Source organism: Comamonas nitrativorans (genome assembly GCF_042654765.1).
Lineage (GTDB): Bacteria > Pseudomonadota > Gammaproteobacteria > Burkholderiales > Burkholderiaceae_C > Comamonas > Comamonas nitrativorans.
In genome coordinates, this window is the sequence record NZ_JBHSEW010000012.1 from 1 (window position 1) to 55,947 (window position 55,947).

Here is a 55,947-nt window from a genome sequence, read left to right on the forward strand (position 1 = left end):
GGTGCTGCGTCGAACGCTGCGCAACAGCGGCTCGATCTCGGCAAATTTCTCTCGACTGATGTCGCTTGGGTACGGCTTTCTTTTCACCCAAGGATTGTCGGGGGCAAAAAGATCGTAAACACGTTCTAAGAACGTGTTCACGATCTAAAGGGTATGACTCGGGCCATGATTCTCTGGCAATCAGAGCGGGGCATCGGGTCATGCCAAGCAGGCGCAGAAAAAAACCGCCTGGCGGCGGTCATCTCCAAAAATAGCAACCAGGGCTGCGGACGAAGCGGCCTATTTCTCGTCCGGCAGCAGGCAGGCCTCGACCACCTGCAGGTGGTTGTCGCGGGCGAAGTTCAGCACGAAATCCCAGGCCATGGGCTCATGCTCGCGCAGCTCGGAGCGCACGACCACGCATTTGACGCCGCTCATCGTGGTGGGAATGCACCAGGGCGAATAGCCCAGGTGGCAGCCCGGCTGGGCGCCGCCGGGACGAAACCGGCTCATGACACCGGCCAGCCGCTCGGCCCAGTCGCTGGGGCGAAAGGTCTTGCCCTGCAGCGTCACGCCCTGGATAAATAGTTCTTTGGAGTTCTCGAAGGCCATCGGCATGATCAAAAAAAGAGCACGCCTCAAACCAGACGTGCGAAGGTTGTGTTTACCGTGCTATTTTAACTCTTATACAAGAGTGAAGCCCGGTTGCCCTTAAATAGGCCAAGGGCACCCTCGCGCCTTGCAGGGGGGTGAGAAGCCCTAGAATCACTGCCTTTTACGCGGGCTGATGCGCTACCGGTTTGCGCAATACCGCTTTCCTGCTGGAGATGTTCCTATGACCGCCACGACCCAGGCTGCTTCCCCCCACGTCATGCCCACCTATGGCCGTGTGCCGATTGCGCTGGAGCGCGGCCAGGGCTGCCGTGTCTGGGACGTGAACGGCAAGGAGTATCTGGACGCGCTGGCCGGCATTGCCGTCAATACCCTGGGGCACAACCACCCCAAGCTGGTGCCTGCGCTGCAGGATCAGGTGGCCAAGCTGATCCACACCTCCAACTACTACCACGTCCCCGGTCAGGAGCAACTGGCCCGGCTCCTGACCGAGCGCACGCAGATGGACAACGTGTTTTTCTGCAGCACCGGCCTGGAGGCCAACGAGGCCGCGCTGAAGATCGCCCGCAAATACGGGGTCGACAAGGGCATTGCCCTGCCGCAGGTCGTGGTGTACGACCACGCCTTCCATGGCCGCTCGTTCGCCACCATGAGCGCCACCGCCAACCCCAAGGTGCGCAACGGCTTCGGCCCCTTGCTCGACGGCTTCATTCGCGTCGCCCCCAACGATTACACGGCCCTGGTGGAAGCGACCGAGGGCAACCCCAACATCGTGGCCGTGATGATGGAGCCGATCCAGGGCGAAGGCGGCCTGCACCCCATGCGTATCGAGTACCTGCAGCAAGTGCGTGCGCTGTGCGATGCCAACGGCTGGCTGCTGATGCTGGACGAGGTGCAGGCCGGCATGGGCCGCACCGGCAAGTGGTTTGCCCACCAGTGGGCCGATATCGTCCCCGACGTGATGACGCTGGCCAAGGGCCTGGGTTCGGGCGTGCCGATCGGCGCCACCCTGGCCCGGGGTGCCGCAGCCCAGGTGTTGCAGGCGGGCAACCATGGCTCCACCTTTGGCGGCAACCCGCTGGCCATGCGGGCCGGGGTGGAAACCATCCGCATCATGGAAGAAGACGCCCTGCTGGCCAACGCCACCCGGGTGGGCGAACACCTCAAAGCGCAGCTCAAGGCGCAACTGGGCGCCCTGCCCGGCGTTCTGGACGTGCGCGGGCAGGGGCTGCTGATCGGGGTGGAGCTGAACAAACCCTGCGGTGAACTGATCGGCCAGGCTGCCGCGGCCGGGCTGCTGCTCAGTGTCACCTCCGACACCGTCGTGCGCCTGGCCCCGCCGCTGATCCTCACCACCGCGGAAGCCGATGAGATCGTGGCCCGCCTCAAGCCCCTGGTGCAGGCGCTGCTGGCCGCTTAACAAAGGAAATTTATGAGCGCCCTGAAACACTATCTGCAATTTTCCGACTTCACCGCCGCCGAGTACGACTACCTGCTCACCCGCGCCGCACTGATCAAGAAGAAGTTCAAAGCCTACGAAAAGCACCACACCCTGGTCGATCGCACCCTGGCGATGATTTTCGAGAAGGCCAGCACGCGCACCCGCGTCAGCTTCGAGGCAGGCATGTACCAGCTGGGCGGCAGCGTCGTCCACCTGACCACCGGCGACAGCCAGCTGGGCCGCGCCGAGCCGATCGAGGACAGCGCCCGCGTCATCAGCCGCATGACCGACCTGGTGATGATCCGCACCTTCGGCCAGGACAAGATCGAGCGCTTTGCCGCGCACTCGCGCGTACCCGTCATCAACGGCCTGACCAACGAGTTTCACCCCTGCCAGATCCTGGCGGACATCTTCACCTTCATCGAGCAGCGCGGCTCCATCCAGGGCAAGGTGGTCGCCTGGGTGGGCGACGGCAACAACATGGCCAACACCTGGCTGCAGGCGGCCGACCTGCTGGGTTTCACCGTGCATGTGAGCACGCCCAACGGCTACGAAGTCGATGAAAAACTGGCCTTTGGTGGCCGCACGCCCCGCGCCGGCTGCTACAAGATTTTCAGCAACCCGACCGACGCCTGCCAGGGCGCCGATCTGGTCACCACCGACGTGTGGACCAGCATGGGCTACGAAGCCGAAAACGAAGAACGCCGCAAGGCCTTTGCCGACTGGTGCGTGGACGCCGACATGATGGCCGCCGCCAGGCCGGACGCCCTGTTCATGCACTGCCTGCCCGCGCACCGGGGCGAGGAAGTCACCGCCGACGTCATCGACGGCCCGCAGTCCGTCGTCTGGGACGAGGCAGAAAACAGAATGCACGTGCAAAAGGCACTCATGGAGTACCTTTTGCTGGGGCAGTTGCCTGGGTAAGCCGCGCCTCAACCACTCTCAAAAAAAGAGCTTTTTTCGCTGATAGCACAAGGTTTTCCAAGATAAACATCATGAAAAACCATAGTCCATCAGCGCAAGAAGCTCTTTTTTTCATAACATCCCACGGTGCTGAACAGGCCATTGCCTGGAGCCACCTCCTGAAAACGCCCCGCTACCTGCTGGGCCACACCTAGTTTCCTTTCTTCCCTGCCCATGCAGCCTTCCTGGCTGCGGGCCGTGCTGTGCCTGGCGTTTGTATGCGCTGGCAGAGCGTTGCGGCCCCGAAAGTTTTTCGCCTATCGAACCCTGCTCTCTTTTTTCGCGTGCATCCATGTCCACTTCCGACCTGCACCCCTGCGTGACCTGCGGCGTCTGCTGCCAGAACTACCGGGTGGAATTTTCCATTTACGAACTGCAATCCATGGGCGGCACCGTGCCCGACCACATGGCCCATGAAGCAGGCGGCAACCGCGCCCGCATGAACGGCACGGGCCAGCACCCGGTGCGCTGCGTGGCCCTGGGGAACCTGTCCGACCTGGGGCCGGACTGCATCGGCTGCACCATTTACGAACAGCGCCCGCGCCCCTGCCGCGACTTTCCCTTTGCCAGCTACGGCTGCCACGACACCCGTGCCAAATTCGGCCTGCCGCCGCTGGAAGAAGCCGACGTGGCGCACTGGCAGGAAGCGGCATGACGACTCCTCACGCCCCGTCTTCCAAACCGCCCCACCCCTGCCTTGCCTGCGGGGCCTGCTGCGCCACGCTGCGCGTGGATTTCTCCATCCACGAAACCCAGGAATACGGCGGGCGCGTGCCGCAAGGCCTGGCCGAACCGATCACCGACACCCTGTGCCGCCTGCGCGGCACCGACTACGCCCGCCCGCGCTGTGCGGCGCTGACCGGCACGGTGGGCGAGAAGGTGGCCTGCGGCATCTACGAATGGCGGCCCTCGCCCTGCCGGGAATTTGCGGCGGGGTCGGACGCCTGCAACCGGGTGCGCCGGCGCCACCATCTGCCGCCGCTGGAGCAGCCGCACTGAGAACCTGTTTACGCTCTCTGCGCGGGTGTGCAGTCGCGCAATTGCGTTCAATACAGGGCCGCCCGGCCTCGGCACAGTGCGTGGCCATGGCACTGACATCTTCCCTTTCCCCTGTCCTGACCACGGCGCTGGCCATGGTCGGCTTTGCCCTGGCCGGGGCTATCACCCCCGGCCCGGTGAACGTGCTGGCGCTGCACCACGGCAGCCGTGGCCCGCGCCTGCCGGCTTTCGGCTACGTGCTGGGCGCCAGCCTGAGCTATGCGCTGATCGTGGCCTGCATGGGCCTGTTTGCTGCGCAGTTGGCACTGGCCCTGCCCCGGCTGGCCCGCACCGCGCAATGGCTGTGCGCGGCCTACCTGCTGTGGCTGGCCTGGAAGCTGGCCAGCGCCCCGGCAGACGGCGGCGCCCTGGCCCCCGGGGGCGGCAGCCTGCGGCCCTGGCGGGCATTTGGCCAGGGCGTGGCGGTGCAGACGCTCAACCCCAAGGCCTGGCTGTTCGCCTTGTCTGCCGTGGGCGTGTTCGCCCTGCCCCCATCGCCCGGCGTGCCCTATGCCCTGGCCATGCTGTGCGCCGTTTCCCTGCTGGCCTGCCTGGTCGGCGTGGGCTGTTGGGCGCTGCTGGGCCGCGCACTGGTGCGCTGGCTGGGCACGCCCCAACGCACACGCCTGCTGCACCGGGCGCTGGCGGCTGTGCTGCTGGCCAGCGTGCTGGGGATGCTGGCATGATCGCCGCCATGCCCGCACCCACGCACCAGTTCGTCCGCCATCCGGCCCTGCCCTGGGCCGAGCTGCGGGTCAGCCAGCAATCGCCGCACTGCTACCGGCTGCACATGCACGCCGAGTATTCCTTCGGCATCGTCGATACCGGCACGGCACTGTTCCAGCATCCTGGCGGCACCGAGGCACTGGCCCCGGGCGACGTGGTGCTGATCGAGCCGGACACCTGGCACGCTTGCAACCCGCAGCAGGTCACGCACTGGTCGTACCGCATGGTGTACGTGCAGGCCGACTGGCTGCACGGCCAATGCACGGCAGACGGCGGGCCGCTGCGTTTTACCCGGCGGGCCGTGCGCGATGCAGCCAGCCGCACTGCCATCCAGGCGCTGTGCCAGGCGTTGCGGACGGGCGATGCCGCAGGCGGCGCTGCGCTACTGCGCCAGTTGCTCCGGCAGCACGCGCAGCCTGCAGCTTTGCCGGTGGCAGCCAGCGATGCGGCTGTCCAGCAGGCGCTGCATTGCCTGCACCAGCAGCCCGAGTCGGTTGCCAGCGTCGAGGCTTTGGCGCAGGCATGCGGCATGAGTGCGTCGCGCTTCATCCATCGTTTCAAGGCCGCTACCGGCGTTACGCCCGGCGCCTACCGGCTGAATCTGCGCCTTAACGGCGCACGCCGCCTGCTGGCCCAGGGCATGGCGCTGGCCGAGGCGGCCCATGCCATGGGCTTTGCCGACCAGGCCCATTTGCAGCGCAGCTTCAAGGCCCACCATGCGCTGACACCGGGGCGCTACGCCCGGGGCGGCCCGGACATCGGGTGAAAAACACGTTCTAAAAATTTGCGATGTCCGCCATCGTCGGCAGCGATAGCGCGGATACTTCCCGCTTTTGCTCGAACAACGGAACGGGACGGGACAGGCATATGGCCAGCTTTCAGGACATCCAGCAGCGCGAACGTGGCTTGCAACAGCATTTGACCAGCGCCCAGATGGTGATGATCGCCATCGGCGGCGCAGTGGGCACGGGCCTGTTCATGGGCAGCGCCTTTGCCATCGGCTTTGCCGGGCCGGCGGTGCTGGTGAGCTATGCCATCGGCGCATTCATCGCCCTGCTGCTCATCGGCTGCCTGGGCGAGATGACGGTGGCGCACCCCACGTCCGGCTCGTTCGGCGCATATGCCGAGTATTACCTGGGCCCCATGGTCGGCTTCGTGCTGCGCTATGCCTACTGGGCGGCGCTGGTGCTGGCCGTAGGCATGGAGGTGACCGCCGTGGGCATCTACATGGCCTACTGGTTCCCCGACGTGCCGCAATGGGTCTGGGTGGGCGTGTTCTCGGCCGTGCTGGTGGGGGTGAACCTGCGCAGCGTGAAGGTCTACGGCACAGTGGAATATGCGTTTTCCGCCATCAAAGTGGCGGCCATCGTCGCCTTCATCCTGATCGGCAGCTATGTGGTGTTTGGCGCCCCGGCCCCGGGCATGGGCCTGGAAAATTACCAGGCGGGCGGCGGCTTCTGGGCCAAGGGCGTGGGCGGCATGTGGCTGGGCGTGATCGTCGCCATGTTCAGCTATCTGGGCGTGGAGGCGATTGCCGTGGCCGCTGGCGAGGCCCGGCAGCCCGAACGCGCCGTGCAGAAGGCCATGAAGACCACGGTGCTGCGCCTGGTGCTGTTCTACCTGCTGACCCTGGCGCTGATGCTGGCCATCGTGCCCTGGACGGAGGCGGCCACGCAGACCAGCCCCTTCGTGCGCGTGATGGAGCTGACGCACATCCCCTATGCCGCCGGGGTGCTGAATTTCGTCGTGCTGGTGGCGGCGCTGTCGGCCATGAACAGCCAGCTCTACACCACCTCGCGCATGATGTTCAGCCTGGCGCGTGCCGGGCAGGCGCCCACGCGCTTTGGCCGCACCAATGCCAGCGGCGTGCCGGTGGCAGCCATCCTCGTCTCCAGCCTGGGCGTGGCCGTGGCGATGTTCATCAATGCCTTCTGGCCCAAGGAATCCTTCGTCTGGATGATGTCGATCGCCATGTTCGGCGCCATGCTGGCGTGGTTCATGGTGTTCGTCACCCACCTGGCATTCCGCGCCCGCCGCCAGCGCGAGGGGCTGGCGCCCCTGGCGTTTCGCATGTGGGGCTTTCCGTGGCTGACGCTGCTGGGCGCGGTGCTGATGGGCGCGGTGCTGGTGACCACGGCGTTTACCCCGCAATTTCGCCTGACGCTGGCCTTTGGCCTGCCCTGGGTGCTGCTGCTGGCGGCAATCTACTGGCTGCGTCATAAAAAGTAGCTGCTTGCGCTTGAATATAAAGCATTTCAAATAATATTAAGTATGAAATGCTTGTAGACAATGCGGTAACAGCTCCTGTTTTCATAATCCCCAACCATCACCTTCTGAACAACGCCGAGCCCCCCGCTGAGACACGTTGGCGGCTCCCCTGCGGCGCTGGTTAGGCTTGGGCGCTGTGACCATGCCTTCCTCCACTCCCTCCACGCCCCCCGCCGTCCCGCCGCCTGCACAACGCCACCGCCCGCTGTGGCCGATGCTGCTGGCCCTGCTGGCCGGTTTCGCCCTGAGCCAGGCGTTTCGCACCGTCACCAGCACGCTGGCACGCGGATTACAGACCGAGTTTGGCCTGACCAATGCCGACCTGGGCGCGTTTGCCGGGCTGTTCGGCCTGTCCTTCGGCATTGCCCAGTTGCTGATGGGCATCGCGCTGGACAAATTCGGCCTGCGCCGCACCATCGTCTGCGCCCTGCCGCTGGCCGTGGCCGGTGCCCTGCTGTCGGCCCTGGCGCCCAGCTACCACGCGCTGATGCTGGGGCAGTTGCTGATCGGCGTGGGCTGCTCGCCGGCCTTTCTGGTCTGCACCCTGTTCGTGGCCCGGCACTTTCCGCCGGAACGCTTCGCTTTTTTCTCGGGCCTGTGCCTGGGCGGCGGCGGCCTGGGGCTGCTGTTTACCGGCACGCCCCTGGCCTGGGTGGTGCAGACCTGGAACTGGCGCATCGGCTTTCTCGTGCTGGCCGTGCTGTGCCTGCTGGCCTGGGCGCTGATTTACCGCCTGGTGCACGAACCGCCGTCACCCCATGCCCCGCCGCCCAGCCAGGAGGGCTGGGGCGAGGCGCTGCTGCGCTTTTTCCAGCTCTTCGCCCTGCCGCACACCTGGGGCATCGTGGTGCTGGGCATGTCCTGCTACGCGGCGTTTCTGAGCCTGCGCGGGCTATGGCTGGGGCCGCTGCTAATGGGGCGTTTCGATTTTTCCCTGGTGGAAGCGGGCAACGTGGCGCTGGGGGTATCGCTGATCTCGCTGTTCGCCCCCGGGCTGTTTGGCCGACTCGATCCGGGCGTGGCCCGGCGCAGAAAGTGGCTGGGCCGGGCCTCGCTGGCCCTGGCCGGGTTCTTCGTGGTGCTGGCCTGGACACCCTGGGGCACCCCCAGCGTGGTGCTGATCCTGCTGATGGGCCTGCTCTCGGGCTACGCGCCCTTGCAGTATGCGGACGTGCGGGCCTCCTACCCGGCAGCGCTGACGGGGCGGGCCCTGTCCCTGTTCACCATGGCGATGTTTCTGGGCGTGGCAGCCATGCAGTGGCTGACCGGGGTGGTCGCCACCTGGGCCAATACCCTGGGCTGGGACGTTTACGGCGTGGTGCTATGCACGATTGCCGCCTGGCTGGCGCTGGCCTCGCTGGCCTTTCGGGTCTTGCCGGTATCGCCGCTGCTGGCACGGGCCGACGCTACCAGCCGGTAGCGCAGGCGCCATCGCCCCGGTACAGCCAGGGTACGTCCATCAGGCGGCTGCCCAGCAAGCGCATGGCGCTGTCGCGCCCCCAGCGCATCACCCCGGTGGCATGAAAAATCTCGCCGTTGCGAATCGACCGTGCCTGTACGCGGGCATTGCGCTGCCAGCGGTTCAGGGCGTAGCGGCGCAGGCGGGTGGCCACATCCAGATCGGCCATGGACAGGGCACGCTGCAACTCGGCAGCATCCTCGATGGCCATGCCTGCGCCCTGGGCGAGGTACGGGCGCATGGGATGCGCGGCATCGCCGATCAAGCCCACCAGCCCCCGGGCCATGCCCTGCGGGCCGGTCAGCGGCGGGCGATCGGACAGCGGCCACAGGCGCCACTGCCCACCGCTGGCCGCCACGCACCCCGCCAGATCACGCAGGGCACTGCAACTGCCGGCCAGGGCGGCGGCCAGCGCCGCGGCATTGGCGGCATGGTCCCAGCTGGTCATGTCCTCGGGCGCCGGGCCTTCGACGATGACCACCAGGTTCAGAAACTCGCCCCGGCGCACCGGGTAATGCACGGCATGCAGGCGCGGCCCCAGCCAGACGTTGACCTCGTGCGTGCGCCAGGCAGGCGGCACATCCTGCATGGGAATCAAGGCGCGGTACGCCAGGTGGCCGCTGACCCGGGGACGACTGTGGTCGCCCAGCACCGCGCCGCGCAGCTGGCTCCACACCCCGTCGGCCAGCAACAGGGCATCGCCTTCCACACAGGGGTAGCCCTGGGTGCGGATGGTGACTGCCCCCTCCGTGCCCAGAATTTCCGCCACCGGCTGGCCACTGTTGATGAACACCCCATCGCGCCCCTGCACGGCCTGCAGCAGCAACTGGTGCAGATCGGCCCGGTGAATGGTGACGTAGGCGGCGCCGTAGCGCTGCACCATGCTGGCGCCCAGGGAGGTACTGGCCAGCGCCTGCCCACTGCGGGCGCTGTGCGCTCGCAAGCGCTGGGGCTGAACGCAGACGGCCTGCAACGCAGTCTGCAATCCCCAGGCTTGCAACCGCCGCACCACATTCGGGCCCAGCTGCACCCCGGCGCCGACCTCGGAGAACTGCGCCGCCCGTTCAAAGACCCGCACATCCCACCCGGCATGGGTCGCCCCGAGGGCAGCGGCCATACCGGCAATACCGCCACCGGCAATCAATAATTGTTTCTTTGCACCATCCATGGGCGGGATTGTCCTGGTAAACCCGGGCCTGAAATGGGGCACCGGCAACAAAAAACCCGCCGAAGCGGGTTTCCTGGGTGTTCCGGGGATGGTACCGTTTTCGGCACGTTTCAGTCACGGATCAGGAACTGATCGCGATCCTGGCCCTGAATCCACTTTGGCGGCTTGCCACGGCCGGTCCAGGTTTCGCCAGTCGCGGTATTGCGGTACTTGGGAGCGACTTTTGTGCCCTGGATGCTGCTGCTGCGGCCACCGCGGGCGGGCGGGAAAATGTCGTCTGCGGTCAGACCATAATCCACCACCAGGGCACGCGCCTTGGCCACGGCATCAGCCAATTCGCGGCGACGGGCTTCTTCGATTTGCAATTCCAGAGCGCGGCGCTGCTCAAGCAATTCCTTGTAAGAACTCATGATCTAAACATCCTTTCAAAATGGTGACCGAATTATAAGTAAATAATTTCGGTGATCGCAAATTAAATATATATGGCAACCTATCTCATCGGCGACCTGCAAGGCTGTCACACCTGTTTGCTAAAACTTTTACAACAGATTGAATTTTCTCCTCACACCGACACGGCCTATTTACTGGGCGATCTGGTCAATCGCGGCCCGCAATCGCTGCAGGCGCTGCGCTACTGCCGCGATATGCAGGGCAGTATTCAGGTGTTGCTGGGCAACCACGATTTACATTTACTGGCTTGCGCCCAGGGCGTACGTTCGCCAGGGCGGCGCGATACCCTGGCGCCGATTTTGCAGGCCCCCGACCGGGACATCCTGCTGGATTGGCTGGCCCGGCAGCCGCTGGCGCGGCATTTGCGCAGCGCCCGGGGGCAGGACCTATTACTCGTCCACGCCGGGGTATTGCCAGAGTGGAGCCTGCAAAACACGCTGGATTACGCCCAGGAGGTACAAGCGCAATTGGGCGGGGCAGGACGGGCCGCGTTTTTGCAGCAAATGTATGGCAATACTCCGGCAGCATGGGCCGATGATTTGACGGGCATGGATCGGCTGCGCACGATTGTCAATGCGCTGACGCGATTGCGTTTCTGCAGTGCCCAAGGGGTGATGGATTTCAGCAGTTCGGAATCGGCCAGCGCCGCTCCGGCAGGGCTGATGCCGTGGTTTGACTGCCCGCAGCGGCGTACGCAGGAGGTCATCGTCGGTTTTGGCCACTGGTCCACGCTGGGGCTGCGCAACGAGCCGCAACTGATGGCCCTGGACACGGGCTGCGTATGGGGTGGCAAGCTATCGGCACTGGAGATTTCCATGGCCGATTTTGCCCAGCGGCAATTGCACCAATGGGCTTGCCCGCAAGCGCAGGCCCCAGGGATTTAAACGCTGCCGGCCGGCTTGAACAAGGCGGGCAGTTTTCGCCTGGCTTTTAATTGACGGGCCGTACTGGTCGGCGCGGGCTTGCTCTCCCATGCCGGGGCGGCGTCATTCACGCTGGGGGCTTCATAAGGGCGATCGAAAAACGGGTCCGGGGGGGCCATCCGCACTGGCCGGGCGCCCCGCACCGGACGGCCGGCAAAATGCCCGCCCCGATCGGCGCCATTATCAGTATCGCGCTCACCATGGGCATAACTGCGCTGGCGCGAACGCGCCGGGGGTAAATCCAGGGTTTCTACCGCAATTTTCTTTTTGATGAGCTTCTCGATGTCCGCCACCAAACGGGTATCGCTGGGCGCGACCAATGTGACCGCCAACCCGCTGGCACCAGCACGGCCGGTGCGGCCAATGCGGTGCACATAATCTTCGGCATTGAAAGGCACGTCGTAGTTGAACACGGCGGGCACATCCTTGATATCCAGGCCACGCGCGGCCACGTCGGTGCAGACGAGCAGATCGACCTCGCCTTGTTTGAAGGCTTCCAGCGCTTTCAAACGCTCGTCCTGGCTTTTATCGCCGTGCAGGGCGGCAGCACGATAACCGTCACGCTCCAGGGCACGGGTTAAACGGGCGCAGCCGAGTTTGCTGTTCGAGAAAATGAAAGCCTGGCGAATGCCGCGCTCCTGCAATACGGTGCAAATGGTGCGGCGTTTATCGTCATCGTGGGCACTGTAGAAGCGTTGTTCCACCGTCGATGCGGTGGCATTCGGGCGGGCCACTTCAATGGTGACCGGGTCTTGCAAATAGCTGGCCGCCAAACGTTTGATTTCCGGCGAAAACGTCGCGGAAAACAACAGGGTGGTGCGCTGTTTGGGCAGGTAGGACAGGATGCGCTGCAAATCGGGCAGAAAGCCGATGTCCAGCATCCGGTCGGCCTCGTCCAGCACCACATATTCGACCTGATTCAAAACGGCATTCTTGGCTTCGATATGGTCGAGCAGCCGCCCCGGCGTGGCCACCAGCACTTCGACGCCTTTTTTCAATTCCGCCGTTTGCGGCTTCATGTCCATGCCGCCAAAAACGACGGTGCTGCGCAGCTTGGTGTGCCTGGCGTATTGGGCAATTTGCTGGGCGACCTGATCGGCCAGCTCCCGCGTGGGCAGCAGCACCAGGGCGCGTACCGGGTGGCGGGCGGGCGAGGCCGAGGCGTTCTCGTGGCGCAGCAGGCGCTGCAACAGCGGCAGGGAAAACGCCGCCGTTTTGCCGGTGCCGGTCTGGGCCGCGCCCATGACGTCCTTGCCGGTCAGCACGACGGGAATGGCCTGGGCCTGAATCGGGGTCATCGCTTCGTAGCCCATTTCGGCGACGGCCTGGGTCAAAGCGGGAGCGAGGGAGAGCTGGGAAAAAGAGCTGGTAGAACTTGTCATGTAGGGCGCGATTGTCGCACTGCCTCCCGCTGTACGCCTGGGCGGGGGTGGAAAACGGGGAGAGCGGTCGGTGGTGAAGAGCTGTTGGATATTTTTACGATAGCTTCTTCCGCTGACAAGATAAGGATTTCAGCATGTTTCATGTTTTGAATCCTTTAAATATCAGCGGTAGAAGCTATCAAATTGATGATCGGCAGGCATCACAGCTGCTGGGCGCCGAAGGTATCGCAGCTTTGCACGCTGCGTGCCTGCATGCCGCGCTCGAACCAGCGCACGCGCTGGGCGCTGCTGCCGTGGGTGAAGGTTTCCGGGCGCACGGTGCCGGTCTGCTGGCGCTGCAAGGTGTCGTCGCCGATCTGCGTGGCGGCGTTCAGCGCGGCGGCGATGTCGCTTTGGCTGAGCCAGTTCTTCGCCTGCTGCGAGTGCTGCGTCCACAGCCCGGCATAACAGTCGGCCTGCAATTCCAGGCGCACGGACAGGGCGTTCTGCGCCTGCGGGCTGATGCGCCCACGCTGGCTATCGACCTTGGCGGTGGCGCCCAGCAGGGTCTGCACGTGGTGGCCCACTTCGTGGGCGATGACGTAGGCACGGGCAAATTCGCCGGGGGCGCCCAGCTGGCGGCTCATGGTGTCGAAAAATTCCATGTCCAGGTACACCTTGCGGTCGCCGGGGCAGTAGAACGGCCCCATCGCGCTTTGCCCCATGCCGCAGGCCGTGGGCGTGCTGCCGCGAAACAGCACCAGCTTGGGCGGCTGGTAGCGTGCGCCGCCCTGCTGGAAGACCTGCCCCCACACGTCTTCGGTGGAGGCCAGCACGGTGGCGACGAAGGTCGCCTGCCGGTCGTCCTGCGGCGGGCGCTGGGCCGGGGCCTGCTGCGTCTGCGAGGTTTGCGGCGCATCGCCGCCCGAGAGCAGGCCGATGGTGGTCAGGGGATTGATGCCGAACACGCCCCAGCCGACCAGGGCGATGACGATGGTGCCGATGCCGATGGAGCGCCCGCCCAAACCGCCGCCCCCGCTGCCACTGCGGCGGCGGTCTTCCACGTTGTCCGACTGGCGGTTGCCTTCCCATTTCATGGCAGGTCCTTCAACAATTTAGGCACGCGGCAGGGTCACGCCGTGCTGGCCCTGGTATTTGCCGTTGCGGTCCTTGTAGCTGGTCTCGCACGGCTCGTCGCCCTGGAAGAACAGCACCTGGGCACAGCCTTCGCCCGCGTAGATCTTGGCGGGCAGCGGGGTGGTGTTGGAAAACTCCAGCGTCACGTAGCCTTCCCATTCCGGCTCGAAGGGCGTGACGTTCACGATGATGCCGCAGCGGGCATAGGTGCTTTTGCCCAGGCAGACGGTGAGTACGTCGCGCGGGATGCGGAAATACTCCACCGTGCGGGCCAGGGCGAAGCTGTTGGGCGGGATGATGCAGTAGTCGCCCTCGAAATCGACAAAGCTTTTTTCGTCGAAATTCTTCGGATCGACCACGGTGCTGTGGATGTTGGTGAACACCTTGAATTCCCGCGCACAGCGGATGTCGTAGCCGTAGCTGCTGGTGCCGTAACTGATGATGCGCTGCCCGTCGGCCTGGCGCACCTGGCCCGGCTCGAAGGGTTCGATCATGCCGTGCTGCTCGGCCATGCGGCGTATCCATTTATCGCTTTTGATGCTCATGCGCTGTCTTCCCCACAGTAGTGGTGTGATTCTTCTGACAAAGGCTGAACTCTACCCGTAGCGCCACTATGCTTGGGGCAAAAAATCCCCCTGCCACTCATAAAGGAGACCTGAATGCCCATGTTTGTCGATCCCTCGCCGCCCGGCGAATGTATTTTCTGCAAGCTGGTGGCGGGCACCATTCCCAGCGCCCAGGTGTATGAAGACGATCTGACCCTGGCCTTCATGGATTTGGGCCAGGTCAATCCCGGCCATGTGCTGGTGGCCAGCAAGCGCCACGCCGTCACCTTGCTGGAACTGACCGCCGAAGAAGCGGGCGCCGTCATGCAGACCGCGCAGCGCATGGCACACGCCATTCAGGCCGCTTTCAACCCCGACGGCATCACCGTGCTGCAAGCCAACGGCGCGGTGGCCGACCAGACGGTACGCCACTTTCACATCCACGTCGTACCGCGCCACGAAGGCGATGGCGTGGCCCTGACCTGGCCGCGCAAGGAACCCGGCCCTGCCGCGCTGCAGGATTACGCGGCACGCCTGCGCAGCGTGCTATAGCGGCTCAGCAGACAAAATACGCAATAAAATTTTTATTTATCCCATAAATATCAATTTTTCGATCAATATTGAAGTCATATATGCAATTTTTTTGACACAATCGCGTTCCATGACTTCGCATCTCAAGACGGGGGACATCCTGGCCCTCGGTTTCATGACCTTCGCCCTGTTCCTGGGCGCCGGCAACATCATCTTTCCCCCGATGGTCGGGCTGTCCTCCGGGGTACAGCTCTGGCCTGCAGCGTGGGGCTTCCTGCTCACCGGCGTGGGACTGCCACTGCTCACCGTCGTCGCCCTGGCCCGGGTCGGCGGCGGAATGCCTGCGCTGACCGCCCCCCTGGGCAAGACCGCCGGCATCGCCCTGGGCGTAGTGGTGTACCTGAGCATCGGCCCCCTGTTCGCCACGCCGCGCACGGCCACGGTGTCCTTTGCCATGGGGGCTGCCCCCTTTGTCGGCGATACGCCGGCCAATCTGTTCATCTTTACCTGCATCTATTTCGGACTGGTGCTGCTGCTCTCGCTGTATCCGGGCAAGTTGATGGACAACATCGGCAAAATCATCACCCCGGTGCTGATCCTGGCCCTGGCCATTCTGGGCGGCACGGCCTTCTTCCTGCCGACGGGCACGCTCGCTGCCGCCACGGGCAACTATATGCAGCATCCCCTGGCCGAGGGCTTCCTGCAGGGCTACCAGACCATGGATGCACTGGGCGCCCTGGTGTTTGGCGTGGTCATCGTCAATGCCGTCAAAAGCCAGGGCATCCGCGATCCACGGCTGCACACCCGCTACGCCATTGCAGCGGGCATGATTGCCGCCCTGGGCCTGGGGCTGGTCTATGTCTCGCTGGTCTACCTGGGGGCGCACAACGCCCATCTGGCCGCCGATGCCAGCACCGGCGTGCAGGTGCTGACCCGCTATGTCGAACACACCTTCGGCGCCCCCGGCCTGTGGCTGCTGGCCACGGTGATCCTGCTGGCGTGCCTGACCACCGGCGTCGGCCTGGTCAGCGCCTGCGGGGTGTATTTCAGCCAGTTGCTGCCGCTGTCGTACCGCGCGGTGGTGTTCATCGTGAGCGCCTTCTCCCTGGGCGCCGCCAACCTGGGGCTGGCACAGCTCATCGCCATCGCCGTGCCCGCGCTTTACACCATCTACCCCGTGGCCATCGCCCTGGTGGCGCTGAACCTGCTGAACCACCTGTGGCGCAGCCCACGTCGGGTGTTTGTTCCGGCGCTGCTGGTGGCCCTGCTCCTCGGTCTGATCGACGGCCTGAAGGCAGCCAACCTGCACGCCCTCATCCCCGATGCCCTGCTGGCCTTGCCCGGGGCCGACATGGGTCTGGGCTGGCTACTGCCGGTACTGGCCGCCGGCGCTGCAGCAACGGTGGTGGATCGCCTGCGTCCGGTTCCAGCGGCGGAACACCCCTGACAGCCGGCCCTCCACCATGACCATGCCGAACCAGGCTTCCGAATGGCTGCTGCGCTGGCAGCACCTGCTGCCTCCCCGCAGCCGGGTGCTGGATCTGGCCTGCGGAGCCGGGCGCCACCTGCGCCACTTCGCCGCACTGGGGCACCAGCTGACGGGCGTGGACAAAAATGCCGCCGCACTGGCGCCGCTGCACGGCATCGGCGAGCTGCTCTGCGCCGATCTGGAGACGGCCTCCTGGCCCCTGGCCGGGCGGGAGTTCGACGCCGTCATCGTCACCAACTACCTGTGGCGGGCGCACTGGCCGCAATTGCGGGCCTGCGTTGCCCCGGGCGGGGTGCTGCTGTACGAAACCTTTGCCCATGGCAATGCAGCCTACGGGCATCCGGCACGGCCCGAATTTCTGCTGCAACCCGGAGAGCTGCTCCAGCTGTGCCACGGCTGGCACATCGTGGCCTACGAACACGGACTGATTCCGACCCCGGGGGCGCAGCGCGTCGTCCAGCGCATTGCCGCCATCCGCCCGGCAGAAGACGCATCTGCGCCCCTGGTGCAGCCTTTGGTACCCACCTGACGTTTTGACTTATTTTTCGGTCGGATTAAACAGAAATTTGCCTTTTACGGCAAAAAATGACGAAAAAATCCCCCTCCTGAGATCGCTAAAATGGACGTTTTAATGTCCCTTCGAATGTCCCTTCGTCTCTTTTCCTGAAGCGCAGAACCGTTTATGAGCACACCCACCGTCGCCCTGCAAGGCAGCATCGTTGCCCTGATCACCCCCATGCTTGAAGACGGCAGCGTCGATTACCCCGCCCTGCGCAAACTCATCGACTGGCATATCGCCGAAGGCACGGACTGCATCGGCGTGGTCGGCACCACGGGCGAATCGCCCACCGTCACGGTGGAAGAACATTGCGAAATCATCCGCGTGGCCGTCGAACAGGCCGCCGGTCGCGTGCCCATCATGGCCGGCTGCGGCGGCAACAGCACCCGCGAAGCCATTGCTCTGGCGCAATACGCCAAGAAAGTCGGGGCCGACAGCCAGTTGCAGGTCGTGCCTTACTACAACAAGCCTACGCAGGAAGGCATTTACCAGCACTACAAGGCGATTGCCGAGGCCGTGGGCGACCTGCCCATCGTGCTGTACAACGTCCCCGGGCGCACCGTGGCAGACATGCAGCCCGAAACCGTGCTGCGCCTGGCGCAGATCGACAGCATCATCGGCGTCAAGGAGGCCACGGGCAACATCGACCGCGCCCAATGGCTGATCCGCGAGGTTCCCGCCGGTTTCGGCGTGTATTCCGGCGACGACCCGACCGCCGTGGCGCTGATGCTGTGCGGCGGCCACGGCAATATCTCCGTGACGGCCAACGTCGCGCCCCGTTTGATGAGTACGCTGTGCAAGGCCGCCATCGCCGGCGACCGCGATACCGCCATGGCCATCCAGCGTCGCCTGATGCCGGTGCATCGCAGCCTGTTCGTCGAATCCAACCCCATCCCGGTGAAATGGGCCGTCGCCCGCATGGGCCACTGCGGCGACACCATGCGCCTGCCTCTGACGCCATTCACCGCCCAGAACCATCCCCTGGTGGAAGCCGCTTTGCAGGACGCCGGCTTGCTCTAAACTCGCGCCTTGCCATTTTTTGATTACAGTGGCGCTCCCTTCAGGACATTACCCAAGGAATTTCGCGTGAAAGTGCAACACCCCCTTGCCCGTGCTGGCGTGATTGGCCTGGCCGTGGCTTTATCGGCCTGCTCCGTCATTCAGGAAGACAAGATCGATTACAAAAGCGCCAAAAAAGCCAGCACGCTGGAAGTCCCACCGGATCTGACCCAGCTTTCCAAAGACACGCGCTACACCACCACCCAGGACAAATCGGTTTCTGCCCTGGCGCTGCAAGCCGGACAAAACCAGGTGCTCGCCGTGGAGCGGGCAGCCCCCCTGCAAGTGGGCGACGTGCAAATCCTGCGCGAAGGCGACAAGCGCTGGCTGCTGGTCGATCGCCCGGTCGACCAGCTGTGGGAACCGGCCCGGGAATTCTGGCTCGACCATGGTTTCAACCTGGAGCAGGAAAAGCCCGACCTGGGCATCCTGGAGACCGACTGGGCGGAAAACCGCGCCAAACTGCCCCAGGACGTGCTGCGCAAGACCCTGGGCAAGGTATTCGACTCCCTCTACTCGACCAGCGAACGCGACAAGTTCCGCACCCGCCTGGAGCGCCGCCCTGACGGCAAAACCGAGATCTTCATCTCCCACCGGGGAATGGAGGAGGTCTACACCTCCAGCCAGAAAGACTCCACCATCTGGCAACCCCGTCCCGCCGATCCGGAGCTGGAAACCGAATTCCTGCGCCGCCTGATGATCAAGCTGGGCACCAGCGAGGAACAATCCAAGGCGCTGGTCGCCTCTGCCACTGCCCAGGGCAGCGCTTCCCGGGCCGTGCAAATCATCACCGTCGGGGATGCGCCTGCGCTGGCCGTGCAGGAGCCGTTCGATCGCGCCTGGCGCATTGTCGGCGTGGCCCTGGACCGCACCGGCTTTACCGTGGAAGACCGCGACCGCAGCAAAGGCCTGTACTACGTGCGCTATGTAGCGGCCAACCAGCCCCAGACCTCCAAAGAGAAGCAGGGCTGGTTCAGCCGCAAATTCGGCAGCAAGAAAAAGGCCGAAAACCAACCCCATCAGTACCAGATCGCCGTGCGCAGCGAAGGGCAGACCAGCCAGGTGGTCGTCCTGAACGCCCAGGGCCAGCCGGAAACGGCCCAAGTCGCCCAAAGCATTGTGCGTGTACTGGCCGACGACATGAAATAAGCCTGGGGCGGGCACCGCCTGACTGCTGCACAGCAATGTGCAGGTATTGCCCCACCAGCCGCTGCCCAGGCAGCGGCTTTTTTACGGGCGCTTGGCCCCTCTGGAGGTGCGAACTGCGGGAGCGAAGCGCTCTGCAAAGGCCATAAAAAACCCTGCTAGGTATTAGCAGGGTTTTTGGCGTTTATCCCCTGGCGGGGACGAAGGCATTATTTGGCGGCGTCGGTAGCAGCTTGGGCAGCGGCATCGGCGGCAGCTTTGGCGGCGTCAGCAGCGTTGTCCAGCGCTTCCTTGGCGGCATCGCCAGCGGCTTCCGCCTTGTCGGCAGCATCAGCAGCCACTTCTTTGGCTGCGTCGGCAGCAGCTTCCACTTTGTCGCCGGCTTGTTCTGCAGCGTCGGTAGCGGCTGCGGCGGCTTGGTCAGCAGCCTCTTTGGCTGCGTCTACGGCTTCAGCGGCTGCCTCTTGTGCAGCTTCGGCAGGAGCAGCTTGCTCAGTGGCAGGCGCAGCAGGAGCGGCCACTTCTTCTTTTTGGCCGCAAGCAGCCAGAGCAGCAGCAGCGATGATGGAAGCGAGAAGAACAGACTTTTTCATGGAAAACACCTCTCTCAAGGGATTGTTGTCAATAGAGCGAAACGCTAGTTCAGTGAGAAACCGGGGCTACTCTAGCCGAATTTTGATTTAGCACAACTGAATCTGTAACCTTTAACGCTAATCCCCAGGGGGCGGTTTACACAATTTTGAAATTATTTTGCGTTCCCGCCGCTTTCATGGGGCCTCGCTGTGCGCCCAGCCCGCGTCCACCCAGGAGGAGAGCAGCTCCAGCGCATCGTCGCTGAGCTGCTGGACTTCCTTCAAAGACAGCTGCCGGGTATCGGCCAGCTGGCGCATCAGCTCGGCATCGCGGCCTTCGGCCAGATAGCTCTCGCCATTGATGAAGATGTGCCGGGCGTCGTACAACATGCGCGTGCGCTGGTTCAGGCGCACGTTTTCGATCAAGCCGAAGTCCTGCGCCGGCTCGAACCACACCCCCGGTTTCGGGTCGCTCAAGGTTTCGCCCAGGGCACGCTCCAGCGCCAAGGGCTCGGCCAGGGCTTTTTCCAGCGCCGTGCGGGCGAAATCCAGCAAGGGGGCAGGAATGGCGCCGGGGTTGGCCACCGCCGCCTGCTTGGGGTCTTTGTAGACCACGTCCCTGGGGCACTCGTCAGGCGCATCGGACAGGCGCAGGAATAGTTCGCGTGCCAGCTCGTCCTGCTTGGGGGAGCGAAAGCCCACCGAATAGGTCATGCACTCGCCCTCGGCAATGCCGTCGTGCGCCCACATGGGGGGCAGGTAGAGCATGTCGCCCGGCTCCAGCACGTATTCCTCCTCCGGTTCGAAGTGGGTGAGGATTTTCAAAGGCACGTCCGGTTGCAGGCTCAGGTTTTTCTGCCGTCCGATGCGCCAGCGGCGCTTGCCGTGGGCTTGCAGCAGAAACACGTCGTAATTGTCGAAATGCGGCCCCACGCCGCCCTGGTCGGTGGCAAAGCTGATCATCAAATCGTCCAGCCGCGCATCGGGGATGAAGCGAAACGGCTGCACCAGTTCATGCGCGGCCTGAACGTGCAAATCCACCCCTTGCACCAGCACCGTCCAGCCCGGCTGCTTCAAGGGCGGCAAACGACGGCGCGAAAACGGCCCGTGGGCCAGGCTCCACTGCCCGCCGCCCAACTGGCGTACCAGGCGCGACTCCACACCGTCCTGCCCGGCCAGCTCCAGCAGCTCGGCCCGATCGAGCAGCGGCTTGAAGCCTGGAATGGCCTGGCGCACCAGCAGCGGCTTTTTGTGCCAGTAGGTGCGCATGAATTTGTCGGGCGAGATGCCGCCCAGCAGGGCGATAGGAAGTGAGGTGTCCATGAAATCGTCGTTCTGAATGGAGGAAAACGGCGCCTATTGTCCTATGGACAGACCCGCCTTCTTGCACCGCCCCCTCAGCACGCGCAGGCATGGGAAAATCCTGCCCCATCCACCGCCCGCCCGTGCAGGCGGTCTTTCTTTTTCCATTCTGCGGCGCTGGCCGCGCAAGGCTGCAAATCCATGACCATGAACATCACCGAACAATGCGTCGTCGCCCTGACCTGGACCCTGAAGGACACCCTGGGCGACGAGCTGGACGTGCTGGATGCGCCGGTCGAGTTCCTGGTCGGCGGGGACGACCTGCTCAAACGCATCGAAGAAGCACTGCAAGGCCACACCGTGGGCGATACGCTGCAACTGCACCTGGAGCCGGAAGAAGCGTTTGGCGACTACATCGACACGCTGATCTTTCTGGAACCGCGCAAGCTGTTCCCCGCCGAGCTGGAGGAAGGCATGACCTTCGAGGGCTACGCCCTGCCCCAGGGCTGCAACCCCGCAGCGCCCCAGGACGCGCTCTACACCGTCACCGATATTTACCCCGAACACGTGGTGCTGGACGGCAACCATCCGCTGGCCGGGATCGCCCTGCGCCTGCACTTGAAAGTGGAAGCCGTGCGCGAAGCAACGGAAGAAGAAATTGGCCGAGGCAGCGCAGGCACCGGTTTTTTCCGCATCCAGCCCCCCGCCCAGCCAGGCACCCCCACCCTGCACTAAAAAACAAAACCCCTCACGCTTCTGAAGCTGCGCAGCAAGCGAAGAAGCCACACCCAACAGCGCGTCCGTAAGAGCGCAGCACCAATACAACCCCAGCCGCCTCCAGTCTGACTCGCCGTGGCTGTCCGAGCGGAGCGCCCAAAGGGCGCAAAGCGAGTTCCACGGCGCCAAGCTGCGCAGCACGCCTTCTTTGCCTCCTTTCTTGCGCGTGCAAGAAAGGAGGTCGCCCGCCGGGGCGAGTCCCGGCCAGCAGCACCAAAAAACAAAACAATAGCTGCTACCGCCAACAAACAAAGAAACATAGATAGTTTCAATACTAAAACCCTTTTATATCCAGCGGAAGAAGCTATCAAAACAAATAATCACCGCATCTGAAATGCTTCCTGGTGCATGTGCCACCCCCGCTGCTGCCGGGCCTGCTCCCGCACCGCCCGCCCCAGCCCCGCCGGCCCGCACAGCCAAATATCCAGGGCACTGCCGTACCGCAGCAAATCCTGCGGCGACAAAAACTGCTGCTGCGCCGCGTCATGCACGGTCAGCACCACCGGAGGCCGGGCACTGGCAACCAGCGCCTGCAGGCGCGGCAGCAGGCCGTCCTGCGCGGCATCGCGGGTGCAGTAGTGCATGGCGACAGGGGCCAGGCCGTCCGCCACGGCAGCGCTCTGCCGCGCTTCCAGCAAGGCGATGAAGGGGGTGACGCCCACGCCGCCCGCAATCCACACCTGCTGGCGGGCCGGAGCGCCCCGGCCATCGAAATGGCCATAGGGGCCTTCGATACGCAGCGTCTGCCCCGGCTGCAAGCGCTGGTGCAGGTGCCGGGTGTAGTCGCCCAGCGGCTTGATGACCAGCCTCACCAGAGCCGCCCCATCGGCAGCGCGGCCACAGGCATCGGGGGCGCTGGCAATGGTGAAGGGGTGGTGGCCCTCCTCTGCATCGAACCGGGCAAAGACGAATTGCCCGGCCCGGTGCCCCGGCCAGTGCGCAGGCAGGGCACAAAGCACTTCCAGCGGAGCGATGCCAGGCTGGCTGCCCAGCAGGCGCACGCTTTCGATACGGGCGGCGTAGCTGCGGGCCTGCCCCACCCTGCCCGCCAGCGACCACACGGCAGCCCCGCTGCCGATCAGCAGCAGCACGGCCAGCAACGGCCCCATCGGCGCCGCCCAGAGGGTGAGCGGCGTCAGCGCCACGGTGTGCAAGGCCAAGGCCAGATACAGCACCGGCATGGCCCGGTGCAGCTTGCGCCACGGCTTGTAGGGCAGCAGCTTTTGCCACAGCGTCAGCACGATGAAGACGACCAGGGCGTAAAACGCCCATTCGCCCACGTCCTTGCCCAGGCCGCGCCAGTCCGTGGCCCAGGCCAGCACCGCATCGCGCACAGGCTTGCCGCCGGTACCCCAGGCGGTTTTGATCCAGCCGCCCGTGTATTCCTTCAGTGCCCAGTGCATCACCGCCGTTGCTCCGGCGGCCATGCCCGCCCATTTGTGCAGCCGGTACACCTGGTCCATGCCGCCGACCCAGCGCTCCTGCCACGGCTGGCGCAGGGCCAGGAGCATGATCAGGCTCATCATCCCCATGCTCCACACCCCCGTCAGGTAGATACCGTGGCGGCGCATCTGCCACCACAGCGCCCCCGGCACATCGGGCGGGCTGTTCCAGCCCATCCAGGTGGCCCCGGCCCAGGCCAAAGTCAGCATGGCCGCCCAGGCCCAGAAAATTCTTTTCATCTGCATGATCGTGTTCCTTTGCATTGCCATATTTTTACGGGTAAACCCTGTAATGTCTCTCGATAATGGCGGAGCCGGCCTGAACGCAAGCTGAAGGCGCCGTTCAGCATTCGTTCAGGCCGATCCAGATACAAACAGCGCCATGGTTCACTTTGAAAGGAATACACGATGAACACACGTACCCTGACCCTGGCCCTGAGCAGCACCTGCCTGGGGCTGGCCCTGTGGGGCAGCGCCCTGCCCACGGCCCACGCCGACTTCGACGACCACGACCACGAAATGGCCCGCCAGGCCCTGCAGCAAGGCAAGGTGCTGCCGCTGCGCACGGTGCTGGACAAGGTGGAGAAGGAATACTCCGGCCAGGTGGTGGAGCTGGAGTTTGAAAGCGAGCGCGGCCAGTTCGTCTACGACATCCGCCTGCTGCAGACCGACGGCACCGTGCTGAAAATCAAAATGGACGCCGTAGACGGTAAAGTCATCTACGTACAGCAACGCCGGAAACACTGATGCGCATCCTGGTCGTAGAAGACGAACCCACCCTGCAGGCCCAGCTGGTGGCCGCCATCACGACGGCCGGGCACACGGTGGAGGCCGCCAGCGACGGCCAGGAAGCCGCCTGGCTGGGCGAGGTGGAGGCGTTCGATGCCGTCGTCCTCGACCTGGGGCTGCCCATCATCGACGGCCTGACCGTGCTGCGCCGCTGGCGCAGCCTGGGGCGCACGATGCCGGTGCTGATCCTGACGGCCCGCAGCAGCTGGCACGAGAAAGTCACCGGCATGGACGCCGGGGCGGACGACTACCTGGCCAAGCCGTTTCACATGGAAGAACTACTGGCCCGCCTGCGGGCCCTGCTGCGGCGCCTGACGCCGCACAGCAGCGCCCTGTGGCAGTGCGGCCCCATCAGCCTGGATACCCGCCAGGCCAGCGCCTGGGTCGACCAGGCGCCGCTGAACCTGACCAGCCATGAATTCAAGCTGCTGCAGCTCTTCATGCAGCAGCCCGGGCAGGTGCTGACCCGCACCCAGCTCTCCGAACACCTCTACCCCCAGGACAGCGAGCGCGATTCCAACACCATCGAGGTCTTCGTCGCCCGGCTGCGCAAGAAACTGCCCCCGGGCAGCATCGAAACCGTGCGCGGCATGGGCTACCGCCTGGCCGAAACGCCCGCTGCGGCATGACAACCGGCCCCCGCCCCCCCTATTCGCTGCGCCTGCGCCTGCTGCTGGGCACGCTCACCTGGGTGCTGCTGGCCGTGCTGGCGGCAGGCTGGGGGCTGCGGGATCTGTTCGCAGCCCACATCCGCGAGCAATGGCAAAACCAGCTGGTGCTGCAACTCAACCAGCTCAGCGGCGCGGTGCGCAGCGACGCCCAGGGCCGGCTGCAGGTGCCGCTGCTGGTCACCGACCCGCGCCTGACCACGCCCCTGTCCGGCCTGTACTGGCAGATCGACAGCCTGAACGATGGCGCTGCCGCCCCGCGCATGGCCGTGGCCCGCTCGCGCTCCCTGTGGGACCAGGTGCTGCCGCTGCCCGAAGATGCCGAATGGCATTCCCACACCCCGCGCGGCTATGGCGTCCTCACGCTGCAGGACGCAGGCACCACGCTGCTGGCCGTCAGCCGCCACATCCACCTGCCGGAAGATGCGGCACCCACGCTGCGCATCACCGTCGCTGCCGACGAGCGCCTGCTGGCCGAACCGCTGCACAGCTTCACCACCATGCTGCTCGTCAGCCTGGGCACCCTGGCGGGCGGCCTGCTGCTGGCGGCAGTCGTGCAGTTGCAACTGGCGCTGCGGCCCTTGCAGCAACTGCGCCGCGCCCTGATGGCGGTGCGCTCGGGCAAGACAGAGCAACTGCAAGGCGACTACCCGCAGGAGCTGACCCCGCTGGTGCAGACCTTCAACCACGTCCTGGCCAGCAATGCCGACATGGTGCAACGTGCCCGCACGCAGGCGGGCAATCTGGCCCATGCGCTGAATACGCCGCTATCCATCCTCACCAACGCCGCTGCGGGCGATACCAGCCCTTTGGGCCAACTGGTGCAGGAGCAGGCCGCCAGCGCCCGCCGCCAGGTGGACTACCACCTGGCCCGCGCCCGGGCCAGCGCCGCCATCCGCGCCACCGGGCTGGCCTGCCCGGTGCAGCCGGCGATTGCGGCCCTGCTGCGCACCATGGCCCGCCTGCACCCGGCGCTGGACTTCGGCCTGGAAGCCCCCGAGGCGCCGCTGCGCTTCAAGGGCGAGGAGCAAGACCTGTTCGAAATGCTGGGCAACCTGCTGGACAACGCCGGCAAATGGGCGCACCGCCAGGTGGCGGTGGGTTGCAGCGGGCAGGAGGACTGGCTGCTGATCACCGTCGATGACGACGGCCCGGGCATCCCCGATGCCGCGCAGCGCCAGCAGATTTTCCAGCGTGGCCAGCGCCTGGACGAGAACCGTCCCGGCACCGGCCTGGGCCTGCACATCGTGCAGGAGCTGGCGCAGACCTACGGCGGCAGCGTGCAGGCGCAAATGTCCCCCCTGGGCGGCCTGCAACTGCAACTGCGCCTGCCGCTGGCAACGTCGGCCTGAGCCTTCGCGGATGGCCGAAGATCGGTCTAAACCGGCCCCTCGGGCCGGGCAGCGGCCTGATGCTCGTGCGCTTCCAGGGCGGTTTCCATCCCGACCGGCAGAATTTCCAGGGTGGCGTGCAGGCCGGGCACGGCGGCCATCAGGTCTTCCTCGACCTGGCGGCGCAGGCGGGCGGCCTTGCCCAGGGTCCACTGCGCCGGCACGTGCATATGCACCTGGGCAAAGCTGCGCTGCCCGGCGCTGCGCGTGGCCAGGGAATCGAAATACACCTGCACCCCGGTGTGCCGCTGCAGCACCGTCTGCACGGCCTGCAGGTGTTCGGGGTCGATGGCTTCGTCCATCAGCCCCTGGGACGATTGCCAGATGAGGTGCCCGCCCTCTTTCAGAATGTTCAGCGCCACGACGATGGCGATCGCCCCGTCCAGCCAGACCCAACCCGTCAGGGGCACGGCAATCAGCGCGGCGACGACGCCGACCGAAGTCCAGACATCGGTCAACAGATGGCGGGCATCGGCCTGCAGCGCCATCGAGTTGTGGACCCTGGCCGAGCGCAGCATCACCGCCGCCAGCACGCCATTGAAGACGGAACTGACGACCGACAGCCCGATGCCCCAGCCCAGCGCCTGTAGCGGCACCGGGTTGAGCAGGCGGTGGATGGCCGCCCAGATGATGGCCAGCGCCGCGCCGATGATCAGAATGCCCTCGAAACCGGAAGAAAAATACTCCGCCTTGCTGTGCCCGAAGGGGTGGTCGGCATCCGCCGGGCGCTGGGCAATGGTCACCATCAGCAGGGCGAACATGGCCCCGGCCAGGTTCACGAACGACTCCAGCGCATCCGACAGCAGGCCCACCGAATCGGTCAGCCACCAGGCGCCCATCTTCAGCACGATGGTCAGCACCGCCACGCCCACCGAAGCCCGCAGCAGCACGACGGGCGACAGGCGCTGCCAGACAGCTTCTGCTTTCATAGCTGTTCCCACCGGGCCAGCGCCAATTCATCGCTGGTTCTGGCATCAACCCAGCGTGCGCCCTGCGGTGTCAGCTCCTTTTTCCAGAATGGCGCCTCGGATTTCAGGTAATCCATGATGAACTCGCAGGCAGCAAAACTCTCGCCCCGGTGAGCGCTGGTCACGGCCACCAGGACGATCTGGTCGAGCGGCTGCAACAGGCCGACGCGGTGGATGACCCGGGCGGCCAGAATGCCGAACCGCGCCCGGGCACGCTCCAGGATGGCGGCGATGCTTTTTTCCGTCATGCCGGGGTAATGCTCCAGCTCCATGCTGGCGACGGTATCGCCCGCATTGCGCTCGCGCACCAGGCCGACGAAAACACAGGCCGCGCCCACCTGGGCATTGCGGGCGTGCAGGGCGGCCAGCTCGGTGGAAACATCGAAATCTTCGGTTTGTATGCAGACGCTGAACATGCCCGCCATTGTCGCAGTCCCCGGCAGGCCGACGGCAAAGCCACGACAATCCGGCACCAGCGCACCGCGCCTTCCCTCCGTCTGCCGAGCTTGCCCCATGGCCACCCTCACCATCGATACCCCCGAGTACCTGCTCTACCCCAGCCCGCGCAACGAACACCGCGTGGTGTTTGCCTTTGCCCACTTCGTGCCGCACCCGTACACGCTGATTCATCTGCCGGATTTCGATTTCACCGGCAAGGCCACCCTGTTCAGCGCCCAGCGCAAAAGCGATGGCCGCATGGGCCAGGTGGTCAGTTGCGAGCTGGAAGCGGATCTGCAACGCTTCGTGCGGCTGTTCGTCCCCGATTGAAATTGAGATCGAGAAAGCCCGCGCCATGACCAACCAGATCGAGATTCCGCCCAGCTTCAGCCAGTTGTTCCGCCACCGCAGCGGGCGCCTGCTGCACCCGGCCAGCACGGTGCTGGCGCGTTACGAACTGTGCGAAGACCTGGCCTGCGCCCTGGTGGAGCAGGCGCAAAGCCTGTACCACGGCGGCCACAGCGACGAGGCAGGCGTGCTGCTGGGCCTGCACGGCGCCATCAGCGGCCCGGATGCGGGCCTGTCCCCGTCAGAAGCCCATTGGGTCGTGCAGCGGCTGGCCGAGCTGCTGCAATGGAAGGCGCCGCTGCTGCCCGCAGCGCCCGCCACTGCGGATTGACGGATTGAATCACTGCCCCGCTTCGGCGGCAGCGGGCGCCACGGCTTCTGCCGCTTCTGCCGTCTCAGCAGCGGCGGCTTCCACCGCTTGCTCCTCGGCAACGACTGCCGGGGTCGGCTGCCAGCCCTGCGGCAGCCAGGCATTCAGCCAGCCCTGGCTCCAGGCCCCCCCCGCCAGCAGCAGGACGAGCGCAGCAGCCAGCCACCAGCGGGCGGGCGATTTCTGCGCATAGGGGTCGTACAGGCTGCGGTGCGCGTTGGCGGGTACCTGCGCCTGCTGCGACAGCGAACGGCCCAGGGGCAGGTTGATCTTCATGCGCCCGTTGATGGCCCAGCCGCTGGCATCCAGAATCGGCCCCAGGCTGCGTTCCCGCAGCTTCAGCCAGGCGATCAACATGCTCGGGCCGGAAATAGCCAGCACCAGACCCAGCATCGCCAGGGGAATCCACGGCCCCAGCTCCAGCACCTTGGACAGAATCGCCACCAGCACGGTGCTGATCGACCCCAACGCCACGCCGATGGCGGCCACGGTGCCCACGTCGGTTTTCTTCGGCACATCGGCGGGCGGCGCACCGGCAGCCAGGCTGGCGGCCTTGGCCTGCAGACCTTCGGTGATGGCCGCATCCTTGCTGGCGGCGCGTTGCGCCACCTGCTCCTCGATGAAGCGCAAAAATTTCTTGTAGGGCGAGAAAAACGCCTGACCGATGCTGGTCGGGTTTTCGATCAGGGTGGTGATGCGGGCATCCCAATCCTGGCCCTGGCGGTCGTAAAAAATGCCTTTGCGCCCGACGAACAGAAAGTCCACGTCGCCGGCAGTGAACGCCGCGACGATGTGGCGCACCTCGTCGCCCCGGCGGCATTCGCAGTAGGCCAGAAAAGTCTTGGCCAGCCCGGCCAGGGCCGCATGGGCACCGGTGTCCTGCACGTCCACGGTCAGCTCGCAGCTGCGGCCATCCAGGTACAGCGTGCCGGCCTGGAACATAGCCCCGGCACGGCTGTAGAAGCTGGAAAACGAGACGAAGTTGTTCAGCAGCGCCAGCAGGTCACGCTGCAGGCGGATGAGCTTTTCCAGGTTTTTTGCCTCCAGGCTGTGCGCCGCTTCGGCGCTGTCCTGGTCGATCAGCGCCTGCAGGCGCTGCTGGCTGTCGCCAGCCAGTAGCGCCTGGGCTTCCTCCAGCGGCAGATCGCCGACGGGCGACTGCGGGCGGGCGGCCAGCCACGCCTGGCACGGGGCCAATTGGGCGCAGACCTGCCGCCACTGCGCCCAGGACAACGCGGTCTGTTCCCCCAGCAGCGGGGTGACGACCTGAGCGTGCAGCGCCTGCACGGCCTCGATCCAGGCGGGGTTGATGCCCTCGGTCAAAGGCAGTACGGCAGCAGCATCGAGCGTGGCCAGCGGCAGGGCGGCAATGGCCGCGTCCCCGGCGCTCAGGGCCTGCTGGCCCAGGGTGGCGTAGCCTTCCTCGCTGGGGCTGAGGGGTTGCAGCGCCTTGGCGTCAAAGGCGGCCAAACGGCAGCGGGCAAAAAAGTCGTCCACCTTGGCCTGGACGGCACTCAGCACCTGGGCGGCAGCGCAGACCTGCGCGGGGCTCTCCAGCCCGCAGCACTGTGCGGGCGCCTGGGCCTGCCAGTCGGCCAGGGCAGCAACGTCGGCAAAAAACTGCTCCAGCGCAGGCTGGGCCAGTCCCGGCTCGCCGTCGCAGCCGGTGCTGGCGCCGTAGGCATCCATGATGCGCTGGGCCAGCGCCTGCAAGTCCACCGCATCGGCGGGCAGCTTGGCGGGGTTGAGGATGCCGTCGCCATTGAGCGCCATGGCGCTCAGATCGGCCAGCCGCTCCTGCACCTGCGCCAGAGTGATGGTGCTGCTGTCGGCCTGCCCGGCCAGCGCCAGGATGCGCCGGGCCTCGGCGTGCATGGCCGCGCCGCTGTCGCTGGCGGTATGGATGCTGTCCAGTTGCAGCACGTCCGCACCGCTGGCCAGCACTTCGGGGTCGCGCACGTGCGCCACGGCCCACTGGCAGGCGGCCAGCAGCTCGGGGGCGCGGATGCGGCCATCGGTGTTGTCGTCGATCACATCCAGGGTGGCCGGGTCGAACTCCACCCCGCGCGTCGGGCACGCCAGGGCGACCCAGAGCTTTTGGTCCAGCTCGGCCAGATGGGCAATGTCCGCCCCGGTGCGGATGACGACCTGATCGACGCCCCCGGCGCGAACGAACTGCCAACGATGTTGCTGCATACCCATGGTGTGTTTTCTCTGTTCTGAAACGGTAAACCGCGCTGGCGCGGCAGGCAAAGGGCACAAGTGTAAAAGTGAAGCGGCCATGCCCGCACGGCGCCCCGGTATTGGAATGCCGCCCGGCCATGCCACAATTTGCCCCCATGCCTGCGCCGATCCCTCCCAAAAATACCGATGACGCCGCCACCGGGCTGCTGCCCCGGCTGTACCAGCACGCCATCGGCCCGCTGTCCACGGCGTATTACCAGCGCATTTTTGTCCACTTCGAAACCCTGGGCCGCACCCCCGCCCGCTGGAACCATGCCGCCGCCTTCTGCACCCTGGGCTGGTGCCTGCTGCGCGGCCTGTGGCGGCCAGCGGGGCTGTACGCGACAGTGGCTCTGGCCGTGGCCGCCCTGTGGCGGCTGGAAGCGCTGCGCTCCCTACCCCTGCAGGTGCAGGCCACCCTGGGGCTGCTGGCGGTCATCGGGCTGTGCTGCGTGCCGGGCTTTCTGGGCAACGGCTGGTATTACCGCCTGGTACACCAGCACACCATCGCGGCGCTGGAACAATCGCCCACCCTGGCCGAAGCCACCGCCGTGCTGCAACGCCAGGCCGGCAACCGGCGCCAGTGGGCGCTGGCAGCGATCGGCCAGATCGCGCTGTGGGTGCTGCTGGCAACCCTGGTCGCGCTGCCGGCCACCCCGTCCACGCCCCCCGCACAGGCCCAGGTCGGGCCGCCACAGTTGCACTTTCCCGCCCGCAGCACCGAAGCGACGGCGCCTGCCGCCCTGCCGGTTCCTTCGGACACCGACACGCTACAGACGCCATCTGCGGTCCCGCCCGATCCTGCCGCCCCCACAGTCATCGCTGCTGCTGCCCCGCCCCCCTTGCCGTCGGCAGAACCCACGAAGCCTGAAACCACCGCCCGGGAAGATGCCCCCGCCGAACCGGTGCCCGCCACGCCTGCACCGGTCGCCGCCCCGGTAACGGCAACGCCCACCTCCACGCCGCGCCCTTCGGCCACAGCAACAGCCACGGCCACCGCACGCACCGCGCCCCCAGCCAGCAAGGCCAGCGCCCCTGGGCGCTTCTTCGTCAGCATCGGCACCTATGCAGAGCTGACCAATGCCGCTGCCGCAGAAAAACGCGTGCGCCAGGCCGGTCTGCCCGTGGTCAGCTTCAGCAGCACCACCAACAAGGGCACTTTGACGCGCCTGCGGGCCGGGCCGTTCAATACCCGCGCCGAGGCCGAACGGGCCCAGCGCATACTCCAGGCCCAGCGCCTGCCGGCCAAGGTGCTGGAGCTGCGTCCGTAAGATCGTAAGCACGTTCTAAACAACAGGTTCTCACGGCTGCAGCCCCTGGTTACCTTGCCGGGCTGCTATGGTGCAGGAACGTGTTGAACCCCAGGAGATTCCCCCATGCGCCTGCCCCTGACCCTGCTGCTGGCCCTGACCGGCACCCTGACCGCCTGCACGCTGCCGCAGATATCCCGCGAACCCCAGCGCCCGGAACAGCGCTGCAACGCCCAGGCCGCGCAGTGGGCCGTGGGCAAGACCAATACGGAAAACAACGTCGCCCAGGCCCGCGTGCAGGCCGGGGCGTACATGGTGCGGGTGCTGAACGTCGGCGCCCCGGCCACGCGCGAGTTCAATGCCGAGCGGCTGAACCTGGAGGTCGATGCCACCGGGCGCATCGTCAGCGCCACCTGCGGTTGAATATACATAGCTGTTTCCGCTGATAACAAAACGATTTCAAGGTAAATCAATCCTGAAATCTTTATATATCCAGCGCAAAAAGCTACTCTTTTGGTAGAAACAGGGCTTGCAGGTCGCTCAGGAAGTCGAACCCGCGCTCGGTCGGCCGCACCTGGTTGCCGTGGCGCTCCAGCAGTCCCAGGCTTTGCGCCTGCTCCAGCGCCGGGCCGATGCCGTTGATCGACAAGCCGGTGCTGGCCGTGAAGTCCGGCAGGCTGAAACCGCCGCGCAGGCGCAGGGCGTTGAGCATGTATTCGAACGGCAAGTCCTTGCGGCGCACGTCCTCGTCGCTGGCCAGCGGGCGGCCGGCCAGGGCGGCATCCATGTAGCGCTGCGGGTCGCGCAGGCGCACCTGGCGCGTGATGCGCTGGGCAAAGCTGATCTTGCTGTGCGCCCCGGCGCCAATGCCCAGGTAATCGCCAAACTGCCAGTAATTGCTGTTGTGCAGGCACTGGTGGCGCGGGCGGGCGTAAGCGGACACTTCGTAGCGCTCCAGTCCGGCCTGGGCGGTGGCGGCAGTGATGGCGTCCAGCATCTCGTAGGCAGTGTCGTCCTCGGGCAGCTGCCGGGGCGGGTGCTTGGCGAAGTAAGTATTCGGCTCGATGCTCAGGTGGTACACCGACAGGTGCGGCGGCGCAAACGACAGCGCCGTGTCCACATCGCGCTGCAGGTCGGCCAGGGTCTGGCCGGGCAGAGCGTACATCAAATCAAGGTTGAACGTCTCGAACGCCTGCGCCGCCTCGGCCACCGCCGCGCGGGCCTGTGCGGCGCTGTGGACGCGCCCCACCGCCTGCAGAAAGCGGTCGTCGAAGCTTTGCACGCCGATGGACAGGCGCGTCACGCCCGCCCGGGCGAAGGCGGCAAAGCGCTGCGCCTCGAAGGTGCCGGGGTTGGCCTCCAGCGTGATCTCGCAGCCCGCTTCCAGCGGCAGACGCGCCCGCAGGCCGCTGATGAGCCGGGCGATGGCCTCGGGGCTGAACAGGCTGGGCGTGCCGCCGCCGATGAAGATGCTGTAGACCGGGCGGCCCCAGACCATGCCCAGGCTGGCTTCCAGGTCGGCCATGAGGGCGTCGATATAGCGCTGCTCGGGCAGCGTGTGCCCCGCGTCCAGCCCGTGCGAGTTGAAATCGCAGTACGGGCATTTCTTCAGGCACCAGGGCAGGTGGACGTACAGGGTCAGGGGCGGCAGGGCGCTCAGTTGCAGCGTGCCGGCCCGCATGTAGTGCTGGATGTCCCGGGGCGCCTGGCCCAGTGCGGCATGGCTGGCAATCTCTACCGTGCGCGTCATCGGTCGTGCCCCTTACGCCAGCCAGCTGGTGCGCAGCAGTTCCATCATCTGGCGACTGCTGCGGCCCCGGTGGCTGAACCGGTTTTTCTGCTCGGGCGGCATCTGGGCAAAGGTCAGCCCCAGCGCGGGCAAGAGCAGGACGGGGTCGAAGCCGAAGCCGCCGCTGCCCCGGCGCTCGGGGGCGATTTCCACCGCCACGCGGCCCACGGCGATCAGCGGCTCGGGGTCACGCGGATGGCGCACGCCCACCAGGGTGCTGACCATCGCGCCCTTGCGGTTGGCATGGGGGGCCAGTTGCTCCAGCACGGCCTGCACGTTGTTGGCGTCGTTTTTTTCGTAGCCGAACTGGGTGCAGTAATACGCCGTGTCCACCCCCGGCAGGCCGCCAAAGGCGTCCAGGCACAGCCCGGCATCGTCGGCAATGGCGGGCAGGCCGGTTTTTTCGGCGGCAAAGCGGGCCTTGGAAAGGGCGTTTTCCACAAAGGTGCAATGCGGCTCGGGCGCTTCGCCGCTGAACAGGTCGCCCTGGCAAACCAGTTGCACGCCCAGAGGGGCAAACATGGCCTGCAGCTCGTCGAGCTTGCCCCGGTTGTTGGAAGCCAAAACTATTTTCATAAGAAATCGGGCTCTAACGCTTTATGAAAAAGCGCTTCAAGCTATTTATTTTGAGAAGAAACAAGCCTTGAGTGTGCGCCAAAGCGCAAATCCCCAAAGCGTCTGTCTACACTTTTTTATGCCCTGCCGAGCGGCGGATGGCGGCGTTGATTTCCGCAATGCTGCGTTCGATCTCGGCTTCGTCGAGGCTGACGTCGAAGCCCTCCAGGTCTTGCAGCGACTGGATGGTCGAGGCAAAGGCCCCGTCGCTGTCCTGCGTGTCGATGGCCGCCGGTTCGGCCTCGTCCTGCTCCCACTGCACGGCCAGGGCGGTGACGTTGTCGCTCTTGCTGCCCGCCACCTGCAAGGCGGCATCGACCAGCGCGGGCACGGCGTTCTGCACCGGGGAGTTGCTCAGGCGTTGCAGCAGCACATGCTCCTGCAGCACGTCCCACAGGCCATCGGAACACAGCAGCAGCCGGTCGTCCTGCTGCAGGGTATGCGGCCCGGCCAGGTCCACGACCGGCGCCGTCTCGGCCCCCAGGCAGGTGTAAAGCACGTTGCGGTTGAGAATCTTGTGCGCCAGCTTCAAGGCGCCGTTGCGATCCATCTCGGCATACGAATGGTCGCGCGTGCGGGCCTGCAAAACCCCGGAGCGCACCCAGTACAGGCGCGAATCGCCGCAGTGGATCCAGCTGACCTGCCCTTCCTGGATCACCGCCGCCACCAACGTCGTGCGCGGTGCATCGCTCATGCGCTTGTGCCGGCCATAGGCCCGGATGCGCTCGTGCGCCAGCATCAGGCCCTGGCGCAGGAAGCCCGGCACATCGGCCAGCCGGGGCGTGGCCTGGCGCTGGAACTCGGCCGCCATGGCCTGCAAGGCCAGTTGCGCCGCAATCTCGCCTTCGGCATGGCCACCCATGCCATCGGCCAGAACGAACAGCGCCGCCTCGCGGGTATAGCAGTACCCCATGCGGTCTTCATTGGTGGCGCGGCCACCACGGCGGCTGAGTTGGAAAACGGAAAACTTCATGGTGCTTTCGGTGACTGCAGCGCCGATGAATGCAAGGACAGCCCGCCCGGCCCCTGGCCCATCAGCGACCCTAATTGCAGACGCACTCGCTCGGCCATAGTCAACGGGGTATAGCGGCGTTCGGTGTCGTGGGTCAGGGCCTTGTGCAGGGCGAACACGGATTGCGGGCGGCCCAGCGCCTCCAGCTCCATGGCCCACTGCACCAGCTCCAGCAGGTTGTCCGAATAACTACCGCGCAGCCGCGCCAGCACCGTGGGCAGGGAATCCTGCCCCTGGCGCTTGGGCACGTCCGGCGGCGCCTGCCCGGTCATGCACACGTAAATGCACGCGCCGATGGCGTAGATGTCCGTCCACGGCCCCATGGTGCCGCCGCCCTTGCGGTACATCTCGGGGGCGGCAAAGCCGGGGGTATACATGGGGCGCACGAAGTTGCCCTGCTGGTTGAGCACTTCGCGGGCCGCGCCGAAGTCGATCATCACGGCCCGATCATCGTCGGTAATGAAGATGTTCGCCGGCTTGATGTCCAGGTGCAGCATCTTGTGCTGATGCACGATGCGCAGGCCGCGCAGCACTTCGTCGAACAGCGAGCGGATGGTCGATTCGCGCAGCACCTTGGGCTGTTTGCGCCCCCGGGCCAGCAGGACGTACTCCTGCAGGGAAGCACCCTGCAGATAGTTCATGACCATGTAGACCGTCTCGTTCTCGCGGAAGAAATTGAGTACGCTGACCACCGAGGGGTGGGAGATCTGCGTCAGCGCCCGGCCTTCCTCGAAAAAGCTTTTCAGCCCCAGGCGGTACAGGGACAGCTTCTCGGGCGCCACCTGGGGCACCCGCTGCCCGGCGTCGCGCGTGACCAGGGCCGCCGGCAGGTATTCCTTGATCGCCACTTCCTGCCCCTGCCCGTCCCGGGCCTGGTACACCACGCCAAACCCCCCGGCTGCCAGCCGCCGCACGATGCGATAGTCCCCGATCACGGTATCAGGCGGCAGCGCGGCAGGTTTAGGTTTAGTCGTCATTTTTGCGCCGGGACACCCCGCAGGCAGCACAGAAACCGGATAATCCCCGGCATTGCAAGCAACCCGAGACAAAAGGTAATGCCAGTTTACAGCATGACCGGATACGCCAGCGCCCAGCTGGCGCCGGACTCTCCGGATGCACAGCCCGCTGCATCTCCTTTGCGCCTGGGGCTGGAAATCCGCACCGTCAATAGCCGTTTTTTGGATCTGACCTTTCGCCTGCCCGAAGAACTGCGGGCCCAGGAACCCGCCCTGCGCACCCTGCTGACCGCCCACCTCAAGCGTGGCAAGGTCGAAGTGCGGGCCGCCATCGAACAAGATGCCAGCGCCAGCCTGCCCCAGCCCAGTGCCGCGCTGCTGCAGCGCCTGGGCATGGTGCAGGAGCAAGTGCAGGCGTGGCTGCCGGGTGCCAAGGCCCTAACCGTGGCCGACGCCCTGCGCCTGGCCGGCGGCAACACCACCGCGCAGACCGACTGGGCCAGCATCGTGCCGCCGCTGGCCGAAGAAACCATTGCCGCCCTGCTGGACGCCCGCGCCCGCGAGGGCAAGCGCCTGGCACGGATGCTGCTTGACCGCATCGCGCAACTGCGTGACCTGGCCGCCCAGGCCGCACCGCTGGTGCCGCAACTGGTCGAGCAGCAACGCCAGCGCTTTCTGGAGCGTTGGCAGGAAGCCATGGGACTGACCGAAGGACACATTCCGCCCGAAGCGGCACAGGACCGCGCCCTGACCGAAGCCACTGCCTTTGCCATCCGCATCGACGTGGCCGAGGAAATCAACCGCCTGGGCGCCCACCTCGAAGAAATCGAGCGCCTGCTGAAAAAAGGCGGCGAAATCGGCAAGCGCCTGGACTTCCTCATTCAGGAACTGCACCGCGAGGCCAACACGCTGGGCTCCAAGTCCGCCACGCTGGAGCTGACCCGCATCAGCGTGGACATGAAGGTGCTGATCGAGCAGATGCGCGAACAGGTGCAGAACATCGAATAACCCGCGCCCGCACGGCGCAGCAAAACCCTCAGGGCGCCACAGGCGCCCTTTTTCAAAGACAATCGCCGCTTTGCACCTCTTGTGTATGCAACAACTGCCTGGAAACCTGTTTGTCGTTGCCGCCCCGAGCGGGGCCGGCAAATCCAGCCTGGTCAAGGCCCTGCGCTCGTTTGACGCACGGGTCTACCCCTCGGTCTCCCACACCACGCGCTCTCCGCGCGGCCAGGAAAAGCATGGCCGCGAGTATTTCTTCGCCTCCGACGCCGAATTCGACGCCATGGTCGCTGCCGATGCCTTCATCGAATGGGCCAACGTGCACAGCAAACGCTACGGCACCTCGAAAAAAGGCATTCAGGACCGCCTGGCCAACGGCGACGACGTGCTGCTGGAAATCGACTACCAGGGGGCGCTGCAGGTACGCACCGCCTTCCCCCAGGCCGTGCTGATCTTCATCCTGCCGCCCAGTTGGGAAGAGCTGCGCTCGCGCCTGGAAAACCGGGGCGAGGATGCGCCCGAGGTAATCGAACTGCGCCTGAAAAACGCTGCCACCGAAATGGCCCAGGTCAAGGAATTCGACTTCGTTATAATCAACGAGTTATTCGAAACTGCGCTGTTTGATCTGAAAGCCATCATCCACGCCCAGCGTCTGAAGTACGTCAGCCAGCGCCGTTTGCGCCCGGATGTCTTTACTTCGCTGAACCTCACCCTCTAATCCTATTTGCCGGAGTACCCTGCCAATGGCACGCATTACCGTGGAAGACTGCCTGGAGCAGATCCCCAACCGTTTCCAACTCGTCCTGGCCGCCACTTACCGCGCCCGGATGCTCAGCCAGGGCCACACCCCCAAGGTGGAATGCCAGAACAAGCCGGCCGTCACCGCCCTGCGCGAAATTGCCGAGGGCAAGGTGGGCATTGAAATGCTGAAAAAGGTTCCGGGATAGGCCCAAACCTGCGTACCGGCCTCCTGCATTACCGCAGAGAATAAGAGCACCGCACTGCGGTGCTTTTTTTCACCTTTGCGCAGGCTTGTTTTCTCACGCTACATTTGGCCTATGAACGCGGCTGTCACCACATCGTCCTTCCCTTCCATTCCCATCCCCAAGGATCTCCCCGAGCCCGAGCGCCTGCGGGCCGCTGCCGAGGTGTCGGCCCTGCATTTCGAGCACCTGTCGGGCTTTCTCGGCTACCTGGACAGTGCCAGCGTCGGCATGGTGCGCCGCGCCTGGCAGTTTGCCGACAAGGCCCACCGCAACCAGTGGCGCAGCAGCGGCGACCCGTACATCACCCACCCGATTGCCGTGGCCGGCATCTGTGCCAACTGGAAGCTGGACGCCCAGGCGCTGTCTGCCGCCCTGCTGCACGATGCGATGGAGGACTGCGGCATCACCAAGGACGATTTACGCGAGCAGTTCGACGACACGGTGGCCGAGCTGGTCGATGGCCTGACCAAGCTGGACAAGCTGCACTTCAACACCCGCGAGGAAAGCCAGGCCGAGTCCTTTCGCAAGATGCTGCTGGCCATGGCCAAGGACGTGCGCGTCATCCTCATCAAGCTGGCCGACCGCACGCACAACATGCGCACCATGGGCGACATGCCGCGCAGCAAGTGGGGCCGCATTGCGTCGGAGACGCTGGAAATCTTCGCCCCCATCGCCCACCGCCTGGGGCTGAACCAGTCTTACCGCGAGTTGCAGGACCTGTCCTTCCGCCACCTGCACCCCTGGCGCTATGCCACGCTGGAGAAGGCCATCGGCAAATCGCGCTCGCGCCGGCGCGACCTGGTGCAGCGCGTGCACAACGAAGTGCAGGCCATTTTCGAGCGCCTGGGCCTGACGGCCCGCCTGGCCGGGCGCGAGAACACCCTGTTCGCCCTGTACCAGAAGATGCAGCGCCAGCACCAGAGCTTTGCGCAGGTGACGGACATTTACGGCTTTCGCATCATCCTGCCCACGACCACCGACTGCTACACCGCCCTGGGGGTGCTGCACCAGCTCTACAAGCCGGTGCCGGGGCGTTTCAAGGACCACATCGCCATCGCCAAGAGCAACGGCTACCAGTCGCTGCACACCACGCTGGTGGGGCCGTCGGGGGTGAACATCGAGTTCCAGCTGCGCACCGAATCGATGCACATCGTGGCCGAGGCGGGCGTGGCCGCGCACTGGCTTTACAAATCCGAAGGCCAGCAGGAGGCGCTGAACACCAAGTGGCTGCAATCGCTGCTCGACATCCAGAACGAAACGCGCGATGCCAGCGAGTTCTGGGACAACGTGAAGGTCGATCTGTTTCCCGATTCGATCTACGTCTTCACGCCCAAGAGCAAGGTGTTCTCCATGCCGCACGGGGCCACGGCGATCGACTTTGCCTACGCCATCCACAGCAACGTCGGCCACCATGCCACCGGGGCCATCATCAACGGCGAGGCGGCCAGCCTGCGCACGGCGCTGAAAAGCGGCGACGTGGTGGAGATCACCCTCGACGAGAACGCCGAACCCAACCCGATGTGGCTGAACTTTGCCAAGACCGGGCGGGCACGTTCCAAAATCCGCAACCACCTCAAGACCGTGGCGCAGACCGAATCGGCCGCCCTGGGCGAGCAGCTCCTGGCCCAGGCCCTGCGCGAAGAAGGCATTGCCGAGCTGCCCGCCGACGAGGACGCCCTGGAAGCGCTGTGGCAGGCGGTGCTGAAACCCGGCCAGACCCAGACCGAGCTGCTGTCGGACATCGGCCTGGGCCGCCAGGTGGCCACCCTGGTGGCGCAGCAGATCACCTCCTACCTGCTGCACCAGGGCCAGCGCCCCGACGCCCTGCTGCTGACGCAGCAGCGCTTCACGCAGAACACGCGGCCGCACAGCAGCGTCATCCTGGACAACCAGAACCGCGCCGCCACCCATTACGCCCCGTGCTGCACCCCGGTGCCGGGGGATGCCGTCACCGGCTACCTGGGCCACGGCGACGGCCTGCACGTACACCGCAGCGACTGCACCGAAGCGCAGCACCTGCTGGAACGCCAGCCCGAGCGCCAGATTGCCGTGGAATGGGGCGAGGACGCCAACACCGGGCACCTGTACAACGCCAATATCACTCTGACGGTGCAGAACGGCAGGGGCGTGCTGGCCCGCATCACGCAGGTGCTGGCCGATACCGACGTGGATATCCGCCGCGTGGACATCGAGGACGAATCGGCCATGCAGACCACCGTGCTGCGCTTTACCGTTGCGGTGCATGACCAGTTGCAGCTGGAGACGGCGCTGCGGGCGCTGCGCCGCAATACCGTGGTGTTGAGCTGTAGCCGGGTGTTGGCGCCTTGAAGATATAAAAAATAGCTGCTTCCGCTGATAAACAAAGGGATTCAGGTATTTTTCACCTTGAATCCCTTTGTTTATCAGCGGAAGCAGCTCACTTTTTATAGGCCTGCGGGTACTCCACCGCCAGCACTTCCAGCATCCGCACCCCGGCGGGCGTGGGCAGCGGCACTTCGTCGCCCACCCGGGCCTTGAGCAGGGCCCGCGCCACCGGGGCCACCCAGCTGACCTGGCCCTGGCGGGTCTGCGCCTCGTCGATGCCCAGAATGGTGATGGTGCGCTGCACGTCCTCGTCGTCCACATAGGTCACGGTGGCGCCGAAGAACACCTGGTCGCTGCCCGCGTGGACGCTGGGATCGACCACCTCGGCCATTTCCAGGCGCTTGGTCAGAAAGCGGATGCGCCGGTCGATTTCCCGCAGGCGGCGCTTGCCGTACAGGTAGTCGCCGTTTTCCGAACGGTCGCCGTTGCTGGCCGCCCAGTGCACGGTTTCCACCACCTTGGGGCGCTCCTCGTCAATCAGGGCCAGCAGCTCGGCTTTCAGCACGGCGTAGCCCTGCGGGGTGATGTAGTTTTTGCTGCCGGCGGGGATTTTCGGCAGGCTGGGCAGATCGTCATCGTCGCCGTCCAGCTGCCCGTCGGGTTCTTTGGTGAAGGCTTTGCTCATGGCCGCCATCTTCACACAAGAAGCGCCTACCGGGCACCCGTGGGCACCGCCGCTGCCTCAACTTGGTGCATGGCCGCCGGTGGATGCACTGCAATGAATCACCCGGCCAGCACCCGGCTGCACCATCAACTGGCATCGGCAGGCAGGGCGCGTGCCTGCGGCGCGGGCGGAAACAGGCGGGCGCTGGCCGGTTGGCACGCATCCGCACCAATTTTTGCAAACATGGCACGGTTATTGCTTTTTACGGGGCGTCATCCCCTCACCAACGGAAGCACCTCCATGTCACTGAAAACCCACTCCCTCCTCCAAGAACACGATGCCCGCTGGGTCGATCTGCGCTTTACCGACACGCTGGGCAAGGAACACCACGTCACCTTCCCCGCCGAGGCCATGCAGGAAGACGCCTTTGAAGACGGCAAGATGTTCGACGGCTCGTCCATCCACGGCTGGAAGGGCATCGAAGCCTCGGACATGGTGCTGCTGCCCGACGACCAAACCGCCGTGCTCGACCCCTTCGCCGAGGAACCCACCGTCATCGTGCGGGCCGACGTGCTGGAGCCGTCCACCATGCAGGGCTACGCCCGCGACCCGCGCTCCATCGCCCGCCGGGCCGAGCTGTACCTGCGTTCCACCGGCATTGCCGATACCGCCTACTTCGGGCCGGAGCCGGAATTTTTCATCTTCGACTCGGTGCAATGGCAGTCGCAGATGGACAGCGCCAGCTTCAAAATCCACTCTGCCGAAGGCGCCTGGGCGAACAACCAGGACATGGACGGCCACAACCCCGGCCACCGCCCGCGCGTCAAGGGCGGCTACTTCCCGGTGCCGCCGGTCGATTCGCTGCACGGCGTGCGTACCGCCATGTGCCGCGCCATGCAGGCCATGGGCCTGAAGATCGAGGTGCATCACCACGAGGTGGCCAATGCCGGGCAGTGCGAGATCGGCGTGGCCTTCAACACCCTGGTGAGCAAGGCCGACGAGGTGCAGATCCTCAAATACTGCATCCACAACACCGCCCACGCCCACGGCAAGACCGCCACCTTCATGCCCAAGCCGCTGGTCGGCGACAACGGCTCGGGGATGCACGTCCACCAGTCGCTGTTCAAGGACGGCAAGAACCTGTTCTTCGGCGACGGCTACGCCAACCTGTCGGAGCTGGCGCTGTACTACATCGGCGGCATCATCCACCACGCGCACGCCCTGAACGCCATCACCAACCCCGGCACCAACAGCTACAAGCGCCTGGTGCCCGGTTACGAAGCGCCGGTAATGCTGGCGTACTCGGCCAGCAACCGCTCGGCCTCGATCCGCATCCCCTACACCTCCAGCCCCAAGGCGCAGCGCATCGAATGCCGCTTCCCCGACCCGCTGGCCAACCCCTACCTGGCGTTCTCGGCCCTGCTGATGGCCGGGCTGGACGGCATCCGCAACCGCATCCACCCCGGCGATGCGATGAGCAAGAACCTCTACCACCTGCCCCCGGAAGAAGCCGCCAACGTCCCGCGCGTGGCGCACAGCCTGGCGCAGGCGCTGGACGCGCTCAAGGCGGATAATCGCTTTTTGCTGGAAGGCGGTGTCTTCACCGAAGACATGCTCCAGGCATATATCGACTGCAAGATGGACGAGGTCACCCGCCTGCGCCAGGCCGTACACCCGGTCGAGTTCGACCTGTACTACAGCCTGTAACGGCTGACGGCAGCGGCACCCGTCCTTCCCACAAGAACTGACAAGGCGTGAACGACACCGCTGCTGCCCCCCTCACCGCCGCCGGCACTGCACCGGGGCCGGCGCCACTGCTGGAGCATCTGGCCACCGCAGTGCTGCTGCTGGATGCACAATTGCGCATCCAGTACGCCAACCACGCGGCCGAGCAATTGCTGGCCACCGGCCTGCCGCGCCTGCGCCACCAGGCGTTCACCGCCTTTCTGGACGATGCCGACGGCAGCGCCGCCGCCAGCCTGGATCTGGCGCTGCACGCCCAGCAGCCCTACACCCAGCGCGAGGCACGGCTGCTGGGCACCGGCGAAATGCAGCTGGCCGTGGCCGATTACACCGTCACCCCCCTGCCTGCCGCACTGGGCGCGGCCCCCGGCAGCGCAGGCGGCGGACAGCTGCTGGTGGAGTTGCACCCGCTGGATCGGCAAATCCACAGCAACCGCGAAGACAGCCTGTTCACCGCCAACCAGGCCACCCGCGCCCTGGTGCGCGGCATGGCGCACGAAATCAAGAACCCGCTGGGCGGCATCCGTGGTGCGGCGCAACTGCTGGAGCGCCAGCTGGACAGCGCCCCGCTGCGCGAATACACCGAAGTCATCATCCACGAGGCCGACCGCCTGCGTGCCCTGGCCGACCGGATGCTGGATGCCCGCCAGCCCCCCGCCTTTGCGCGGGTGAACATCCACCAGATTCTGGAGCGCGTGCGCCTGATCTTGCAGGCCGAAGCAGGCGACGCCGTACAGATGGTGCGCGACTACGACCCCAGCCTGCCCGAGGTCTGGGCCGATGCCGACCAGCTGATCCAGGTATTCCTCAACATCATGGGCAATGCGGTGCAGTGCCTGATGGAAATGCCGAAAATGCCCCCCGGCCAGCCCGCCGACGGCCCGCCGCCGCGCATCCTCATCCGCTCGCGCGTGCTGCGCCGCTTCACCATCGGCACGCGCTGCCACGCCCTGCTGTGCCAGGTGGAGATCGAGGACAACGGCCCCGGCATCGGTGCCGAGCTGCGCGAGACGGTGTTCTACCCCATGGTCACGGGCCGCTCCCAGGGCACCGGCCTGGGGCTGCCCATCGCCCAGGCCATCATGCAGCAGCATGGCGGCCTGATCGAGTGCGAGAGCCAGCCGGGGCAGACCATCTTCAAGGTGCTGGTGCCCTTCCCTCCCACGAACAATGCCGCTGCGGCAGGAGCCACGCATGTCCGCCCCTCATGAACTGGTCTGGATCATCGACGACGACAAATCCATCCGCTGGGTGCTGGACAAGGCGCTGACCCAGGCGGGCCTGAGTACCTGCCTGTTCGACAGCGCCGAAGCCGTCCAGGGCAAGCTGGCCAAGGCCCCGCCCAGCGTCATCCTGACCGACATCCGCATGCCCGGCATGGACGGCCTGGGCCTGCTGGCCCAGGTGCGCCAGACCTGCCCGCAGGTGCCCGTGATCATCATGACGGCGCATTCCGACCTGGACAGCGCGATCCAGTCCTACCAGGGCGGGGCCTTCGAGTACCTGCCCAAGCCCTTCGACGTGGACGAGGCCGTGGCCCTGGTGCGCCGCGCCCTGATCCACGCCCGCGAGGCCCGCCAGAACCTGCCCGTGCCGGCCATTGCCCAGACCGACGGGCTGATCGGCGAAGCGCCCGCCATGCAGGAGGTGTTCCGCACCATCGGCCGGCTGTCGCAGTCGCACATCACCGTCCTCATCAACGGCGCATCGGGCACCGGCAAGGAGCTGGTTGCCCAGGCGCTGCACCGCCACAGCCCGCGCCGCGCCGCCCCCTTCATTGCATTGAACATGGCGGCCATCCCCCGCGACCTGATCGAGTCCGAGCTGTTCGGCCACGAGCGCGGCGCCTTCACCGGCGCCACCGCCCAGCGCCAGGGGCGCTTCGAGCAGGCTCAGGGCGGCACGCTGTTCCTGGACGAGATCGGCGACATGCCGCTGGAGGCGCAGACGCGCCTGCTGCGCGTGCTGTCCGAGGGCAGCTTTCACCGCGTGGGCGGGCACACCGGCATCCGCGCCGACGTGCGCATCATCGCCGCCACCCACCAGAACCTGGAGGCGCTGGTGCGCCAGGGGCGCTTTCGGGAAGACCTGTTCTACCGCCTGAACGTCATCCGCATCCAGTTGCCCACCCTGAGCGAGCGGCGCGAGGACATCCCCCGCCTGGCCGCCTTCTTCCTGCACCAAAGCGCCCGCGAGCTGGGCATGGCCCCGCGCGTCCTGTCGCCCCAGGCGCAGCAGCACCTGGCGCAATGGGACTGGCCGGGCAATGTGCGCCAGTTGGAGAACGTCTGCCGCTGGATCACCGTCATGGCCGCCAGCCAGGAAGTGCAGATCGGCGACCTGCCCCAGGAAGTGCAGCAGGCCCCAAAGGCCGCAGTCGACGGCGTACCAACGGACGCGACTGCCAGCGCCACGGCCTGGGAGCAGGCCCTGGGCCAGTGGGCCGGCAACGCCCTGCGCCAGGGCCAGGGCGATTTGCTGCAACAGGCGCTGCCCGCCTTCGAGCGCATCATGATCACCACCGCCCTGCGCCATACCGGCGGGGGCCGCCGGGACGCCGCCCAGTTGCTAGGCTGGGGGCGCAACACGCTCACGCGCAAGATCAAGGAGCTGGGCCTGGAAGCCTCTACCGCCAGCGACAACGACGAAGAAGACACATGAGCGTGTTTCTGCAAGACACAGTAAACAGGCATCAAAAGCGGGCACGCCTCCGCGATCACGCACGATAACTGGACGAAGCAGCAGCGCCCCTGCCCTGAAGAAAAATAAAAACAGGAGCTTTTAGCGCTTTCCACATAAGCCTTAGAGACCAAAAATAGCAAAATTTTTTATTTCTGGCATGGCTTGTGCTTGATCCCAGGGTATTCATTCACCCAAGCACAGGAGCGCACCATGCGGATCGTGACCGCCATCATCAAACCCTTCAAGCTCGACGAGGTGCGCCAGGCGCTCTCGGACATGGGTATCCGGGGCATCACCGTCACCGAAGTCAAGGGTTTTGGCCGCCAGAAGGGCCACACCGAGCTGTACCGGGGGGCCGAGTACGTCGTCGATTTTCTGCCCAAGGTCAAGGTCGAGGCCGCCGTCGATGCGACCCAGGTCGAGCATGTCATCGAGGCCATCGAAAACGCCGCCCGCACCGGAAAGATCGGCGACGGCAAGATTTTCGTCACCGTACTGGAGCAGGCCGTGCGCATCCGCACCGGCGAAACCGGCCGCGAAGCCCTCTAGTCCGCGCCGACATTCCGACTGAAAGCACCCCTTAGCCATCCTTTTCTGCAAGAGACTGACATGAAAAAATCACTCCCTGCCATCGCACTGGGCCTGCTGACTGCTGCGACAGGTGCCTTCGCCCAGGAAGCCGCCGCCCCTGCCATGGAGGCCGCTGCCGGCATCAACGCTGGCGATACCGCATGGATGCTGACCTCGACCATGCTGGTGATCCTGATGGTCATCCCCGGCCTGGCGCTGTTCTACGGCGGCCTGGTGCGCGGCAAGAACATGCTGTCCGTGCTGGCGCAGGTGTTCACCATCTTTGCGCTGATCACCGTGCTGTGGGCCATCTACGGCTTTTCGCTGACCTTCGGCGGTGCGGGCCTGTTCTACGGCAACTTCGACAAGCTGTTCCTGGCCGGCATCGGGCCGGACACGCTCTCGGCCACGCTGGACACGATTCCCGAATACGTGTTCGTCGCCTTCCAGTCCACCTTTGCCGCCATCACCGTGGCGCTGATCGTGGGGGCGTTTGCCGAGCGCATGAAGTTCTCCGCCGTGATGATCTTCTCGGTGCTGTGGTTCACCCTGAGCTACATCCCGATGGCGCACATGGTCTGGGGCGGCGGCCTGCTGGCCGAGGACGGGGCGCTGGACTTTGCCGGCGGCACCGTCGTCCACATCAACGCCGCCGTCGCCGGGCTGGTGGGTGCGTACATGGCGGGCAAGCGCATCGGCTTCGGCAAGGAAGCGCTGCCGCCGCACAGCCTGACGCTGACCATGGTGGGCGCGTCGCTCTTGTGGGTGGGCTGGTTCGGCTTCAACGCCGGTTCGGCCGGTGCGGCCAACGGCATTGCGGGGCTGGCCTTCATCAACACCATCCTGGCCACCGGCGCGGCCACCGTGGCCTGGCTGGCGGCGGAAGGGCTGCACAAGGGCAAGGCCTCCATGCTGGGCGCGGCCTCGGGCGCGGTGGCCGGGCTGGTGACGATTACCCCGGCAGCAGGTTTTGTCGGGCCGATGGGCGCCATCGTCATGGGGCTGATCGCCGGGCCGCTGTGCCTGTGGGGCGTCTCGGGCCTGAAGCGCCTGCTGAAAGCGGACGACGTGTGCGACGTTTTCGGCGTGCATGGCGTGGGCGGCATTCTGGGGGCCATCCTGACCGGCGTGTTCTGCGCCGCCAGCCTGGGCGGGGTGGAGCCGGAGGGCTTCAACATGGCCGCGCAGGTGTGGGTGCAGTTCAAGAGCGTGATCGTCACCATCGTCTGGTGCGCGGTGGCCTCCTTCCTGTGCTTCAAGGCAGCGGACCTGCTGGTGGGGCTGCGCGTCTCCGAAGAAGACGAGCGCCGCGGCCTGGACATCACCACGCACGGCGAACGGGCCTATGTTCATTAAGGATGCTCTGAACGCCTGATGAACAGTGCAGTGCAGCGCCCATGCCCGATATCGGGCATGGGCGCTCTTTTTTGGTGCATGGCATGGGGCACGGCGGCACCGCAGCGCACGCCATGCGTGCAGTCACAGGGGGACGTGGCCGATTCTTCAACCTGGCACGGTGTTTGCTAACTACGGGAAGAACCCTTTTCCCTTCGTACCAACAAAGTGGCCCTGCTATGACCGAGACGACCCAGACGGTTTTACCGACCCCCGAAGAAATCCACAGCGCCCACGCCCAGGGCCTGTACGCCAATGCCGAACACGATGCCTGCGGCGTCGGCTTCGTCGCTCATTTGAAGGGCGAGGCCTCGCACGCCATCGTGGCGCAGGGGTTGCAGATTCTGGAAAACCTCGACCACCGGGGCGCCGTCGGCGCCGACCCGCTGATGGGCGACGGCGCGGGTCTGCTGATTCAAATCCCCGACGCCTTCTACCGCGCCGAGATGGCCCGCCAGGGCGTGCAACTGCCGCCGCCCGGCGAATACGGCGTGGGCATGGTGTTTTTGCCCAAGGAAGCGGCCTCGCGCCAGGCCTGCGTGCGCGAGCTGGAACGCGCCATTGCGGCCGAAGGCCAGGTGCTGCTGGGCTGGCGCAACGTGCCGGTGAACACCGACTTGCCCATATCGCCCGCCGTGCGCTCGTGCGAGCCGATCATGCGCCAGGTGTTCATTGGCCGGGGCGGCGACGTGCTGGTGCCCGATGCGCTGGAGCGCAAGCTCTACGTCATCCGCAAGACGGCCTCGGCCCGCATCACCGGCCTGCAACTGACGCACAGCGCGGAATACTACGTGCCCAGCATGTCCTGCCGCACGGTGATCTACAAGGGGCTGCTGCTGGCCGATCAGGTGGGCAAGTACTATCTGGACTTACAGGACGAGCGCGTGGTGTCCGCCCTGGCGCTGGTGCATCAGCGCTTTTCGACCAACACCTTCCCCTCCTGGCCACTGGCCCACCCCTACCGCATGGTGGCGCACAACGGCGAGATCAACACCGTCAAGGGCAACTTCAACTGGATGCGGGCGCGTGAAGGCGTGATGCGCTCGCCCGTGCTGGGCGCCGATCTGGCCAAGCTCTACCCCATCACCATGGAAGGGCAGTCCGACACCGCCACCTTCGACAACACGCTGGAGCTGCTGGTCATGGCCGGCTACCCGCTGGCCCAGGCCATCATGATGATGATTCCCGAAGCCTGGGAGCAGCACACGCTGATGGACGCGCAGCAACGCGCCTTCTACGAGTACCACGCCGCCATGCTCGAACCCTGGGACGGCCCGGCCGCCATGGTCTTTACCGATGGCCGCCAGATCGGCGCGACACTGGACCGCAACGGCCTGCGCCCGGCCCGCTTCATCGTCACCGACGACGATCTGGTGGTGCTGGCCTCCGAAGCGGGCGTGCTGCCGATTGCCGAAGAGCGCATCGTGCGCAAATGGCGCCTGCAACCGGGACGCATGTTCCTGATCGACCTGGAGCAGGGCCGCATCATCGAAGACGGCGAACTCAAGCGCCAGTACGCCCACGCCCGCCCCTACCGGCAGTGGATCGACAACGTGCGCGTGCGCCTGGACGGCATCCCCACCCAGGGCGGCGCCCCGAGCCTGCAAGCCGATGCGCTGAACACGCTGCAACAGGCGTTCGGCTACAGCCAGGAAGATCTGCACCTGCTGCTCGCGCCCATGGCGCTCAATGGCGAGGAAGGCATCGGCTCCATGGGCAACGACGCGCCGCTGGCCGTGCTGTCGCAGCGCAGCAAGCCGCTGACCCATTACTTCCGCCAGTTGTTCGCGCAAGTGACCAACCCGCCCATCGACCCCATCCGCGAGGCGGTGGTGATGTCGCTGGTGTCCTTCATCGGCCCGCGCCCGAACCTGCTGGACATCAACGCCGTAAACCCGCCGCTGCGCCTGGAAGTGGGCCAGCCGGTGCTGGATTTCGACGCCATGGCGCGGCTGCGCCAGATCGAGCTGCACACCGGCGGCAAGCTGCGCAGCTGCGAGATCGACATCACCTACCCCGCGCAATGGGGCGCCGACGGCATCGAGGCACGGCTGGCCTCGCTATGCTCCATGGCGGTGCAGACCATCCAGACGGGCAGCAACATCCTCATCCTGACCGACCGGGGGATGCGCGACGACCGCGTGGCCATTCCGGCACTGCTGGCGCTGTCCGCCATCCACCACCATCTGGTGCGCGAAGGGCTGCGCACCTCTGCCGGGCTGGTGGTGGAAACCGGCAGCGCCCGCGAGGTACACCACTTCGCCGTGCTGGCCGGTTACGGCGCCGAAGCCGTCCACCCCTGGCTGGCGCTGGAAAGCCTGGCGCAGATGGCCCCCGGCCTGGGCACCACGCCGGAAAAGGCACAGGCGCACTTCATCAAGGCCGTGGGCAAGGGGCTGTCCAAGATCATGTCCAAGATGGGCATCAGCACCTACATGTCGTACTGCGGGGCGCAAATCTTCGAGGCCGTGGGCCTGAGCGCGGCGCTGGTGGACAAATACTTCCACGGCACGGCCAGCCAGATCGGCGGCATCGGCATCTTCGACGTGGCCGAAGAGGCCCTGCGCCACCACCGTGCCGCCTATGCCCGCAACCCGGCATTGCAGCCGCTGATGGACGCGGGCGGCGAATACGCCTGGCGGGCCAACGGCGAGGAACACATGTGGACGCCCGACGCCATCGCCAAGCTGCAACACAGCACCCGCGCGGGCCGCTACGAAAGCTTCGAGGAATACGCCCGCATCATCAACGACCAGAGCGAGCGCCAGATGACGCTGCGCGGCCTGTTCGCGCTGAAGATCGACCCGGCCCGGGCCGTGCCGCTGGACGAAGTGGAGCCTGCGGCGGACATCGTCAAGCGCTTTGCCACCGGGGCCATGAGCCTGGGTTCCATCTCCACCGAGGCGCACGTCAATCTGGCCATTGCCATGAACCGCATCGGCGGCAAGAGCAACACCGGCGAGGGCGGCGAAGACCCGGCCCGCTACCGCCAGGAGCTGCGCGGCATCTCCATCACCAAGGGCACGCGCCTGTCGCAGGTGCTGGGCGGCGACGTGGTCGAGGCCGACTACGACTTGCAGGCGGGCGACAGCCTGCGCTCCAAGATCAAGCAGGTGGCGTCCGGGCGCTTTGGCGTGACCACGGGCTACCTGGTATCGGCCGACCAGATTCAGATCAAGATGGCGCAGGGGGCCAAGCCCGGCGAGGGCGGGCAGTTGCCCGGCGGCAAGGTGTCCGACTACATCGGGCGGCTGCGCCACTCGGTGCCGGGCGTGGGGCTGATCTCGCCACCGCCGCACCACGACATTTATTCCATCGAGGACCTGGCCCAGCTCATCCATGACCTGAAGAACGTCAACCCGCAAGCCGACGTGTCGGTCAAGCTGGTGTCCGAAGTCGGCGTGGGCACGATTGCCGCCGGTGTCGCCAAGGCCAAGGCCGACCACATCGTGATCGCCGGGCATGACGGCGGCACGGGCGCATCGCCCTGGTCGTCCATCAAGCACGCCGGCACGCCGTGGGAGCTGGGGCTGGCCGAAACCCAGCAGACCCTGGTGCTGAACCGCCTGCGCGGCCGCGTGCGCGTGCAGGCCGACGGCCAGCTCAAAACCGGGCGCGACGTGGTGATTGCCGCCCTGCTGGGCGCGGACGAGTTCGGCTTTGCCACCGCGCCGCTGGTGGTGTCGGGCTGCATCATGATGCGCAAGTGCCACCTGAACACCTGCCCTGTGGGCGTGGCCACGCAAGACCCGGTGCTGCGCCAGCGCTTCTCCGGCAAGCCCGAGGACGTGGTGAACTTCTTCTTCTTCATCGCCGAGGAAGCCCGCCGCCTGATGGCGCAACTGGGCGTGCGCCGCTTCGACGACCTGATCGGCCGCGCCGACCTGCTCGACACCCGCAAGGGCATTGCGCACTGGAAAAGCCGGGGCCTGGACTTCAGCCGCGTGCTGGCCCTGGCCCCCGCTCCCGCCGAAGTGCCGCGCAAGCATGTGGACGTGCAGGCGCACGGGCTGGAAAACGCCCTCGACCAGCAGCTCATCGCCCAGGCGCAGGCAACGCTGCTGCACGGCCAGCCGCAGCACATCAGCGTGCAGGCCCGCAACGTAAACCGCTCGGTGGGCGCGATGCTGTCCGGCGAACTCATCCGCCGCCACCCGGACGGCCTGCCCGACGGCAGCCTGCAGGTGCGGTTCGAGGGCACGGGCGGGCAGAGCTTCGGCGCCTTCCTGGCCCGGGGCATCGCCTTCGACCTGACGGGGCAGGCCAACGACTACACCGGCAAGGGCCTGTCCGGCGGGCAACTGGTGGTGCGCCCGCACGCCGACTTCCGGGGCGATGCAGCACAGAACATCATCGTCGGCAACACCGTGCTGTACGGCGCCACCTCCGGCCAGGCCTTCTTTGCCGGGGTGGCGGGCGAGCGCTTTGCCGTGCGCCTGTCCGGCGCCAGCGCGGTGGTGGAAGGCACGGGCGACCACGGCTGCGAATACATGACCGGCGGCACCGTGCTGGTGCTGGGCGCCACGGGGCGCAACTTTGCCGCCGGCATGTCCGGCGGCGTGGCCTACGTGTACGACGCGGACGGCAGCTTTGCCGGGCGCTGCAACCAGGCCCAGGTGGCGCTGGATGCCGTGCTGCCCGCTGCCGAACAGACCGCCGCAGGCATTCCCCTGCACCAGGGCCAGACAGATGAAGCCCTGCTGCTGGGCCTGCTGGAACAGCACCAGACGCTCACCGGCTCGGCCCAGGCCGCTGCCCTCCTGGCCCAATGGCCTGCCGTGCGCGGGCGCTTCGTGAAAGTGTTCCCGCACGAATACCGCCGCGCCCTGGCTGCGCAGCAAGCGCCCACCACCGAGGCTGCCGAAGCTGCCGCCCTGGCCTGAACCGAACAAGGAACACCATCATGGGAAAAATCACAGGATTCTTGGAATTTGCCCGCATCGAGGAAAGCAGCGAGCGCGTGGAACTGCGCCTGCGCCACCACCGCGAGTTCGTGCAGCACCTCAGCCCCGAACAGGCCCGCCAGCAAGGTGCCCGCTGCATGGACTGCGGCACGCCCTTCTGCCACAACGGCTGCCCGGTGAACAACGTGATTCCGGACTTCAACGATCTGGTCTACCGCGATGACTGGCAACGCGCCAGCACCGTGCTGCACGCCACCAACAACTTCCCCGAGTTCACGGGCCGCATCTGCCCCGCGCCGTGCGAAGCGGCCTGCACGCTGAACATCAACACCCTGCCGGTGGGCATCAAGTCCATCGAACACGCCATCATCGACCGCGCGTGGGACGAAGGTTGGGTGCTGCCGCAACCGGCGGCGCAGGCCAGCGGCAAGCGCGTGGCCGTCATCGGCTCGGGCCCGGCCGGGCTGGCGGCGGCGCAGCAACTGGCCCGCGCCGGTCACGCGGTGACGGTGTTCGAGAAAAACGAGCGCCCCGGCGGCCTGCTGCGCTTCGGCATCCCCGACTTCAAACTGGAAAAAACGCACATCGACCGGCGCATCACCCAGCTGGCCGCCGAAGGCGTGGTGTTCCGCACCAGCACCCTGGTCGGTGCGCCGCAGGAGGCCCCGGAAGGCGTCACCGTGGTCACGCCCGAGGAGCTGCACGGCGCATTCGACGCCCTGCTGCTGGCCGGCGGTGCCGAAGCCTCGCGCGACCTGCCCGTGCCGGGGCGCGATCTGGCCGGCGTGCATTTCGCCATGGAGTACCTGCCGCAGCAAAACCGCGCCAATGCGGGCACGCCGCCGCCTGCGCAGATCGACGCCGGGGGCAAGCACGTCATCGTCATCGGCGGCGGCGATACGGGGTCGGATTGCGTCGGCACCGCCAACCGCCAGGGCGCGGCCAGCGTGGTGCAGTTCGAGCTGCTGCCCATGCCGCCAGAGCAGGAAAACAAGGCGCTGACGTGGCCCTATTGGCCGATCAAGCTGCGCACCTCGTCCAGCCACCAGGAGGGTTGCGAGCGCGAATTTGCCATTGCCACCAAGGCGTTTGTGGGCGAAGCCGGGCGCGTCACGGGCCTGACCACCGTGCGCGTGCAGATGCAGGACGGGCGGCTGACCGAGGTGGCCGGCACCGAGCAGCATTGGCCTGCCGACCTGGTGCTGCTGGCCATGGGCTTTACCGGCCCCCGGCCCGAGCTGCTGGCGCAGTTGGGCGTGGCCACCGACGCACGCGGCAACGCCCAGGCGGGCACCGGTGTGGTGGGCGGCTACGCCACCAGCGTGCCCCGCGTGTTTGCGGCGGGCGACATGCGCCGGGGCCAGTCGCTCATCGTCTGGGCCATCCGCGAAGGGCGGCAGGCCGCCCGTGCCGTGGATGATTTTCTGATAGGCAGCAGCCAGCTGCCCCGGTAATGGCCCGGTGATGGCGCAAACTATCAAATTCAGTAGCTTCTTCCGATTTCAATCATTGGATTTCAGCATCATTCATATCTGAAAACTAATCATTTCAAGCGGTAAAAGCTACTGTTTTATCCCAACAAGAACGGAACCACCCCATGATTCGCATCAACCCCCACTACCAGAAGCTGCAAGCCAACTACCTGTTTGCCGACATCGCCAAGCGCGTCGGCACCTTCCAGCAGCAGCACCCGGACAAGCACCTGATCCGCCTGGGCATTGGCGACGTGACCCAGCCGCTGCCTGCGGCCTGCATCGCCGCCCTGCACCACGCCACCGACGAGATGGCGAATGCCGCCAGCTTTCGCGGCTACGGGCCGGAGCAGGGTTACGACTTTCTGCGCAAGGTGATTGCCGCCCACGATTTCCGCGCCCGCGGGGCCGAGGTGGATGCGGACGAGGTCTTCGTCAGCGACGGGGCCAAGTCCGACACCGGCAACATCCAGGAGATTTTTGCCGCCGACGTGCGCGTGGCCATCCCCGACCCGGTGTACCCGGTGTACGTGGACACCAACGTCATGGCCGGGCGCACGGCAGCGGCGGCGGACGGGCGCTACCCCGGCTTCGTCTACCTGGACAGCACCGCCGCCAACGGCTACGTGCCCGCCCTGCCCAGCGAACCGGTCGACCTGATCTACCTGTGCTTCCCCAACAACCCCACCGGCGCCACCGCCACGCGCGAACAACTGGCCGCCTGGGTGGATTACGCCCGCCAGAACCGGGCGCTGATTTTGTTCGATGCGGCGTACGAGGCCTTCATCCGCGACCCCGATCTGCCGCACTCCATCTACGAAATCCCCGGCGCCCGCGAGGTGGCGATCGAGTTCCGCAGCTTTTCCAAAACGGCGGGCTTCACCGGCCTGCGCTGCGCCTACACCGTCGTGCCCAAGGAGTGCATGGCCTGGGATGCCGACGGCCAGCGCGTGCCCCTGCACCCGCTGTGGATGCGGCGGCACACGACCAAGTTCAACGGCGTCTCCTACCCCGTGCAACGCGCTGCCGAAGCGGTCTACAGCACCGAGGGGCAGCAGCAGGTGCGGGCACTGATCGACGATTACCTGGCCAACGCCCGCACCATCCGCAGCGCCTTTGAAAGCATGGGCTTTGCCTGCACCGGGGGCGAGAACGCGCCCTACGTCTGGATCGACACCGGGCGCGACGCCTGGGAGTTCTTCGACCTGCTGCTGAACCGCGCCGGCGTGGTCTGCACGCCCGGCGTGGGCTTTGGCCGCTGCGGCCAGCAGCATGTGCGCATCAGTGCCTTCAACAGCGCCGAAAACGTCGCCAACGCCTTGCAGCGCATCCGCACGGCGCTTCAATAAAGAAAGCAGAAAGACAATCCACCATGCCCATTGCCAACGACTTGCGCCAGCGCCTGTACCCGCAACTGCCGGCGATTGCCGAACACTTCGGCACGCCGTTTCACCTGTACGACGAAACGGGCATCCGCGCCACCGTGGCCGGCCTGCACGCCGCCTTTGCCGGAGTGGCCGGATTCAAGGAGTATTACGCCGTCAAGGCGCTGCCCAACCCGCGCATCCTGGCGCTGCTGCGCGAGCTGGGCTGCGGCTTCGATTGCAGCTCCATCGCCGAGCTGGTGCTGGCCCGCCAGGCGGGGGCACGCGGCGAGGAGATCATGTTCACCTCCAACAACACCTCGCCCGAGGAATTTGCCGTGGCCGCGCAGGACGGCGGCTGCATCCTGAACCTGGACGACATCAGCCTGGTCGCCAAGGTGCCGCAGATGCCCGAGCTGGTGTGCTTCCGCTACAACCCCGGGGCCGAGCGCAGCGGCAACAGCATCATCGGCACCCCGCTGGAAGCCAAGTACGGCGTGCCGCACCACCAGTTGCTGGACGCCTTTCGCGCCGCCCAGGCGCGAGGGGCGCGGCGCTTTGGCCTGCACACCATGCTGGCCTCGAACGAGCGCGACCACCGCTACATGGTGCAGACGGTGGAGATGCTGCTGTCCGTCGCCGCCTGGGTGCAAACCGAGCTGGGCATCCGCCTGGAGTTCCTCAACATGGGCGGCGGTCTGGGCATCCCCTACCAGCCCGACGACGAAGCCTTCGACGTCGCCGCCCTGGGCCAACAGGCGCAGGCGCTGCTGGAAGACTTCCGCACCCGCCACGACCATGCGCCTGCCCTGCACATGGAAAGCGGGCGCTACGTCACCGGCCCGCACGGCGTGCTGGTGACCCGCGCCATCAACCGCAAGGACAGCTACCGCACCTACATCGGCGTGGACGCCTGCATGTCCGCCCTGATGCGCCCCGGCATGTACGGCGCCTACCACCACATCGACGTAGTCGGCAAGGCTGCCAGCACCGCAGATGCGCCGGTGGACGTGGTCGGCTCGCTGTGCGAGAACAACGACAAGTTCGCCGTGCAGCGCCCCCTGCCGCCGGTGGAAGACGGCGACCTGCTGGTCATC

At 65.9% G+C, this 55,947-nt stretch carries 52 protein-coding genes and 1 pseudogene (1 of these 53 only partly in view); 35 read left to right on the forward strand and 18 right to left on the reverse strand.

Going from position 1 to position 55,947, the window contains the following annotated elements; all coding sequences use genetic code 11:
• Positions 1–87 (reverse strand): annotated as a pseudogene (locus ACFO3A_RS13025) (IS5/IS1182 family transposase); the annotation flags it as partial.
• 192 nt (positions 88–279) lie between these two features.
• Positions 280–591 carry a DUF3579 domain-containing protein gene (locus tag ACFO3A_RS13030; RefSeq protein WP_377727288.1) on the reverse strand — a complete coding sequence of 104 codons (312 nt, stop codon included), beginning with the start codon at positions 589–591 and terminating at the stop codon, positions 280–282.
• Between the two features lie 223 nt (positions 592–814).
• Between ACFO3A_RS13030 and ACFO3A_RS13035 the strand changes: the two genes are divergently transcribed.
• The 8 genes from ACFO3A_RS13035 to ACFO3A_RS13070 all read left to right on the forward strand — a co-directional run bounded on the left by ACFO3A_RS13035 (position 815) and on the right by ACFO3A_RS13070 (position 8,447).
• Positions 815–2,011 (forward strand): aspartate aminotransferase family protein, encoded by a 1,197-nt coding sequence (locus tag ACFO3A_RS13035; protein WP_377727105.1) that lies wholly within the window; start codon positions 815–817, stop codon positions 2,009–2,011.
• A 21-nt stretch (positions 2,012–2,032) separates the two neighbouring features.
• Positions 2,033–2,956 (forward strand): ornithine carbamoyltransferase, encoded by a 924-nt coding sequence (argF, locus tag ACFO3A_RS13040; protein WP_377727291.1) that lies wholly within the window; start codon positions 2,033–2,035, stop codon positions 2,954–2,956.
• A 331-nt stretch (positions 2,957–3,287) separates the two neighbouring features.
• Positions 3,288–3,650, forward strand: a complete 363-nt coding sequence (locus tag ACFO3A_RS13045) for a YkgJ family cysteine cluster protein (RefSeq protein ID WP_377727107.1) — start codon at positions 3,288–3,290, stop codon at positions 3,648–3,650.
• Positions 3,647–3,994 (forward strand): YkgJ family cysteine cluster protein, encoded by a 348-nt coding sequence (locus ACFO3A_RS13050; RefSeq protein ID WP_377727110.1) that lies wholly within the window; start codon positions 3,647–3,649, stop codon positions 3,992–3,994. Before ACFO3A_RS13045 ends, ACFO3A_RS13050 begins: the two co-directional genes overlap by 4 nt.
• Before the next feature lie 86 nt (positions 3,995–4,080).
• Positions 4,081–4,719, forward strand: coding sequence for a LysE family translocator (locus ACFO3A_RS13055; protein WP_377727112.1), 639 nt, complete (start codon positions 4,081–4,083; stop codon positions 4,717–4,719).
• A gap of 8 nt (positions 4,720–4,727) precedes the next feature.
• Positions 4,728–5,525 (forward strand): AraC family transcriptional regulator, encoded by a 798-nt coding sequence (locus ACFO3A_RS13060; protein WP_377727115.1) that lies wholly within the window; start codon positions 4,728–4,730, stop codon positions 5,523–5,525.
• Between the two features lie 101 nt (positions 5,526–5,626).
• Positions 5,627–6,988 carry an amino acid permease gene (locus ACFO3A_RS13065; protein WP_377727118.1) on the forward strand — a complete coding sequence of 454 codons (1,362 nt, stop codon included), beginning with the start codon at positions 5,627–5,629 and terminating at the stop codon, positions 6,986–6,988.
• 181 nt (positions 6,989–7,169) lie between these two features.
• On the forward strand, positions 7,170–8,447 hold the full coding sequence (locus ACFO3A_RS13070; protein WP_377727120.1) for an MFS transporter: 1,278 nt from the start codon (positions 7,170–7,172) through the stop codon (positions 8,445–8,447).
• Here ACFO3A_RS13070 and ACFO3A_RS13075 read toward each other — a convergent pair.
• Together ACFO3A_RS13075 and ACFO3A_RS13080 are read right to left on the reverse strand one after the other, a co-directional pair.
• Complete coding sequence (locus tag ACFO3A_RS13075; RefSeq protein ID WP_377727123.1) at positions 8,434–9,654, reverse strand: FAD-dependent monooxygenase; 1,221 nt, start codon at positions 9,652–9,654, stop codon at positions 8,434–8,436. The genes ACFO3A_RS13070 and ACFO3A_RS13075 overlap by 14 nt on opposite strands.
• A 110-nt stretch (positions 9,655–9,764) precedes the next feature.
• On the reverse strand, positions 9,765–10,064 hold the full coding sequence (locus ACFO3A_RS13080) for an H-NS histone family protein (RefSeq protein ID WP_377727125.1): 300 nt from the start codon (positions 10,062–10,064) through the stop codon (positions 9,765–9,767).
• 72 nt (positions 10,065–10,136) lie between these two features.
• Here ACFO3A_RS13080 and ACFO3A_RS13085 point away from each other — a divergent pair, with 72 nt between their 5' ends.
• Entirely contained in the window at positions 10,137–10,988 is an 852-nt protein-coding gene (locus ACFO3A_RS13085; protein ID WP_377727127.1) for a symmetrical bis(5'-nucleosyl)-tetraphosphatase, read from the forward strand.
• Here ACFO3A_RS13085 and ACFO3A_RS13090 read toward each other — a convergent pair.
• The 3 genes from ACFO3A_RS13090 to dcd all read right to left on the reverse strand — a co-directional run bounded on the left by ACFO3A_RS13090 (position 10,985) and on the right by dcd (position 14,070).
• Positions 10,985–12,409 carry a DEAD/DEAH box helicase gene (locus ACFO3A_RS13090; RefSeq protein ID WP_377727128.1) on the reverse strand — a complete coding sequence of 475 codons (1,425 nt, stop codon included), beginning with the start codon at positions 12,407–12,409 and terminating at the stop codon, positions 10,985–10,987. The two genes, ACFO3A_RS13085 and ACFO3A_RS13090, sit on opposite strands and share 4 nt — an antisense overlap.
• Before the next feature lie 200 nt (positions 12,410–12,609).
• On the reverse strand, positions 12,610–13,485 hold the full coding sequence (ypfJ, locus tag ACFO3A_RS13095; protein WP_377727130.1) for a KPN_02809 family neutral zinc metallopeptidase: 876 nt from the start codon (positions 13,483–13,485) through the stop codon (positions 12,610–12,612).
• 18 nt (positions 13,486–13,503) lie between these two features.
• A complete protein-coding gene (dcd, locus tag ACFO3A_RS13100) occupies positions 13,504–14,070 on the reverse strand; it encodes a dCTP deaminase (RefSeq protein ID WP_377727133.1) in 567 nt (188 codons plus the stop codon).
• 114 nt (positions 14,071–14,184) lie between these two features.
• Here dcd and ACFO3A_RS13105 point away from each other — a divergent pair, with 114 nt between their 5' ends.
• The 5 genes from ACFO3A_RS13105 to bamC all read left to right on the forward strand — a co-directional run bounded on the left by ACFO3A_RS13105 (position 14,185) and on the right by bamC (position 18,857).
• A complete protein-coding gene (locus ACFO3A_RS13105; protein WP_377727136.1) occupies positions 14,185–14,622 on the forward strand; it encodes an HIT family protein in 438 nt (145 codons plus the stop codon).
• Between the two features lie 109 nt (positions 14,623–14,731).
• Entirely contained in the window at positions 14,732–16,048 is a 1,317-nt protein-coding gene (gene brnQ, locus ACFO3A_RS13110) for a branched-chain amino acid transport system II carrier protein (protein ID WP_377727139.1), read from the forward strand.
• A 16-nt stretch (positions 16,049–16,064) separates the two neighbouring features.
• Positions 16,065–16,619: a class I SAM-dependent methyltransferase gene (locus tag ACFO3A_RS13115; protein ID WP_377727141.1), complete on the forward strand. Its 555-nt coding sequence runs from the start codon at positions 16,065–16,067 to the stop codon at positions 16,617–16,619.
• Between the two features lie 153 nt (positions 16,620–16,772).
• Positions 16,773–17,669: a 4-hydroxy-tetrahydrodipicolinate synthase gene (gene dapA, locus ACFO3A_RS13120; RefSeq protein ID WP_377727144.1), complete on the forward strand. Its 897-nt coding sequence runs from the start codon at positions 16,773–16,775 to the stop codon at positions 17,667–17,669.
• A gap of 72 nt (positions 17,670–17,741) precedes the next feature.
• A complete protein-coding gene (gene bamC, locus ACFO3A_RS13125) occupies positions 17,742–18,857 on the forward strand; it encodes an outer membrane protein assembly factor BamC (RefSeq protein WP_377727294.1) in 1,116 nt (371 codons plus the stop codon).
• Positions 18,858–19,063: 206 nt separating this feature from the next.
• Here the strand turns inward: bamC and ACFO3A_RS13130 are convergent, their stop codons facing one another.
• The gene (locus ACFO3A_RS13130; protein WP_377727147.1) at positions 19,064–19,447 is read right to left on the reverse strand and encodes a hypothetical protein; all 384 of its coding nucleotides are present in this window, start codon (positions 19,445–19,447) and stop codon (positions 19,064–19,066) included.
• A gap of 174 nt (positions 19,448–19,621) precedes the next feature.
• On the reverse strand, positions 19,622–20,749 hold the full coding sequence (locus ACFO3A_RS13135) for a JmjC domain-containing protein (RefSeq protein ID WP_377727150.1): 1,128 nt from the start codon (positions 20,747–20,749) through the stop codon (positions 19,622–19,624).
• A gap of 186 nt (positions 20,750–20,935) precedes the next feature.
• Between ACFO3A_RS13135 and ACFO3A_RS13140 the strand changes: the two genes are divergently transcribed.
• Positions 20,936–21,463, forward strand: a complete 528-nt coding sequence (locus ACFO3A_RS13140) for an FKBP-type peptidyl-prolyl cis-trans isomerase (protein ID WP_377727296.1) — start codon at positions 20,936–20,938, stop codon at positions 21,461–21,463.
• A gap of 362 nt (positions 21,464–21,825) precedes the next feature.
• On the opposite strand, the gene ACFO3A_RS13145 is transcribed toward ACFO3A_RS13140, so the two are convergent.
• Positions 21,826–23,193, reverse strand: coding sequence for a ferredoxin reductase family protein (locus tag ACFO3A_RS13145; RefSeq protein ID WP_377727153.1), 1,368 nt, complete (start codon positions 23,191–23,193; stop codon positions 21,826–21,828).
• Positions 23,194–23,355: 162 nt separating this feature from the next.
• On the opposite strand from ACFO3A_RS13145, the gene ACFO3A_RS13150 reads away from it, so the two are divergent.
• Genes ACFO3A_RS13150 through ACFO3A_RS13160 form a run of 3 tightly spaced genes read left to right on the forward strand, consistent with a single transcriptional unit; the run spans position 23,356 to position 25,756 of the window.
• Positions 23,356–23,694, forward strand: coding sequence for a PepSY domain-containing protein (locus ACFO3A_RS13150; protein ID WP_377727155.1), 339 nt, complete (start codon positions 23,356–23,358; stop codon positions 23,692–23,694).
• Positions 23,694–24,365, forward strand: coding sequence for a response regulator transcription factor (locus ACFO3A_RS13155; RefSeq protein ID WP_377727158.1), 672 nt, complete (start codon positions 23,694–23,696; stop codon positions 24,363–24,365). The genes ACFO3A_RS13150 and ACFO3A_RS13155 overlap by 1 nt, the downstream gene beginning before the upstream one ends.
• Positions 24,362–25,756 carry an ATP-binding protein gene (locus ACFO3A_RS13160; RefSeq protein ID WP_377727160.1) on the forward strand — a complete coding sequence of 465 codons (1,395 nt, stop codon included), beginning with the start codon at positions 24,362–24,364 and terminating at the stop codon, positions 25,754–25,756. Before ACFO3A_RS13155 ends, ACFO3A_RS13160 begins: the two co-directional genes overlap by 4 nt.
• Positions 25,757–25,782: 26 nt before the next feature.
• Here the strand turns inward: ACFO3A_RS13160 and ACFO3A_RS13165 are convergent, their stop codons facing one another.
• Positions 25,783–26,724: a cation diffusion facilitator family transporter gene (locus tag ACFO3A_RS13165; protein ID WP_377727163.1), complete on the reverse strand. Its 942-nt coding sequence runs from the start codon at positions 26,722–26,724 to the stop codon at positions 25,783–25,785.
• Positions 26,721–27,179, reverse strand: coding sequence for a molybdenum cofactor biosynthesis protein MoaE (locus ACFO3A_RS13170; RefSeq protein WP_377727298.1), 459 nt, complete (start codon positions 27,177–27,179; stop codon positions 26,721–26,723). Before ACFO3A_RS13170 ends, ACFO3A_RS13165 begins: the two co-directional genes overlap by 4 nt.
• 97 nt (positions 27,180–27,276) lie before the next feature.
• Here ACFO3A_RS13170 and ACFO3A_RS13175 point away from each other — a divergent pair, with 97 nt between their 5' ends.
• Positions 27,277–27,531: a hypothetical protein gene (locus ACFO3A_RS13175; RefSeq protein ID WP_377727166.1), complete on the forward strand. Its 255-nt coding sequence runs from the start codon at positions 27,277–27,279 to the stop codon at positions 27,529–27,531.
• Positions 27,532–27,556: 25 nt separating this feature from the next.
• On the forward strand, positions 27,557–27,880 hold the full coding sequence (locus ACFO3A_RS13180) for a hypothetical protein (protein WP_377727167.1): 324 nt from the start codon (positions 27,557–27,559) through the stop codon (positions 27,878–27,880).
• 9 nt (positions 27,881–27,889) lie between these two features.
• On the opposite strand, the gene ACFO3A_RS13185 is transcribed toward ACFO3A_RS13180, so the two are convergent.
• Positions 27,890–30,115: a hypothetical protein gene (locus tag ACFO3A_RS13185; protein WP_377727170.1), complete on the reverse strand. Its 2,226-nt coding sequence runs from the start codon at positions 30,113–30,115 to the stop codon at positions 27,890–27,892.
• A gap of 125 nt (positions 30,116–30,240) precedes the next feature.
• On the opposite strand from ACFO3A_RS13185, the gene ACFO3A_RS13190 reads away from it, so the two are divergent.
• Together ACFO3A_RS13190 and ACFO3A_RS13195 are read left to right on the forward strand one after the other, a co-directional pair.
• On the forward strand, positions 30,241–31,413 hold the full coding sequence (locus ACFO3A_RS13190) for an SPOR domain-containing protein (RefSeq protein WP_377727173.1): 1,173 nt from the start codon (positions 30,241–30,243) through the stop codon (positions 31,411–31,413).
• 105 nt (positions 31,414–31,518) lie between these two features.
• Complete coding sequence (locus tag ACFO3A_RS13195; RefSeq protein ID WP_377727176.1) at positions 31,519–31,815, forward strand: I78 family peptidase inhibitor; 297 nt, start codon at positions 31,519–31,521, stop codon at positions 31,813–31,815.
• An 82-nt stretch (positions 31,816–31,897) separates the two neighbouring features.
• Here the strand turns inward: ACFO3A_RS13195 and hemW are convergent, their stop codons facing one another.
• The 4 genes from hemW to ACFO3A_RS13215 all read right to left on the reverse strand — a co-directional run bounded on the left by hemW (position 31,898) and on the right by ACFO3A_RS13215 (position 35,785).
• Positions 31,898–33,142 carry a radical SAM family heme chaperone HemW gene (gene hemW / locus ACFO3A_RS13200; protein ID WP_377727178.1) on the reverse strand — a complete coding sequence of 415 codons (1,245 nt, stop codon included), beginning with the start codon at positions 33,140–33,142 and terminating at the stop codon, positions 31,898–31,900.
• 12 nt (positions 33,143–33,154) lie between these two features.
• Positions 33,155–33,757, reverse strand: a complete 603-nt coding sequence (locus ACFO3A_RS13205; RefSeq protein WP_377727180.1) for a non-canonical purine NTP pyrophosphatase — start codon at positions 33,755–33,757, stop codon at positions 33,155–33,157.
• A gap of 106 nt (positions 33,758–33,863) precedes the next feature.
• Complete coding sequence (locus ACFO3A_RS13210) at positions 33,864–34,769, reverse strand: PP2C family protein-serine/threonine phosphatase (protein WP_377727183.1); 906 nt, start codon at positions 34,767–34,769, stop codon at positions 33,864–33,866.
• Entirely contained in the window at positions 34,766–35,785 is a 1,020-nt protein-coding gene (locus tag ACFO3A_RS13215; protein ID WP_377727185.1) for a serine/threonine protein kinase, read from the reverse strand. Before ACFO3A_RS13215 ends, ACFO3A_RS13210 begins: the two co-directional genes overlap by 4 nt.
• Before the next feature lie 93 nt (positions 35,786–35,878).
• On the opposite strand from ACFO3A_RS13215, the gene ACFO3A_RS13220 reads away from it, so the two are divergent.
• The 4 genes from ACFO3A_RS13220 (at position 35,879) to ACFO3A_RS13235 (ending at position 40,080) form a co-directional block, all read left to right on the forward strand.
• The gene (locus ACFO3A_RS13220) at positions 35,879–36,772 is read left to right on the forward strand and encodes a YicC/YloC family endoribonuclease (protein ID WP_377727188.1); all 894 of its coding nucleotides are present in this window, start codon (positions 35,879–35,881) and stop codon (positions 36,770–36,772) included.
• 85 nt (positions 36,773–36,857) lie between these two features.
• Positions 36,858–37,484: a guanylate kinase gene (gene gmk, locus ACFO3A_RS13225; RefSeq protein ID WP_377727190.1), complete on the forward strand. Its 627-nt coding sequence runs from the start codon at positions 36,858–36,860 to the stop codon at positions 37,482–37,484.
• Positions 37,485–37,509: 25 nt separating this feature from the next.
• A complete protein-coding gene (gene rpoZ / locus ACFO3A_RS13230) occupies positions 37,510–37,713 on the forward strand; it encodes a DNA-directed RNA polymerase subunit omega (RefSeq protein WP_377727193.1) in 204 nt (67 codons plus the stop codon).
• Between the two features lie 111 nt (positions 37,714–37,824).
• Positions 37,825–40,080 (forward strand): RelA/SpoT family protein, encoded by a 2,256-nt coding sequence (locus ACFO3A_RS13235; RefSeq protein WP_377727197.1) that lies wholly within the window; start codon positions 37,825–37,827, stop codon positions 40,078–40,080.
• Positions 40,081–40,168: 88 nt separating this feature from the next.
• On the opposite strand, the gene greB is transcribed toward ACFO3A_RS13235, so the two are convergent.
• Entirely contained in the window at positions 40,169–40,741 is a 573-nt protein-coding gene (greB, locus tag ACFO3A_RS13240; protein ID WP_377727200.1) for a transcription elongation factor GreB, read from the reverse strand.
• 279 nt (positions 40,742–41,020) lie between these two features.
• Here greB and glnA point away from each other — a divergent pair, with 279 nt between their 5' ends.
• From glnA to ACFO3A_RS13285, 9 genes are all read left to right on the forward strand, one after another.
• Entirely contained in the window at positions 41,021–42,427 is a 1,407-nt protein-coding gene (glnA, locus tag ACFO3A_RS13245; RefSeq protein WP_377727204.1) for a type I glutamate--ammonia ligase, read from the forward strand.
• 47 nt (positions 42,428–42,474) lie between these two features.
• The gene (glnL, locus tag ACFO3A_RS13250) at positions 42,475–43,674 is read left to right on the forward strand and encodes a nitrogen regulation protein NR(II) (protein WP_377727207.1); all 1,200 of its coding nucleotides are present in this window, start codon (positions 42,475–42,477) and stop codon (positions 43,672–43,674) included.
• Positions 43,658–45,124, forward strand: coding sequence for a nitrogen regulation protein NR(I) (ntrC, locus tag ACFO3A_RS13255; RefSeq protein WP_377727209.1), 1,467 nt, complete (start codon positions 43,658–43,660; stop codon positions 45,122–45,124). Before glnL ends, ntrC begins: the two co-directional genes overlap by 17 nt.
• Before the next feature lie 231 nt (positions 45,125–45,355).
• Complete coding sequence (locus ACFO3A_RS13260; protein ID WP_377727212.1) at positions 45,356–45,694, forward strand: P-II family nitrogen regulator; 339 nt, start codon at positions 45,356–45,358, stop codon at positions 45,692–45,694.
• A 60-nt stretch (positions 45,695–45,754) separates the two neighbouring features.
• The gene (locus ACFO3A_RS13265; RefSeq protein WP_377727215.1) at positions 45,755–47,071 is read left to right on the forward strand and encodes an ammonium transporter; all 1,317 of its coding nucleotides are present in this window, start codon (positions 45,755–45,757) and stop codon (positions 47,069–47,071) included.
• A gap of 218 nt (positions 47,072–47,289) precedes the next feature.
• Complete coding sequence (locus tag ACFO3A_RS13270; protein ID WP_377727218.1) at positions 47,290–51,993, forward strand: glutamate synthase-related protein; 4,704 nt, start codon at positions 47,290–47,292, stop codon at positions 51,991–51,993.
• 20 nt (positions 51,994–52,013) lie between these two features.
• Positions 52,014–53,468 carry a glutamate synthase subunit beta gene (locus ACFO3A_RS13275; RefSeq protein ID WP_377727221.1) on the forward strand — a complete coding sequence of 485 codons (1,455 nt, stop codon included), beginning with the start codon at positions 52,014–52,016 and terminating at the stop codon, positions 53,466–53,468.
• A 143-nt stretch (positions 53,469–53,611) separates the two neighbouring features.
• The gene (locus ACFO3A_RS13280) at positions 53,612–54,835 is read left to right on the forward strand and encodes an LL-diaminopimelate aminotransferase (RefSeq protein WP_377727223.1); all 1,224 of its coding nucleotides are present in this window, start codon (positions 53,612–53,614) and stop codon (positions 54,833–54,835) included.
• 23 nt (positions 54,836–54,858) lie between these two features.
• A protein-coding gene (locus ACFO3A_RS13285) for a diaminopimelate decarboxylase (protein ID WP_377727226.1) crosses the window boundary here: on the forward strand, positions 54,859–55,947 show its 5' portion. 171 nt of this gene lie beyond the right edge of the window; 1,089 of the gene's 1,260 nt are visible here — the first part of the coding sequence; it begins with the start codon at positions 54,859–54,861; the stop codon falls past the right edge of the window.

Coding starts and splice junctions, on each gene's coding strand:
- ACFO3A_RS13060 (WP_377727115.1), top strand. CDS start 4,728: ATGCCCGCACCCACGCACCAGTTCGTCCGCCATCCGGCCCTGCCCTGG.
- ACFO3A_RS13085 (WP_377727127.1), top strand. CDS start 10,137: ATGGCAACCTATCTCATCGGCGACCTGCAAGGCTGTCACACCTGTTTG.
- ACFO3A_RS13050 (WP_377727110.1), top strand. CDS start 3,647: ATGACGACTCCTCACGCCCCGTCTTCCAAACCGCCCCACCCCTGCCTT.
- ACFO3A_RS13185 (WP_377727170.1), bottom strand. CDS start 30,115: ATGCAGCAACATCGTTGGCAGTTCGTTCGCGCCGGGGGCGTCGATCAG.
- ACFO3A_RS13130 (WP_377727147.1), bottom strand. CDS start 19,447: ATGAAAAAGTCTGTTCTTCTCGCTTCCATCATCGCTGCTGCTGCTCTG.
- ACFO3A_RS13140 (WP_377727296.1), top strand. CDS start 20,936: ATGAACATCACCGAACAATGCGTCGTCGCCCTGACCTGGACCCTGAAG.
- ACFO3A_RS13160 (WP_377727160.1), top strand. CDS start 24,362: ATGACAACCGGCCCCCGCCCCCCCTATTCGCTGCGCCTGCGCCTGCTG.
- ACFO3A_RS13270 (WP_377727218.1), top strand. CDS start 47,290: ATGACCGAGACGACCCAGACGGTTTTACCGACCCCCGAAGAAATCCAC.
- greB (WP_377727200.1), bottom strand. CDS start 40,741: ATGAGCAAAGCCTTCACCAAAGAACCCGACGGGCAGCTGGACGGCGAC.
- ACFO3A_RS13235 (WP_377727197.1), top strand. CDS start 37,825: ATGAACGCGGCTGTCACCACATCGTCCTTCCCTTCCATTCCCATCCCC.
- rpoZ (WP_377727193.1), top strand. CDS start 37,510: ATGGCACGCATTACCGTGGAAGACTGCCTGGAGCAGATCCCCAACCGT.
- dapA (WP_377727144.1), top strand. CDS start 16,773: ATGAGCACACCCACCGTCGCCCTGCAAGGCAGCATCGTTGCCCTGATC.
- ACFO3A_RS13210 (WP_377727183.1), bottom strand. CDS start 34,769: ATGAAGTTTTCCGTTTTCCAACTCAGCCGCCGTGGTGGCCGCGCCACC.
- ACFO3A_RS13190 (WP_377727173.1), top strand. CDS start 30,241: ATGCCACAATTTGCCCCCATGCCTGCGCCGATCCCTCCCAAAAATACC.
- brnQ (WP_377727139.1), top strand. CDS start 14,732: ATGACTTCGCATCTCAAGACGGGGGACATCCTGGCCCTCGGTTTCATG.
- ACFO3A_RS13215 (WP_377727185.1), bottom strand. CDS start 35,785: ATGACGACTAAACCTAAACCTGCCGCGCTGCCGCCTGATACCGTGATC.
- dcd (WP_377727133.1), bottom strand. CDS start 14,070: ATGAGCATCAAAAGCGATAAATGGATACGCCGCATGGCCGAGCAGCAC.
- ACFO3A_RS13170 (WP_377727298.1), bottom strand. CDS start 27,179: ATGTTCAGCGTCTGCATACAAACCGAAGATTTCGATGTTTCCACCGAG.
- ACFO3A_RS13265 (WP_377727215.1), top strand. CDS start 45,755: ATGAAAAAATCACTCCCTGCCATCGCACTGGGCCTGCTGACTGCTGCG.
- ntrC (WP_377727209.1), top strand. CDS start 43,658: ATGTCCGCCCCTCATGAACTGGTCTGGATCATCGACGACGACAAATCC.
- ACFO3A_RS13260 (WP_377727212.1), top strand. CDS start 45,356: ATGCGGATCGTGACCGCCATCATCAAACCCTTCAAGCTCGACGAGGTG.
- ACFO3A_RS13175 (WP_377727166.1), top strand. CDS start 27,277: ATGGCCACCCTCACCATCGATACCCCCGAGTACCTGCTCTACCCCAGC.
- ACFO3A_RS13150 (WP_377727155.1), top strand. CDS start 23,356: ATGAACACACGTACCCTGACCCTGGCCCTGAGCAGCACCTGCCTGGGG.
- ACFO3A_RS13045 (WP_377727107.1), top strand. CDS start 3,288: ATGTCCACTTCCGACCTGCACCCCTGCGTGACCTGCGGCGTCTGCTGC.
- ACFO3A_RS13105 (WP_377727136.1), top strand. CDS start 14,185: ATGCCCATGTTTGTCGATCCCTCGCCGCCCGGCGAATGTATTTTCTGC.
- ACFO3A_RS13070 (WP_377727120.1), top strand. CDS start 7,170: ATGCCTTCCTCCACTCCCTCCACGCCCCCCGCCGTCCCGCCGCCTGCA.
- ACFO3A_RS13035 (WP_377727105.1), top strand. CDS start 815: ATGACCGCCACGACCCAGGCTGCTTCCCCCCACGTCATGCCCACCTAT.
- ACFO3A_RS13205 (WP_377727180.1), bottom strand. CDS start 33,757: ATGAAAATAGTTTTGGCTTCCAACAACCGGGGCAAGCTCGACGAGCTG.
- glnA (WP_377727204.1), top strand. CDS start 41,021: ATGTCACTGAAAACCCACTCCCTCCTCCAAGAACACGATGCCCGCTGG.
- ACFO3A_RS13135 (WP_377727150.1), bottom strand. CDS start 20,749: ATGGACACCTCACTTCCTATCGCCCTGCTGGGCGGCATCTCGCCCGAC.
- ACFO3A_RS13220 (WP_377727188.1), top strand. CDS start 35,879: ATGACCGGATACGCCAGCGCCCAGCTGGCGCCGGACTCTCCGGATGCA.
- ypfJ (WP_377727130.1), bottom strand. CDS start 13,485: ATGAAATGGGAAGGCAACCGCCAGTCGGACAACGTGGAAGACCGCCGC.
- ACFO3A_RS13080 (WP_377727125.1), bottom strand. CDS start 10,064: ATGAGTTCTTACAAGGAATTGCTTGAGCAGCGCCGCGCTCTGGAATTG.
- ACFO3A_RS13180 (WP_377727167.1), top strand. CDS start 27,557: ATGACCAACCAGATCGAGATTCCGCCCAGCTTCAGCCAGTTGTTCCGC.
- ACFO3A_RS13280 (WP_377727223.1), top strand. CDS start 53,612: ATGATTCGCATCAACCCCCACTACCAGAAGCTGCAAGCCAACTACCTG.
- ACFO3A_RS13065 (WP_377727118.1), top strand. CDS start 5,627: ATGGCCAGCTTTCAGGACATCCAGCAGCGCGAACGTGGCTTGCAACAG.
- ACFO3A_RS13075 (WP_377727123.1), bottom strand. CDS start 9,654: ATGGATGGTGCAAAGAAACAATTATTGATTGCCGGTGGCGGTATTGCC.
- ACFO3A_RS13115 (WP_377727141.1), top strand. CDS start 16,065: ATGACCATGCCGAACCAGGCTTCCGAATGGCTGCTGCGCTGGCAGCAC.
- hemW (WP_377727178.1), bottom strand. CDS start 33,142: ATGACGCGCACGGTAGAGATTGCCAGCCATGCCGCACTGGGCCAGGCG.
- ACFO3A_RS13275 (WP_377727221.1), top strand. CDS start 52,014: ATGGGAAAAATCACAGGATTCTTGGAATTTGCCCGCATCGAGGAAAGC.
- ACFO3A_RS13055 (WP_377727112.1), top strand. CDS start 4,081: ATGGCACTGACATCTTCCCTTTCCCCTGTCCTGACCACGGCGCTGGCC.
- ACFO3A_RS13165 (WP_377727163.1), bottom strand. CDS start 26,724: ATGAAAGCAGAAGCTGTCTGGCAGCGCCTGTCGCCCGTCGTGCTGCTG.
- gmk (WP_377727190.1), top strand. CDS start 36,858: ATGCAACAACTGCCTGGAAACCTGTTTGTCGTTGCCGCCCCGAGCGGG.
- ACFO3A_RS13030 (WP_377727288.1), bottom strand. CDS start 591: ATGGCCTTCGAGAACTCCAAAGAACTATTTATCCAGGGCGTGACGCTG.
- ACFO3A_RS13090 (WP_377727128.1), bottom strand. CDS start 12,409: ATGACAAGTTCTACCAGCTCTTTTTCCCAGCTCTCCCTCGCTCCCGCT.
- ACFO3A_RS13195 (WP_377727176.1), top strand. CDS start 31,519: ATGCGCCTGCCCCTGACCCTGCTGCTGGCCCTGACCGGCACCCTGACC.
- ACFO3A_RS13155 (WP_377727158.1), top strand. CDS start 23,694: ATGCGCATCCTGGTCGTAGAAGACGAACCCACCCTGCAGGCCCAGCTG.
- ACFO3A_RS13145 (WP_377727153.1), bottom strand. CDS start 23,193: ATGCAGATGAAAAGAATTTTCTGGGCCTGGGCGGCCATGCTGACTTTG.